This is a genomic window from Achromobacter spanius, assembly GCF_029637605.1.
Lineage (GTDB): Bacteria > Pseudomonadota > Gammaproteobacteria > Burkholderiales > Burkholderiaceae_B > Achromobacter > Achromobacter spanius_E.
The window spans coordinates 2620419-2678089 of record NZ_CP121261.1; the positions used below are offsets into that span (position 1 = coordinate 2620419).

Annotated in this window: 51 protein-coding genes (1 of these 51 only partly in view); 31 read left to right on the forward strand and 20 right to left on the reverse strand. The window is 64.0% G+C overall.

The window, feature by feature from the left end:
* Window positions 1-100: 100 nt before the first annotated feature.
* From P8T11_RS11585 to P8T11_RS11595, 3 genes are all read left to right on the forward strand, one after another.
* Complete coding sequence (locus tag P8T11_RS11585) at window positions 101-508, forward strand: Zn-ribbon domain-containing OB-fold protein (RefSeq protein WP_268081813.1); 408 nt, start codon at window positions 101-103, stop codon at window positions 506-508.
* Between the two features lie 91 nt (window positions 509-599).
* The gene (locus P8T11_RS11590) at window positions 600-1751 is read left to right on the forward strand and encodes an acetyl-CoA acetyltransferase (protein ID WP_268081812.1); all 1152 of its coding nucleotides are present in this window, start codon (window positions 600-602) and stop codon (window positions 1749-1751) included.
* 23 nt (window positions 1752-1774) lie between these two features.
* Window positions 1775-3088: a 3-hydroxyacyl-CoA dehydrogenase gene (locus tag P8T11_RS11595; protein WP_268081811.1), complete on the forward strand. Its 1314-nt coding sequence runs from the start codon at window positions 1775-1777 to the stop codon at window positions 3086-3088.
* Window positions 3089-3127: 39 nt separating this feature from the next.
* Here the strand turns inward: P8T11_RS11595 and P8T11_RS11600 are convergent, their stop codons facing one another.
* Window positions 3128-4210, reverse strand: coding sequence for a LacI family DNA-binding transcriptional regulator (locus tag P8T11_RS11600; protein WP_268081810.1), 1083 nt, complete (start codon window positions 4208-4210; stop codon window positions 3128-3130).
* A 226-nt stretch (window positions 4211-4436) separates the two neighbouring features.
* Between P8T11_RS11600 and P8T11_RS11605 the strand changes: the two genes are divergently transcribed.
* The 7 genes from P8T11_RS11605 (at window position 4437) to P8T11_RS11635 (ending at window position 11688) form a co-directional block, all read left to right on the forward strand.
* Window positions 4437-5528 carry a Gfo/Idh/MocA family protein gene (locus P8T11_RS11605; RefSeq protein WP_268081809.1) on the forward strand — a complete coding sequence of 364 codons (1092 nt, stop codon included), beginning with the start codon at window positions 4437-4439 and terminating at the stop codon, window positions 5526-5528.
* 30 nt (window positions 5529-5558) lie between these two features.
* The gene (locus tag P8T11_RS11610) at window positions 5559-6473 is read left to right on the forward strand and encodes a sugar phosphate isomerase/epimerase family protein (protein WP_268081808.1); all 915 of its coding nucleotides are present in this window, start codon (window positions 5559-5561) and stop codon (window positions 6471-6473) included.
* A 125-nt stretch (window positions 6474-6598) separates the two neighbouring features.
* On the forward strand, window positions 6599-7777 hold the full coding sequence (locus P8T11_RS11615) for an aldose 1-epimerase family protein (protein WP_268081807.1): 1179 nt from the start codon (window positions 6599-6601) through the stop codon (window positions 7775-7777).
* Entirely contained in the window at window positions 7774-8535 is a 762-nt protein-coding gene (locus P8T11_RS11620) for an SDR family NAD(P)-dependent oxidoreductase (protein ID WP_268081806.1), read from the forward strand. The genes P8T11_RS11615 and P8T11_RS11620 overlap by 4 nt, the downstream gene beginning before the upstream one ends.
* Before the next feature lie 30 nt (window positions 8536-8565).
* Window positions 8566-9762, forward strand: a complete 1197-nt coding sequence (locus P8T11_RS11625) for a CaiB/BaiF CoA transferase family protein (RefSeq protein WP_268081805.1) — start codon at window positions 8566-8568, stop codon at window positions 9760-9762.
* On the forward strand, window positions 9759-10907 hold the full coding sequence (locus tag P8T11_RS11630) for a hypothetical protein (protein ID WP_268081804.1): 1149 nt from the start codon (window positions 9759-9761) through the stop codon (window positions 10905-10907). The genes P8T11_RS11625 and P8T11_RS11630 overlap by 4 nt, the downstream gene beginning before the upstream one ends.
* A 10-nt stretch (window positions 10908-10917) precedes the next feature.
* Entirely contained in the window at window positions 10918-11688 is a 771-nt protein-coding gene (locus P8T11_RS11635; RefSeq protein ID WP_111886215.1) for an enoyl-CoA hydratase/isomerase family protein, read from the forward strand.
* A 93-nt stretch (window positions 11689-11781) separates the two neighbouring features.
* On the opposite strand, the gene P8T11_RS11640 is transcribed toward P8T11_RS11635, so the two are convergent.
* The 3 genes from P8T11_RS11640 to P8T11_RS11650 form a co-directional block, all read right to left on the reverse strand.
* On the reverse strand, window positions 11782-13167 hold the full coding sequence (locus P8T11_RS11640; protein ID WP_268081802.1) for a metal-dependent hydrolase family protein: 1386 nt from the start codon (window positions 13165-13167) through the stop codon (window positions 11782-11784).
* A gap of 255 nt (window positions 13168-13422) precedes the next feature.
* Entirely contained in the window at window positions 13423-13803 is a 381-nt protein-coding gene (locus P8T11_RS11645; RefSeq protein WP_268081801.1) for an amidohydrolase family protein, read from the reverse strand.
* Between the two features lie 56 nt (window positions 13804-13859).
* Window positions 13860-15410, reverse strand: coding sequence for an AAA family ATPase (locus P8T11_RS11650; protein WP_268081800.1), 1551 nt, complete (start codon window positions 15408-15410; stop codon window positions 13860-13862).
* A gap of 248 nt (window positions 15411-15658) precedes the next feature.
* Between P8T11_RS11650 and P8T11_RS11655 the strand changes: the two genes are divergently transcribed.
* The 3 genes from P8T11_RS11655 (at window position 15659) to P8T11_RS11665 (ending at window position 17947) form a co-directional block, all read left to right on the forward strand.
* Entirely contained in the window at window positions 15659-16759 is a 1101-nt protein-coding gene (locus P8T11_RS11655) for an NAD(P)-dependent alcohol dehydrogenase (protein ID WP_268081798.1), read from the forward strand.
* Entirely contained in the window at window positions 16759-17394 is a 636-nt protein-coding gene (locus P8T11_RS11660; RefSeq protein WP_268081797.1) for a hypothetical protein, read from the forward strand. The genes P8T11_RS11655 and P8T11_RS11660 overlap by 1 nt, the downstream gene beginning before the upstream one ends.
* A gap of 193 nt (window positions 17395-17587) precedes the next feature.
* The gene (locus P8T11_RS11665; RefSeq protein WP_268081796.1) at window positions 17588-17947 is read left to right on the forward strand and encodes a VOC family protein; all 360 of its coding nucleotides are present in this window, start codon (window positions 17588-17590) and stop codon (window positions 17945-17947) included.
* A gap of 53 nt (window positions 17948-18000) precedes the next feature.
* On the opposite strand, the gene P8T11_RS11670 is transcribed toward P8T11_RS11665, so the two are convergent.
* The gene (locus P8T11_RS11670; RefSeq protein ID WP_268081795.1) at window positions 18001-18624 is read right to left on the reverse strand and encodes a LysE family translocator; all 624 of its coding nucleotides are present in this window, start codon (window positions 18622-18624) and stop codon (window positions 18001-18003) included.
* 336 nt (window positions 18625-18960) lie between these two features.
* Between P8T11_RS11670 and P8T11_RS11675 the strand changes: the two genes are divergently transcribed.
* The 9 genes from P8T11_RS11675 (at window position 18961) to P8T11_RS11715 (ending at window position 34243) form a co-directional block, all read left to right on the forward strand.
* On the forward strand, window positions 18961-19341 hold the full coding sequence (locus P8T11_RS11675) for a hypothetical protein (protein ID WP_268081794.1): 381 nt from the start codon (window positions 18961-18963) through the stop codon (window positions 19339-19341).
* Window positions 19338-22232 carry an HsdM family class I SAM-dependent methyltransferase gene (locus tag P8T11_RS11680; protein ID WP_268081792.1) on the forward strand — a complete coding sequence of 965 codons (2895 nt, stop codon included), beginning with the start codon at window positions 19338-19340 and terminating at the stop codon, window positions 22230-22232. Before P8T11_RS11675 ends, P8T11_RS11680 begins: the two co-directional genes overlap by 4 nt.
* Entirely contained in the window at window positions 22229-23002 is a 774-nt protein-coding gene (locus P8T11_RS11685) for a hypothetical protein (RefSeq protein ID WP_268081791.1), read from the forward strand. Before P8T11_RS11680 ends, P8T11_RS11685 begins: the two co-directional genes overlap by 4 nt.
* A gap of 100 nt (window positions 23003-23102) precedes the next feature.
* Window positions 23103-23603, forward strand: coding sequence for an RNA polymerase sigma factor (locus tag P8T11_RS11690; RefSeq protein ID WP_268081790.1), 501 nt, complete (start codon window positions 23103-23105; stop codon window positions 23601-23603).
* Window positions 23590-24636 carry a FecR family protein gene (locus P8T11_RS11695; protein WP_268081788.1) on the forward strand — a complete coding sequence of 349 codons (1047 nt, stop codon included), beginning with the start codon at window positions 23590-23592 and terminating at the stop codon, window positions 24634-24636. The genes P8T11_RS11690 and P8T11_RS11695 overlap by 14 nt, the downstream gene beginning before the upstream one ends.
* Before the next feature lie 161 nt (window positions 24637-24797).
* On the forward strand, window positions 24798-27215 hold the full coding sequence (locus P8T11_RS11700; RefSeq protein ID WP_268081787.1) for a TonB-dependent receptor: 2418 nt from the start codon (window positions 24798-24800) through the stop codon (window positions 27213-27215).
* A gap of 187 nt (window positions 27216-27402) precedes the next feature.
* Window positions 27403-28086, forward strand: coding sequence for a LuxR C-terminal-related transcriptional regulator (locus P8T11_RS11705; RefSeq protein ID WP_268081786.1), 684 nt, complete (start codon window positions 27403-27405; stop codon window positions 28084-28086).
* Window positions 27996-29957: a sensor histidine kinase gene (locus P8T11_RS11710; protein ID WP_268081785.1), complete on the forward strand. Its 1962-nt coding sequence runs from the start codon at window positions 27996-27998 to the stop codon at window positions 29955-29957. Before P8T11_RS11705 ends, P8T11_RS11710 begins: the two co-directional genes overlap by 91 nt.
* A gap of 158 nt (window positions 29958-30115) precedes the next feature.
* Window positions 30116-34243, forward strand: coding sequence for a CheR family methyltransferase (locus P8T11_RS11715; protein ID WP_268081784.1), 4128 nt, complete (start codon window positions 30116-30118; stop codon window positions 34241-34243).
* A 66-nt stretch (window positions 34244-34309) separates the two neighbouring features.
* Here the strand turns inward: P8T11_RS11715 and P8T11_RS11720 are convergent, their stop codons facing one another.
* Window positions 34310-34501 (reverse strand): hypothetical protein, encoded by a 192-nt coding sequence (locus P8T11_RS11720; protein ID WP_268081783.1) that lies wholly within the window; start codon window positions 34499-34501, stop codon window positions 34310-34312.
* Window positions 34502-34706: 205 nt separating this feature from the next.
* On the opposite strand from P8T11_RS11720, the gene P8T11_RS11725 reads away from it, so the two are divergent.
* Entirely contained in the window at window positions 34707-34940 is a 234-nt protein-coding gene (locus P8T11_RS11725) for a CrpP-related protein (RefSeq protein ID WP_268081782.1), read from the forward strand.
* Window positions 34941-35086: 146 nt separating this feature from the next.
* Window positions 35087-35947, forward strand: coding sequence for an ammonia-dependent NAD(+) synthetase (gene nadE / locus P8T11_RS11730; RefSeq protein WP_268081781.1), 861 nt, complete (start codon window positions 35087-35089; stop codon window positions 35945-35947).
* Window positions 35948-36020: 73 nt separating this feature from the next.
* Here nadE and galU read toward each other — a convergent pair whose 3' ends face one another.
* Complete coding sequence (galU, locus tag P8T11_RS11735) at window positions 36021-36854, reverse strand: UTP--glucose-1-phosphate uridylyltransferase GalU (RefSeq protein WP_268081780.1); 834 nt, start codon at window positions 36852-36854, stop codon at window positions 36021-36023.
* A 210-nt stretch (window positions 36855-37064) separates the two neighbouring features.
* On the opposite strand from galU, the gene P8T11_RS11740 reads away from it, so the two are divergent.
* Window positions 37065-37280 (forward strand): hypothetical protein, encoded by a 216-nt coding sequence (locus P8T11_RS11740; protein ID WP_268081779.1) that lies wholly within the window; start codon window positions 37065-37067, stop codon window positions 37278-37280.
* Between the two features lie 220 nt (window positions 37281-37500).
* Complete coding sequence (locus P8T11_RS11745; protein ID WP_268081778.1) at window positions 37501-37668, forward strand: hypothetical protein; 168 nt, start codon at window positions 37501-37503, stop codon at window positions 37666-37668.
* Window positions 37669-37742: 74 nt separating this feature from the next.
* On the opposite strand, the gene P8T11_RS11750 is transcribed toward P8T11_RS11745, so the two are convergent.
* Together P8T11_RS11750 and P8T11_RS11755 are read right to left on the reverse strand one after the other, a co-directional pair.
* A complete protein-coding gene (locus P8T11_RS11750; protein ID WP_268081777.1) occupies window positions 37743-38129 on the reverse strand; it encodes a hypothetical protein in 387 nt (128 codons plus the stop codon).
* Window positions 38130-38179: 50 nt separating this feature from the next.
* Window positions 38180-38362: a hypothetical protein gene (locus P8T11_RS11755; RefSeq protein ID WP_268081776.1), complete on the reverse strand. Its 183-nt coding sequence runs from the start codon at window positions 38360-38362 to the stop codon at window positions 38180-38182.
* A 237-nt stretch (window positions 38363-38599) separates the two neighbouring features.
* Here P8T11_RS11755 and P8T11_RS11760 point away from each other — a divergent pair, with 237 nt between their 5' ends.
* The 4 genes from P8T11_RS11760 to P8T11_RS11775 all read left to right on the forward strand — a co-directional run bounded on the left by P8T11_RS11760 (window position 38600) and on the right by P8T11_RS11775 (window position 44045).
* Window positions 38600-41755: a CheR family methyltransferase gene (locus tag P8T11_RS11760; protein ID WP_268081775.1), complete on the forward strand. Its 3156-nt coding sequence runs from the start codon at window positions 38600-38602 to the stop codon at window positions 41753-41755.
* Window positions 41748-42125 carry a response regulator gene (locus P8T11_RS11765; RefSeq protein ID WP_268081774.1) on the forward strand — a complete coding sequence of 126 codons (378 nt, stop codon included), beginning with the start codon at window positions 41748-41750 and terminating at the stop codon, window positions 42123-42125. Before P8T11_RS11760 ends, P8T11_RS11765 begins: the two co-directional genes overlap by 8 nt.
* Window positions 42126-42404: 279 nt before the next feature.
* Window positions 42405-43241, forward strand: a complete 837-nt coding sequence (locus P8T11_RS11770; protein ID WP_268081773.1) for an alpha/beta fold hydrolase — start codon at window positions 42405-42407, stop codon at window positions 43239-43241.
* Window positions 43242-43622: 381 nt separating this feature from the next.
* Complete coding sequence (locus P8T11_RS11775) at window positions 43623-44045, forward strand: GreA/GreB family elongation factor (RefSeq protein ID WP_268081772.1); 423 nt, start codon at window positions 43623-43625, stop codon at window positions 44043-44045.
* A gap of 52 nt (window positions 44046-44097) precedes the next feature.
* On the opposite strand, the gene pcaG is transcribed toward P8T11_RS11775, so the two are convergent.
* From pcaG to mdlC, 7 genes are all read right to left on the reverse strand, one after another.
* On the reverse strand, window positions 44098-44706 hold the full coding sequence (gene pcaG / locus P8T11_RS11780; protein WP_268081771.1) for a protocatechuate 3,4-dioxygenase subunit alpha: 609 nt from the start codon (window positions 44704-44706) through the stop codon (window positions 44098-44100).
* Between the two features lie 13 nt (window positions 44707-44719).
* Window positions 44720-45442, reverse strand: a complete 723-nt coding sequence (gene pcaH, locus P8T11_RS11785; RefSeq protein ID WP_268081770.1) for a protocatechuate 3,4-dioxygenase subunit beta — start codon at window positions 45440-45442, stop codon at window positions 44720-44722.
* A 13-nt stretch (window positions 45443-45455) separates the two neighbouring features.
* Window positions 45456-46400 (reverse strand): ketopantoate reductase family protein, encoded by a 945-nt coding sequence (locus P8T11_RS11790; RefSeq protein ID WP_268081769.1) that lies wholly within the window; start codon window positions 46398-46400, stop codon window positions 45456-45458.
* The gene (locus tag P8T11_RS11795; protein ID WP_418910308.1) at window positions 46397-47860 is read right to left on the reverse strand and encodes an MFS transporter; all 1464 of its coding nucleotides are present in this window, start codon (window positions 47858-47860) and stop codon (window positions 46397-46399) included. Before P8T11_RS11795 ends, P8T11_RS11790 begins: the two co-directional genes overlap by 4 nt.
* Window positions 47861-47888: 28 nt before the next feature.
* Window positions 47889-49157, reverse strand: coding sequence for a 4-hydroxybenzoate 3-monooxygenase (locus tag P8T11_RS11800; RefSeq protein ID WP_268081768.1), 1269 nt, complete (start codon window positions 49155-49157; stop codon window positions 47889-47891).
* 69 nt (window positions 49158-49226) lie between these two features.
* Window positions 49227-50663 (reverse strand): aldehyde dehydrogenase family protein, encoded by a 1437-nt coding sequence (locus tag P8T11_RS11805; protein WP_418910307.1) that lies wholly within the window; start codon window positions 50661-50663, stop codon window positions 49227-49229.
* A 36-nt stretch (window positions 50664-50699) separates the two neighbouring features.
* Window positions 50700-52346: a benzoylformate decarboxylase gene (gene mdlC / locus P8T11_RS11810; RefSeq protein WP_268081767.1), complete on the reverse strand. Its 1647-nt coding sequence runs from the start codon at window positions 52344-52346 to the stop codon at window positions 50700-50702.
* A 210-nt stretch (window positions 52347-52556) separates the two neighbouring features.
* Between mdlC and P8T11_RS11815 the strand changes: the two genes are divergently transcribed.
* A complete protein-coding gene (locus P8T11_RS11815; protein ID WP_268081766.1) occupies window positions 52557-53480 on the forward strand; it encodes a LysR family transcriptional regulator in 924 nt (307 codons plus the stop codon).
* Between the two features lie 45 nt (window positions 53481-53525).
* Here P8T11_RS11815 and P8T11_RS11820 read toward each other — a convergent pair whose 3' ends face one another.
* The 4 genes in view from P8T11_RS11820 to P8T11_RS11835 are tightly spaced (at most 35 nt apart) and all read right to left on the reverse strand, a layout consistent with a single transcriptional unit that may run on beyond the window.
* Window positions 53526-55289, reverse strand: coding sequence for an AMP-binding protein (locus tag P8T11_RS11820; protein WP_268081765.1), 1764 nt, complete (start codon window positions 55287-55289; stop codon window positions 53526-53528).
* A gap of 35 nt (window positions 55290-55324) precedes the next feature.
* On the reverse strand, window positions 55325-56476 hold the full coding sequence (locus P8T11_RS11825; protein WP_268081764.1) for an acyl-CoA dehydrogenase family protein: 1152 nt from the start codon (window positions 56474-56476) through the stop codon (window positions 55325-55327).
* A 26-nt stretch (window positions 56477-56502) separates the two neighbouring features.
* Window positions 56503-57327, reverse strand: coding sequence for an SDR family NAD(P)-dependent oxidoreductase (locus P8T11_RS11830; RefSeq protein WP_268081763.1), 825 nt, complete (start codon window positions 57325-57327; stop codon window positions 56503-56505).
* Window positions 57328-57344: 17 nt separating this feature from the next.
* Window positions 57345-57671, reverse strand: the final stretch of a protein-coding gene (locus tag P8T11_RS11835) for a lipid-transfer protein (protein WP_268081762.1). The gene runs 858 nt beyond the window's last position; 327 of the gene's 1185 nt are visible here — the last part of the coding sequence; its start codon lies beyond the right edge, outside the window; its stop codon occupies window positions 57345-57347.

The following is a 57671-nucleotide window of genomic DNA, read 5'->3' on the forward strand; positions in this document are numbered from 1 at the left end:
CATTCAAGCGTCGCGGCATCGCCAGCAGACAAGCCATGCACCAACGGGTGTATGTAACGTCCGCCGGCCTGCCGCGGCCAAAGAATCTTGGGAGGCGAATGTGCAGAATTCATCTAACAGCACACACACAGCGGGCGACGAGGCAGTCGGCCCGGAGCAGTACTTCCAGCGCATGCTCGAACAAGGGCAGTTCATGATTCAGCGCTGCGAAACAACCGGCCGCGCCGTTTTCTATCCTCGAGCCATCTCCCCTTATGGCGGCGGCCCCTTGCGCTGGGAAGCCGCCAGTGGCGACGGCACCATCTATTCAACCACCGTCGTGCGCCAACGCCCCGAACGGGGTGGGGACTATTGCGTCGTCCTGGTGGACCTTGAAGAAGGACCGCGCCTGATGAGCACCGTTGTCGATATGGAACCCCTGGCGGTGACGATCGGCATGCGAGTCCGTGCAGAAGTGCGCCGCCAGTCCTCTGGCGTGCCGCGCGTGGTGTTTGTGCGCGCGGACTGACCGCGTGTGGTGTTTGCGCGCGCGGACTGACCGCCTGCGGTGATTGTGCGCGCGGACAGACCGCGCGACCCATGCTAATTGGAATGAATTGATGGCTACTAGTACAAGAGGGGCCTCGGCGATTGTCGGGATCGGCACCACGCCTGGCTGGAACAGCCCCGGGTTCTCGGCGTTGGATCAACTCGGTATCGCCGTTCAGGCGGCGGCAGTCGATGCGGGCATCGGCGTGGACCAGATCGACGGTTTGTTCACATCCACATTGACGCATTTCATGCCCGCCCTGTCCGTGGCGGAGTATCTCGGCATCCATCCGACCTATATGGATGGCACCAACATCGGCGGGTCCTCATTTCTGGGCCACCTGTTGTCGGCCACGCTTGCCCTGCAAGCCGGGCTGTGCAAAGTGGCCTGCATTTGCTATGGGTCGAATCAACTGTCGGCGGGCGGCAAGCTGACCACCCTGAGCGAACCCGCCCCCTGGGAGGCGATGTATTCGCCGCGCAACCCCATCAGTGGCTACGCCTTGGCTACCGCGCGCCACATGCACCAGTACGGAACCACGCGCGAACAGTTGGCCAGTGTCGCGGTCGCCGCGCGCCAGTGGGCGCAGCGCAATCCTGCCGCGCACGAGCGCGGGCCCTTGAGCATCGCCGATGTTCTGGATTCCCGGCCCATATCCGACCCTCTCACGCTGCGGGACTGCTGCCTGGTGACCGACGGCGGCGGAGCGTTGATTCTCGTCGCCGCGCAGCGCGTGCCGGAATTTGCCAACACGCCGGCCTATGTTCTGGGTGTCGGCGAGGCCACCACGCATCGCCAGATTTCAAGCATGGAAGACCTTACGGTTACCGGTGCCGTGCAATCCGGCCAACGCGCCTTCCAGATGGCGCGCGTTGCGCCAAAAGAGATCGACGTCTTGCAACTCTATGACGCATTCACCATCAACCCGATTCTGTTTCTTGAGGACCTGGGTTACTGCGCCAAGGGCGAAGGTGGCGCGTTCGTGGCCTCAGGCGTGACCGCGCCCGGTGGCGCACTGCCGGTCAACACCAACGGCGGCGGCCTGTCCTGCAATCACCCGGGCATGTATGGCATTTTCGCGGCCATCGAGGCCGTGCACCAGATCCGCCGCTCCGCAGGCGCCAGACAGGTTGACGGCGTCGATCTGGCCCTGGCCCACGGCAATGGCGGTCAGTTGGCCAGCCAGGTCACGGCGATTCTCGGATCGCGCGCCACCCTGTAAACGCTGAAACCTGGGACACAATCATGAGCACCACCACCAGCACGCCAGTCGTCACCAACCATCCCTTCGCGGCCGAGCGTCAATTGCAAGAGCTGCCGTTCGCGGCCAAGGCTAGGTCAGTCAGCCGAGCGGCGGTGATAGGCGCCGGCACGATGGGCGGCGGCATCGCGATGTGCTTCGCCAACGCCGGCATACCCGTGGTGCTGCTGGAGAAAGACGCCGAGCGACTCAATCAGGGCTTGGCGCGCATCGAAGAAAACTACGCCAACTCCGCTCGGCGCGGCCGGCTCAGCGCAGGCGACGTCGCGCAGCGTCAGGCATGCATACAGGGCAGCACGCGCTTCGAGGATCTGGCCGACGTGGATCTGGTCATTGAAGCGGTGTTCGAGGAAATCGGGCTCAAACACGAGATATTCAAGACGCTTGATCGGGTCTGCAAACCCGGCGCCATCCTGGCCTCAAACACCTCTTTCCTGGACATCGACACTATCGCGAGCGCCACCCGGCGGCCCCAGGACGTGGTCGGGATGCACTTTTTCAGTCCCGCCAACGTCATGCAGTTGCTGGAGAACGTGCGCGGCTCCGCCACCTCTGACGACGTGTGCGCCACCGTCATGGATGTGGGCCGCCGCCTGGGCAAGGTCGCCGTGCTGGTGCGGTCCTGCGACGGATTCGTCGGCAACCGCATGTTGGCGAAGCGCACGCGCGAAAGCTATTTCCTGGTCCAGGAAGGCGCCTCGCCCTTTCAAATAGACCGTGTTCTGCGCGACTTCGGCCTTCCGATGGGGCCGTTCGCCATGGCGGACCTGGCAGGTTTGGACGTGGGCTGGCGCAATCGCCAGAGCCGCCTTCAGAACCTGACCCCGCGCGAGCGTGAGTGCGACATGCTGGACCGCATGGTCGCCGCGGGCCGGCTGGGCCAGAAGACCCAGGGCGGCTTTTACGACTATGACAGTGACCGCAAGGCCACCCCATCACCGGCTGCCGAAGCACTGGTCGACGCACACCGCGCCGCCTCCGGCAGACAAGCGCGGCAGATCTCCGACCAGGAAATTCTGGAGCGTTGCCTGTACTCCATGATCAACGAAGCCGCCTATATCCTGGAAGAGAATATCGTCGAACGCGCGTCCGACATCGACGTCGTCTGGCTAAAAGGTTATGGCTTTCCCGCCTATCGGGGCGGCCCGCTGTGCTACGCGGACCAGATCGGCCTGCCTGCCATCCTGGCGGGGCTGCGCAAGTACGAAGCCGAGCACGGTTCCCAATACTGGAAGCCGGCCAATCTCATCGTCAAGCTCGCTCAAGAGGGGCGAGGTTTTCTCGATGGCCCAGCCTGAAGCCGCGCACACGCGGGCTTGCACGCCATCGCGAAGCCATCACGGCTCAGGGATGTTTTCCCGGAAGATGACCTGTAGCCGTGGCAGGTAGCTGGGTTCGGGCGCGCCCTTCACGGCCGCCACCAGCAGCTTGACGATCTCGCGCGCCTCGACGCGCGGGTTCTGGTCGATGACGGCGTCCATGATGCGATCGAGCAACAGGCGGCGCGTGGCTTCGGTGAGGTCGTGGCCCACGAAGACAATGCGCTGGGCGGAGGCTGCCTTGCTTGAGCTAGCCTCGTCTGGCCGCGCCTCAGCCGGCCGCGCCTGAGCCGGCCGCACCTCAGCCGGCCGCGCCTCTTTCAGCGCCCGCGCGATGCCTTGATTGCCGGCGCCGATGTTGTAAATCGCGTGCGGCGGATCTTTGCGCAGCAGATCCTGCGTGACGGCAAAGGCGCGGTCGCGGTCGTCGCCGATCTCAAGAATGTGTGCGATGCGCAGGTGCGGAAACTCTTCGCTCAGCAGCGAGCGAAAGCCCATCTCGCGCTCTTCGTGGCCGCGATACGCCAGGGACCCCACGAACACCGCAACCTTGCGCTCGGCGTGCTGTGGCAGAAACCGGCCCAGCAACAGCGCGGCCAGGCGGCCCGCGGCGCGGTTGTCGATGCCCACGTAACCCAGGCGCGCCGAGATCGGAATGTCCGACACCAGGGTGCTTACATGCACGCCGCTGTCGCGCAGCGCCATGATGGCGTCGCGCACTTGTGGATGGTCCAGCCCAACCAGGCCAACGGCCTGCGTCTGCTCGCGCAGCTCGTAGAGCTTTTGCGCGAGCTTATGGGCGTCGAATCCCTCGATCAGATGCAGGCGGGCCCGCACATCGGGGCGGGTGGCGGCTTCTTCCAGCAGGTGCCGGCCCAACGCGGTCATGAAGCTGTTGGTGCCGGCGGGCAAAACGAAATCGACCCGCACATCCTGGCTAGCGGCATCGGCACCCTGGACGAAGTAACCAAGACGATTGGCGATTGCCAGCACGCGGTCGCGTGTCTTGCCGCGCACGCCGTCGCGGTCGTTCAGCACCCGGTCCACGGTGGCGGTGGACATGCCGGCTTCACGGGCGATGAGGGAAATGGTGGGACGCATGCGGTATCAGGCTCTCAAGACACCATCAGGACGATGGTAGCGAGGCGATCATAACCCATCATTTGCAATCATTCTGGATCAAAAAGGTAAGGTTGCTGCCCTATGAGCGCCATCCACCTTTACGCCTGATTGTTTTGATGTGATTATCGCGGCTCAATCACATCAAACACAGCACGGCAGGATGCCAGGCAGTCGACAGTGCATACCAAGCCGGCAGGAGGAGCACATGTCGCACCCTACCCTGGTGCCCGACCCGCCCGTTCGGGAACGGCGCTTTCGCATCGGCTGCATCGGCGCCGGCATGATCATGGCCGAGTGCCATCTGGCGGCCTACCAGCAGGCCGGCTTCACGGTGACGGCGATCGCGTCGCGTACGCACAGCAAAGCGGCCAAGGTCGCCGAACGCTACGGCATCCCGCTAGTGCATGAGAATCCCCTGGCCCTGATCGCCGATCCACAGATCGAGATCGTGGACATCGCGTATCCGCCCGACCAGCAGCCCGCGTTGATTCGCGCCGCATTGCGCGCTCCGCACGTGCGCGGCGTGCTGGCGCAGAAGCCCCTCGCCCTGTCGCTGGACGAAGCCCGCGCCTTGCGCGACGAGGCGCGGGCCGCCGGCAAGATCCTGTCGGTGAACCAGAACATGCGCTACGACCAATCGATGCGCACGCTCAAACAACTGCTGGACCAGGGCGTTCTGGGCACGCCGGTGTTCGCGCAGATCGACATGCACGCCATCCCGCACTGGCAGGATTTCTTGCGCGGCTATGACCGGCTGACGCTCTCTAACATGAGCGTGCATCACCTTGATGCCCTGCGTTATCTGTTTGGCGAGCCCACCGAAATCACCAGCATCACCCGCCCCGATCCGCGCACCGAATTCGCGCATCAGGATGGGCTGGTGAGCACCACGCTGCGCTTTGGCAACGGCCTGCTTGCGCTGTCGCTCGAAGATGTGTGGTCGGGCCCACGGGCCGAGGGATACCCCGACGACCAGCACATCCGCTGGCGCGTGGAAGGCACCGAGGGCGTCGCGCGCGGCACTATCGGCTGGCCCACCGGCGAGCCGTCGACCCTAAGCTACGCCTCGCGCGCGGCCCAGGGCCATACCGACGGGCGTTGGGTAACCCCCACGTGGGACACGATGTGGTTTCCGCATGCCTTCATCGGCGTGATGGAGCAGTTGCAGTACGCGCTGGCCAGCGGCACCGAGCCTGCGTTGAGCGTGACCGACAACGTACGCACGATGGCGCTGGTCGAGGCCGCGTATACGTCCATCGCCGAAGGCCGCACAGTACGGCTGCCGGCTGTTGAATAACCAGACAAAAAACAGACGGAGACAAACATCATGATCCAGACCGGAATCTTCTCGGGCTACTTTCCCTATGAGCTGGAGCGCACAGCCAAGGTGATCCGCTCGCACGGCTTCAACACTGTGCAGCTGGACCTGCATTTCAAGGACATGGAGCTCGGCCCGGGGCAGCTGACCGCGCAGAAATGCACCCAGATCCGCGACACCTTCCGCAACTACAACCTGCCGGTGTCCTGCATCTCGGCCTATACCAATATCGTTCATCCCGATCCCGCCGAGCGCCAACGCCGCAATGGCTATCTCAAAGAGATCCTTACGCACGCGCGCCAGTTGGGCTCGCCTTACGTGATCTCGGAAACCGGTACGTTCGCCACCGACAGCGACTGGGTGCATCACCCCAGGAACAAGACCGAGGAAGGCTGGGACCAGTGCCGCAAGGTGATCGCCGAGCTGTCGCAACATGCCTATGACCATGGCGCGGTGTTCCTGCTTGAGACCTACGTGAACAACGTGGTGGGATCCGTCGAGGAAACGCTGCGCATGTTCGCCGAAGTGGATCACCCTGGCCTTGGCCTCTTGATGGATCCGACGAACTACTTCGAAGCGCACAACATCGACCAGATGGACCGCACGCTCAATCAGGTGTTCGACGCGCTCTCCGACAAGATCTGCATCGCGCATGCCAAGGACGTGAAGCGCTCGGGCGATGACAAGTCGGAAAAGCACAGCGACATTGGTGACGAGGGCGCGGCCGAGAGCCATACCTTCCGTGGCGTGGGCGAGATCGAGCTGCCTGCGCCGGGCCTGGGCGCGCTGAATTACGACCTGTACTTGCAGCGCCTGGCGAAGAAGCACCCCAACATTCCCATCATCATCGAGCACTTGACCGAAGACGACGTGCCGCGCGCCAAGACCTTCCTGGACGAGCGGCTGCGCGCGAACGGCCTGTAGGCCGCCTGGCGCAACCGAGGCGCACCGCGAGGCAACCTTCCATCAGGCCCGCGGCGCGCCCACGAATACGATTTTGAACACCGACACCGGCAAACGCTTATCCGCGCCTTTGCCAGGGAGAACTCATGCCTGACATTTACGGAACCTGGATGACGCGCCGCGACGTGGAGGCGCGCACCGGGCAGCTTGCGCAGTTTGCCGGCGTACGCCTGATGACGCTGGACGACGGGCTGGAGCGCGGTATCCGCATGCTGGAGTTCCGCAGCGGCACGGGCCTGCGTTTTACGGTGCTGGTGGATCGCGCGATGGACATCGCCGATTGCGAATACCGTGGCTTGGCCATGGGATGGCAGTCGCCGTCGGGCTATCGCCACCCCGGCCTGCATGACTATGAAGGCGAAGGCGGACTGGGCTGGATGCGCTCGTTCTCGGGCCTCATGATCACCTGCGGGCTGGACCACATTCTGTTCATGTACGACGCACCGGCCGACAACTATGTGTACGGCCCGCGCAAGATCGCCAAGCAGTCCATCCATGGCCGCGTGGGCACCATTCCGGCGCGCCTGTCCGGCTACGGCGAACGCTGGGACGGCGATCGCTGCGTGCTGTGGGCGGAGGGAGTCGTAAGCCAGGGCACCGTGTTCGGCGAGCACCTGGAGCTGCACCGCCGCATCGAGATCGAGGTGGGCACCAACGACATCAAACTGTCGGATCGCGTGGTGAATCGCGGCTTCTACCGCACGCCGCACATGCTCTGCTATCACATCAACCTGGGCTATCCGGTGCTGGACGCCGACTCGCGCTATCTGGCGCCGATCCGCGATGTGGTGTGGGCCGCGCACGAGGAAACCTACCGCGAGCAGGGCGTGGGCTACCGCCGCATGCCGGCGCCACAGTTGGGCTTTCATGAGCAGGTGTGGCAGCACGAGATGGCCGCCGCCGACGACGGCAGCGTCCCGGTGGCCCTGGTCAACGACAAGCTGGCCCTGGGCATGCAGGTCAGCACCTTCAAGCATCAATTCCCTTGCCAGTATCAATGGCAGAACCTGCAATCGGGCCAGTATGCGATGGGCATCGAGCCCTCGACCAACCATGTGCTGGGCCAGGGCGCGGCGCGTGAGCGCAACGAGCTCATCTGGCTTGAGCATGGGGAAGAGCGCCGCTACGACACCACGTTCAGCGTGCTGGGATCGCCCGCCGATATCGCGGCATGCGAAGCACGCATCCGCGCGATCGCGGTGCAGCCCGAAGCCGATTATCCACCGTTGTCGGGGCGCTTCGCGCCCATCGCGGGGCGCACATGAGCGCGCGCTTCTCATTGCAAGGCCGTCGCGTGCTTTACACGGGCGCGGCGGGCGGCTTCGGTGTGGACACCACGCTTGCACTGCTGGAAGCGGGCGCCCACGTGATCGCGCTCGACAACCACGCCGGGCATATCGATCGCTTGCGCAGCACCGTGCCGGCGCGGTTCTCCGACCAGCTTCACGTCCTGCAGGCCGATCTTTCCGACGCCAGCGCGCTGCAGTCGCACCTTGAGCAGTTGACCGCCCAGGGCCCGATCGATGTGGTCATCAACAACGCGGCGATCTACCCCTCGCGCCCGTTCGAGGAATACAGCGACGCAGAGCTGGCGCGCGTGCACCGCGTGAACGTGGAGGCGGCGATTCAGATCGTCCGCGCGGCGCTGCCCGGCATGCGCGAACAGCAGTGGGGCCGCGTCATCAATATCTCGTCGATCACGCTGTCCGGCGGCTGGGAAAACCTGCTGCCCTACGTGCAATCCAAGGGCGCGATGGTGGGCGCCACGCGCGCCTTCGCCCGCGAGTTCGGCAAGTGGGGCATCACCGTCAACGCCATCTCGCCGGGCGCATTTCCCACCGACGCCGAGAAGATCCATCCCGATCCCGAGGGCTACAACCGCATGGTGCTTGAACGCCAGTCGGTAAAGCGCCGCGGGCACGCGGGTGACATCGCCGCGGCCATCATTTTCCTTGCCTCGGACGAGGCGGGCTTCATTTCCGGACAGACGCTGGCAGTTGACGGCGGCTGGGTCATGCATTGAGGCGCATCGGCGCACGCAGAGGGTAGAAGCATGAGTATTCTTTCTGGCTACAAGGTTCTGGACTGCTCCATCGCCATGGCGGGGCCGTTCGCGGCGCAGCGCCTGGGCGACCTGGGCGCCGACGTGATCAAGATCGAGCCGCCCACCGGCGAATGGCAGCGGCACGCGCCGGCCGGCGGCATCACGGGCAACAAGATCAACGTGTCCTTTCTCTCGCTGAACCGCAACAAGCGCTCGCTTGCGATCGACCTGAAGAGTGCCGGCGGTAAAGAGATCATCCAGAAGCTCGCGGCGCAGGCCGATGTGTTTATCCAGAACTACCGTCCGGGTGTCGCCGGCCGTCTGGGTGTGGACTACGAGACTCTGTCGGCGCTGAACCCGCGCCTGATCTATGTATCGATGTCGGGCTTCGGCGAAGACGGCCCCTATGCCACGCGCCCCGGTCAGGACCTGCTGTTGCAGGCGATGTCGGGCGCCATGCTGTCGTCGGGCCGCGCGGGCGAAGCGCCCCGCGCGGCGGGCCAGTATGTGGTCGACGCCGTCACCGCGTATTGCGCCTTCGAAGGCGTGCTGGCCGCGCTGCTGCACCGCGAGCGTACCGGCGAAGGCCAGAAGGTCGAGGTCAACATGCTGGATGCGATCACCACGATCCAGATGCAGGAGCTCTCGGTCTACACCGTGGGGCACAAGCCGCAGGTGCGCAGTGCCGAGCCGCATGCCCACGTGTACATCCGCGCCCCCTATGGCACCTTCGCGACCAGCGACGGCTATCTGGCGCTTGCCATGCCCGACATGAAAGTGCTGGCGCGCGTGACCGAAGAGCCGCGCCTGGCGGAGTACACCGACGAGCGCGACGGTTGGGAAAAGCGCGACGAGATCTATGCGCTGGTGCGCGACACCCTCGCAAAGGCCTCGACGGCCGACTGGTTCGCCAAGCTCGATGCCGCCGGCATCTGGTGCAGCCCCGTCTATGGCTACGCCGATCTGGTCGACGATCCGCAGATCGCCCACAACGGCACCTTCGTCGAGTATGAGCATCCGACCGAAGGCAAGATCAAGACGCCAGGTTTTCCGATCCGCTTTTCCAAGACGCCAAGCCAGGTGCTGCGCGGCGCACCGCTTACCGGCCAACACACCGACGAAGTGCTGCGCGATTTTGGCTTCAGCGCCGACGAGATCGCCGCGCATGCGGCCTCGGGCGCGGTGCTGCGTGGAACCTCGGAATGAGCGAGCGCGCCCTGCCCTACCGTGGCCTGACCTGGGACCACCCGCGCGGCTTCAATGCCCTGCACGCCGCCGCCGCACTCACGCCGCTGGTGCACTGGGACAAGCAATCGCTCGAAGGCTTCGAATCGGCGCCCATCGCCGAACTCTGCGCCCGCTATGACCTGGTGGTGCTGGATCACCCGCATCTGGGCGAGGCCCTGGCGCACGATTGCCTGCAAGCGCTCGACACCGTATTCGCGCCCGACGAGCTGGCGCGGATCGCGCGGGATAGCATCGGGCTGTCGTACGACAGCTATCGCATGGCCGATCGCCAATGGGCGCTGCCGCTGGACGCCGCCACGCAGGTGATGGCCACGCGCGCCGATCGGCTTGACGGCCCCGTGCCGCGCACCTGGCGCGAGGTGCTGACGCTGTCGCAACGCAGCGGTGCGGTCGCGCTCAGTTGGGGCGGCCCGCACCCGTTCCTGTCGCTGCTGTCGATCGCGGCCGCCATCGCGCCCGATACCGACCTGCGCCCGCACGGCGCCTGGCACGACGAGGCGACGCTCGCCGACGCGTGCGATGTGCTTTGCGAATTGGCGCGGCTCACGCCCACGCTCGCCCTGGCTTACAACCCGATCGCGCTGCTCGGCCACATGAGCTCACGCGATGACATCGCGCTCTGCCCGCTGGTCTATGGGTATGTGAACTACGCCACCCCTGCGGTCGCGAAACCGCTTACGTTCCGCGACGCGCCCGAGGCCGACGCGGGCAGGCCCGGCTCGATCCTTGGCGGCACCGGCATTGCGATATCCCGGCGCTGCATCGTGGGGCCGGACTTGCGCGCGCATCTACTGTGGTTGCTGGCGGCCGATACCCAAAGCCGCTTCATCCCGCAGCACGAAGGACAGCCCAGCCATCGCGGCAGTTGGGCCGATGCGGACGTGAATGCGGCAAGCGGCAACTTCTATGCCAACACGGCCCGCACGCTCGAAGCCGCCTCGATCCGACCACGACACGATGGCTACATCGCCTTCCAGAGCGAGGCCTCGCAGTTCCTGCGTGACGGCGTCGCCGCCCGCGCTTCCTCTCATTCATTGGCGCGCGGCCTGACTCAGCGCTTCCAGGCCAGCCTGGCCGCCGCCCCCAAGCACACCGCAACCTAAGGATGTCGACGTGAGCGCACTCGTCAATCTCAGTATCGATGGCCATGTCGCCATCATCGAACTCAATCGTCCCGAGAAGCTGAACGCGATGACGCCCGAGATGGCCGACCTGCTGATCGCGGCGGTAGAGCAATGCAACACCGACTCGCAGGTGCGCGCGGTGATCCTGACCGGCGCGGGCCCCAAGGCCTTCTGCGCCGGCTCGGACATTACCGAGCTTGACCGCTACGCCACGCCCTGGGATTTTCGCAATCGGCTTGACTACTGCGACTGCGTGCGCATGTTGAAGAAGCCCACGGTGGCGGCGATCAACGGCTATACCTTCGGCGGTGGCCTCGAGATGGCGTTGGCCTGCGATATCCGCATCGCCTCCGACAACGCGCGCCTGGGCGCGCCCGAGATCAAGCTGGGCTGGATCGGCGGCGGCGGCATGACGGCGCAGCTTGTCCATGCGGTCGGCCCAAGCAACGCCGCACTGATGGTGCTGACCGGCGACCCTATCCGCGCCGAGCAGGCGCTGGCCTGGGGCCTGGTGAGCGAGGTGGTGCCGCAGGAGCAGTTGCGCGAGCGCGCGCAAGCGCTTGCCGCCACCATCGCCTCGCGCGCGCCTATCGCGGCCGAGACGGCACGTGTCAATCTGCGCGCCGCGCTGTCGATGCCGCTTGAGAAGGCCGTGGAATATGAGCGCGACCTACAGGCGATCTGCTTCGCCACCGCCGACGCCAAGGAAGGCCGAAAGGCATTTGAAGAAAAGCGCGCGCCGAAGTTCGAGCGGCGCTGACGGGTGGGGGGGGCCGCCCCACCTGTTTTAGATACGCCAGTTGAAGCCATTGCGCGACGAGTTGGGAGGCAGAACCTCGACTGCCTCCCGACCCTACTTCACCAGCGCGTTCTTGACCAACACGCCATCCTTGACGATCAGCAGAAATTTTCGCTCGGCATCGCCAACAAGCGATAAGTCCTGCAACGGGTTGCCGTCGACCAAAATCAGGTCTGCCAGTGCACCTTCTCGAACTTCGCCCAGGTCGCCGCGATACGGATTGCGTGCGCCAGACAATTTAAGCAGTTGTGCATTGCCGCTAGTGGCCATCTTGAGCACCTGCGCGGGCGTGTACCAGCGCCCAAGGCTCGCCAGTATTTTCCCCTGTTGCTCAGCCAACTGGCTTGAAAACAGAATGTCGGTACCAAACGCAGTCTTCAACTGATGCTTGATCGCCAGCTTGTACGTGCGGTCCGTGCCAGCGAATACCTCCAGTGCTTTTTCCCGCTCGTCGGAACCAGGAGGAAACACCTCCGCAAGCGCATCGGGAAACGGCTGCGTGCTTAGCCACGCGCCCGAGCGGGCGAGCATCGCAGCGGTTTCGTCGTCCATCAAACTGCCATGCTCGATGCTAAGAACGCCCGCTTTGAGCGCGCGCTGTATCGCCGCCGGCGTGTACGCGTGTACCGCTACATAAGTGCCCCAGTCCGTTGCAGCGGCAACTGCCGCGCTCAACTCGGCTTCCGTGAACGTCACCACATCAAGCGGACTGTGTGGTGACGACACGCCTCCCCCTCCAGTCAGCTTGATTTGCGTGGCGCCGCGCATCAACTGTTCGCGGGTGCGCAGGCGCACTTCGTCGGGACTGTCGGCAATGGCGCTGTCGCCGACGATGTCATGACGCGACGCAGGCGCCCCCAACGTACGCGGCAGATCGCTCATGCTGCGAAAGTCGCCATGACCGCTGGTTACGCTGATCATCGCGCCTGAGGGGTAGATACGCGGCCCCGGAATGACGCCTTGATCAATCGCGACTTTCAGACCGAACACTGCGCCGCCTAAATCACGCACGGTCGTGAATCCACGCATTAGCGTCTTTCCAGCTTCAACACCCGCCACCAAGTTCAAGTACCCGGTGTCTTGCGTCAGTGCCACCGCTACCGGCACACCGACGAACATGCTATGCCAGTGCGCATCGATCAACCCAGGCATCAACGTCCTTCCGCCGGCGTCGATGACCTGAGCACCATCCACGTTGATTTTTTCGCGTGATACCTGTGCAATGACGGAGCCGCGCAGCAGCACATTGCTGGGTTCGGACAGATCCGGCGATATGCCATCAAAGATGCGCACGTTTTCGATGAGAACCGGGGGGTCGTTCTGACGGGGCGAGGCCAGTGCCGCGGGGGGCGCCGCAGCATTCTCGTGGGACAGCGCGACGTTATTGAACGCGAAAAACAGCGTCGCGGCGCACAGCAGAACTGCGGGTTTGACGTCCATAAGAGCTCCTTCGAGGAAGCGAACTTGACGGAAACAACGCGGAAATGAGAGTGACGCTGGGCTTTCAAAACGGCAAAATGGCTGCGCCACCGTACTGGAGTGCAGAGACTCAGAGTGTCGACCAGATCGAACGCAGCAACTTACCGGTCAGCATAGATGAGCTTCTTAATGCGCACAATTTTTAATGCGCTGAGCATGGGGTCCGGTTCTGCTTGATGACGCAACGCAGCAGTTTCCCCGTTGGTGGCAAGGTGGTTAGCGTCGCGCAACAAGCGACGTACTCGCCCTATCAACATCCCCCCGAATCACCTTCCCACTCCGCGCCCCGGTGCCTTCACCCGCCCGCCAAGCCACGTTCCCATTGACCAGCACATAGTCAATGCCTTGGGCCTGCCGGGTTGGCGATGCCCACGTGGCCTTATCCGCAATGGTGTCGGCGTCGAAGACGACGAGATCGGCGGCATGGCCTGCCGCGATGTGGCCGCGCCGCGGCAGGCGGAAATACGAGGCGGGCTTGCCGGTCATCTTGTGCACCGCCTGTTCCAACGTGAACAGTCCGATGTCGCAGATGTCGCAGTCTTTCTTGGACACACTGAAGGAAGTCATTCTTAAAGACGGCCAATCCGGCGCCGGCATGCAAGACTTTCCTTTAAAAAAGACGACCGTAATACATGGACCGCAAGCCACGACGTTCAGTCACGCTCGTTTGAACGAAGAGGACCCAGCAATTGAAGCACTGCCACCGCCGCCGCTTCGATCGGCCCGCCTGCATCGATATGCGTCCAATGTTCGACACTGCGCTGCCGGGCAAGTTGGGCATGAACGACCGCTTCATTTGCATCTGACGCATCGTTCTGGCGCGCCTTCACGCGCGCCAGCAGCATGTCTGGCGGCACATCCAGCCAATAGCCATCGAATGACGCCTTCGCCCGTGCAGCACACCCTTCGATTCGCTTTCTGTCGGGCTCGCGATCAAATACCGCGTCCGCAATCACCACGCCCCCTGCCCTTGTAATGCTTGCGGCACGTATCGCCTGCTCCGCATAGACCCGTTCCGACATCTCCGCCTGGTACGCCCTTTCCTCTAGCTGAACCTCCGCCGACACGCCCAGCATGCGCTTGCGAATACGGTCGCTGGAAAGCACGCGCGCCCCAGGGGGCGGGCCGATACGCGGGGCCAGTGTGGCTGCCAAGGTTGACTTGCCAGAACCGCTGAGTCCGCCGATGGCGACGAGCCTTGCGGGACATGGCGATAAGCAGGCAAGTCCCAGGTCCAGATAGCGCAGGGCTGCCGCCTGCTTGGTCGCATTCTGGTCGCCGAAACACTCGACGGCCTCCGTGCCCACGACGTGCGCCCGTATCGTCGCCCTTAACGCCATGAACAGCGGCATCAACGGCAATCCTGCTTCCTCCTCGCAGACATCCAGGTACCGGTTCAACACCAGATTGGCATGTGCCTCCAAACCCCGCGACCACAGGTCCATCAGCAGAAAAGCAAGGTCATAAAGAACGTCAATCGTGGCCAATGAGTCATCAAACTCAACGCAATCGAATAACGTGGGCTCGTCGTCAATCACGCAGATGTTCCGCAGATGCAGGTCTCCGTGGCAATGACGCACCTTGCCCGCGTTCGCCCTTTCCATTAAGAGCTGCAACCTTTTACCCAATTCCTCGTACAACGTTGCGCAAAGCGCTTGTGCCTTTTCCTTGGGTAAGAAAGAGAGCCCGGACAATATCTGTTCGCTGTCCGATATCACCCGCTTCAATGCCGAACGAACATCTAAGCCCCGAATGATTCGGGCATTCTTGTGGAAACCAGCAATCACGCCCGCGAGGCGTGCCGCCAGCGGTGTGGACAGATCTCCACGTTCAACCATCGTCTCCAGCAACGCGTGGTCCGCAAAACGCTGCATTTCAACGACCGCGTCGACCATCTCACCGGAGCCGTCGAACGAGAGATGCCCATCACGATCGCGTGTGATGCGTCGCACCGACAAATACAGGTTTGGAGCGGTACGCCGATTCAGCGTGAGCTCGTTCTGGCACGCTTTCAAGCGTCGTTCTGGCGTGGAAAAGTCGACATACGGAAGGCGCACCGCCCGCTTGAGTTTGTAGGCACGGTCGCCCGCCAGGACAACAACCGAAATATGGGTCTGCACGATGACTATGTCGTCGCGTGACAGGCCATGGCGTTGTGGATCGGACAAATATTCCAGGGTGGCGGATTGGCTGTCGGTGCTCAATGTAGCGATCCTCCGGACGGAACGGCTAGCGGTCACGCCATAGCGGCGCCACCATTTTCTCGAATACCAAGACAGCAAGCTTACTCCCCGTCCCACCTGCACTAATACTCCCTACCCCCGAGCGCCGGATCGTTGACTTTGGTCAATTGGCGAGCGTTCTGAAGGACTAAGCTGCCAGAACTTCCCTATGCCATGCGGTACTGGTTGCAGACGTACACGCCATCGGCGCCGCCTCTGTGGAGACGAGCATGACTGCCAAGATGAAAGCCGCCGTATTTGCGGGTCCGAACCGTGTCGAAATACGTGAAAAGCCCATCCCTGACGTGGGACCCAATGACGCTTTGATGCGGATCACCACCACCACAATCTGCGGGACCGATATTCACATCGTCAAGGGTGAATACCCGGTGAAAAATGGCCTGACGATAGGTCACGAGCCCGTCGGTGTCATAGAAAAGCTCGGAACCGCGGTACGCGGCTACAACGAAGGCCAGCGCGTGATTGCCGGCGCGATCTGCCCAAGCTTCAATTCCTATGCGGCTCAAGATGGCGCGCCCTCGCAGGACGGCACCTACCTGGTCGGTATGGGCATGTGCGGATGCCACGGGTACCGCGCCACCGCGGGATGGCGCTTTGGCAACATGATAGATGGCGCCCAGGCGGAATACCTGTTGGTACCGGATGCCGAGGCCAACCTTGCGCCGGTGCCGGATGCGCTGAGCGACGAGCAGGTGCTCATGTGCCCGGACATCATGTCCACCGGCTTTAAAGGCGCCGAGAACGCCAATATCCGAATCGGCGATACGGTGGCGGTGTTTGCGCAGGGGCCGATCGGACTCTGCGCCACGGCCGGCGCCAGGTTGTTGGGCGCCACCACCATCATTGGGGTGGATGGAAACGCGCAGCGGCTGGCGATGGCGCAGGCTTGGGGAGCCGATGTCGTCCTGAATTTTCACGAGTGCGATGTGGTTGAGGAAATCTTGCGGCTGACTGGCGGCAAGGGCGTCGACTCCGCGATTGAAGCGCTGGGGCAGCAGAGCACATTCGAATCGGCGTTGCGTGTCCTGAAACCCGGGGGCACCTTGTCCAGCCTCGGCGTCTATTCCAGTGACCTGACGATACCGGTTTCGGCTTTTGCGGCGGGCTTGGGCGATCACAAGATAAACACGGCGCTTTGCCCTGGCGGCAAGGAGCGCATGCGACGCCTGATGAATGTTCTGCAGTCCGGACGGCTGGACCTGACGAAGATGGTCACACACCGCTTCAATCTTGACGACATCGCTCAGGCCTACGACCTGTTCGCGAACCAGCGAGACAACGTGTTGAAAGTGGCCATCCGGCCGTTCTGATGCAACGTGGGCGAACGTTTTCCTCTGGCGTTGCCGCTCTTCCCAGACGGCGGCGCAGGCATCGCGCCATCTTCACGACGGCCTGGCTTTTCCTTGCCGCCTTGGCGCACGGCCAGGGGGCACTGCAACCGGCCGACGTCGCCTCCGCGTATGACCGGGAAGTGTCCCCGAGGCTTGCGTTGCCGGATGCCGAACGTGTCCGTTACGGAGAACTGGCCAACCATGCGCTGGTGTCCGCTGGCCTCTCCTTGTTGGCGCCTCAATACGTCGTCATCGCCGACCGAAACATCTACGTGCAGGCGGTATTCGTATATTGGTTGCACCCTGTTGCGCCGCCCCTGTATATCGGCGCATCCCCCGCCTCTACCGGGCAAGTCGGCACGTTCGACCATTTTGAGACGCCGACCGGCGTGTTTCCCCATACTTTGGCTAACCCGGACTACCGCGCCGAGGGCACTAAAAATGCGAACGGAATCCTTGGGCTTGGCGTGAAGGGCATGCGCGTTTACGACTTCGGATGGCAGGAGGCCCGCCAGGGCTGGGGCGCGGGGCGCTATCTGATTGTCGTCGACACGGAGCGTCGCGCCCGCCCAGGCTGGTCGCCTCAACCTTTGATCAATCCGAAGAATCCATGACACCCCCGCTACTTGCCTGCGGGCGGGGAATCCCCAGGCTTGGTCCTGGTCCGCCATCGCGCACGCGAGTCATCTTCGACGCGCAAGATTCGCGAGATTGAAGCTCCCCGAAAACTCCGCACTACACTGATTCGGATTCACCGCCAAACATGCTGCATCGGTGCAGCGAGCGCCATCCCCACGGAGCCCCCCCATGTTCGATCACATCGGTTTCGGCGTCAGCGACATCAACCAAAGTCGCGACTTTTTCCTGCAAGCGCTAGGTCCGCTTGGCGTCGGCCTGGCGATGGAAGGTCCGAATAGCATCGGCTTGGGCAAGAACGGGAAACCGTCTTTATGGCTATACGCGACCGGTTCAGCCACGGCTCTATTGCACATCGCCATTGCGGCGGCCACGCGGGCGGACGTGGACGCCTTCTATCAAGCTGCCCTGGCGGCGGGCGGCCGGGACAACGGCGCACCAGGGATTCGGCCGCATTACCATCCCAACTATTACGCCGCCTTTGTATTCAGCCCTGACGGCCACAACGTGGAAGCGGTCTGCCATCGTTAACAAGGCTGCCCGCCATGACGAGCGTTAACAAGCATTAAGGTGCCTCAACAACCTTAACGACTGCTGGCCAGGCGTATCCCCAAGCCCACCAGCGCCACGCCCATCAAGGCATCAACCGCGCGGCTCACCCGCGCATAGACCGATCGGACGCGGCCCACCGAAAAGAACGCGGCCAGCGCCCCGAGCCAGGCGGCCGTTATCAGGCCGACCAGCGCAACCACGCTGACATACACCCAGGTGGGTGCGCCGACCGGCAGCACGGTCACGAACAGCGTGGCAAAAAACGTGGCCGTTTTCGGATTGGTGATCCCGACCATGAAGCCCTGGCGCCAGGCTTGCAGCGCCCCGACGCGCGCCACACCCTGAATGCTCGGCTCGCCGCCCTTCGCCTTGAAAGCGGCCATCAGCATCCGCGCGCCCAGGTAGATCAAGTACGCCGCGCCGGCCAGGCGGATGGCCTCGTAGAGCCAGAAGAGTTCCTTGATCAGCAGTCCAAACCCCAGGATGGCCAAGGTGGCCCAGACGACCACCGCGCAAGCGATGCCCAGGCCGACGAGCATGCCGGATCGCCGATCATTCAAGGCATTGGAGGTCACGGCAACGAAGTCCGGCCCGGGGCTGGCGCAAGCCAGGAGAATGATGCCGGAAAGGGTGAACAACTGAGGCAGGTAGTCCATGTGTCGAAGTCCAGGGGGGGATTGGTCGGGGTGCGGCGCGGTGCCAGCCGGGGGGGACCGAAACTTTAGCATCGCCAAGGCACCGCTAGCGCGGCGTCGTACCGGTACTCCAAGGCTGGAGTTTCATTCCTATCCGATTTCGCGAACCGTCTCTGGGGCTGTATTGGTGAAACAGTCCGATTTACCGCTGATTGGCAACGAACCGCAGCCACCTTTTGGTACAAGCGAAGATCAGCGTCCTCAAGAGCCGGGTCGAAAGGGTCGGAGAGCTATCTGCCTGCGCTTCCCAACCCTGAGTGTTTCTCATAAAATTCTGAAACAACCTAAGGAGAATCAGTGCTCTACGCGGAGTTTCGCCGCCATCTTGGCAAAGCTGGGATGACCATCAATGACTTCGCGGCATACCTATGCATTCGACCTGCATCGGTATCTAACTATTCGAAGTCAGGCACGGTGCCGCGCGCCTACGCCATCATCGCCATTCTTCTTGGCGAGGCTGCCGACCGTGGCGTCAATGGCGCCCAGCTTTTGGACGATTTCGGTGTTACCCCTCTTTCCTTGCCCCATGACAGTAGTGCCAAGCAACTCGACATGTTTCGTGCGTCGCGAGTGCCTGCCTCTCCGGCAAAAAAACGCAAGATTCGATCTGACGTAGAGACGGACGCGGGTGTTGGCCCTGGCGGTGTTGATGTGCGTCAGACGGGCGGGCGGCTATGAATAGTGGGATCGATCTGCTTGTCGATGTGCTCGGTTACCGCGGCGACGATGGACTGCTGCAGGGCCGGTCGGACTTCGCCCGTGCGATTGGTAGTGCTCATGCGTTGCACGCTGCCGCGGACTCGATCAAGCTGCAGGCTTGTTTTGGCGCATGGGAGCCTGGGTTCGGTGATTGCGCTACTGCCCGATTCGTTCCCATTGTCTATCTCGCTCAAGCCGACAGCGTTGAGGAAGCAAGGCAACATCATCGTTGGGCCTGGAGCCAGAGCCTCGCACCTTGGCTTATCGTCGCGGTGCAAGGACGCTACATCATCTGCCCGGGGTTTGATTTCCCGTCTGAACCTGATTGGACAACGCTCGTCGTTTTTGTGGGCGCTAGCGACCTGCACAAAAGCGGTGCGGATTCTGCCCTCAAGGATTTTGCCGCAGTCCGCCTGCGTTCCTCCTTGCAATGGCGAGATTTCAGGCTGCAGTCGGCAGGAACGGTAGACCGACGCCTGCTGCGAGGGCTGGAGCACCTTCATGAACGCCTGGCCGCCACGCCCACTGACGGCGAGCTTCCCGCGGCGATCATCAATCGGCTGATCGGGCGCGTCCTCTATACCTTCCTGTTGCTGGACCGGGGGATTGTGCCCGGCACGTGGGCGCAAGGACTCGCCCAAGACGGCAGATCGCTGAACCGCATTCGACCGGCAATCGCACTAGCCCAGTTTTGGGAGCTTCAAGATCGAATCGACGACATCTTCAACGGCGCGGTTTTCGTGCTGGATCCTGATCAACGGCTCAAGATCCAACAACGGCACCTCAATCTCGCGATTGATTACATGCGTGGAGGCACAACGCTGCACAAAGGGGGCGAACAGACCGAGCTCTTTGAAATCGATCTGACAGCAATCCAGATCGAGACACTCTCGGCGGTGTACGAAGAGTTTCTACGGAGCGAGAGCCCCGCTAGCGTACGCGATGATGGCATCGTATACACGCCTCCGTTTCTTGTGGACTTCGTCCTCAATCGCCTTGACGATGAACAAGAATTCTCAACGCACTCCCGCATCCTGGATCCCACGGCCGGATCCGGCGTGTTCCTTGTTGCCGCGTTCCGACGAATCGTTGAGCGTGTTCTTGCCGAACGCCGATTGCAATGCCTTCCGATGGAAGAGCTGCGCCAGATTCTCGTGCAATGCATCCATGGCGTCGAGAAAGCGGCATCAGCAGCGGCGGTCGCGGCGTTCAGCCTTTATCTACACCTCCTCGAATACGCGGATCCCGCCGAGTTGCTGAGCATCGTCACCGAGAGGCGTCGACCAAAGGTCTTTCCGCCCCTCATCGGCTCGAACATCCTGGTGACGGACTTTTTCAGCGCACCTCGACATTTCAAAGAGATTGAGTTCACCTGCGTTGCAGGCAACCCGCCCTGGAAGCCGCTAGAGAGGGTCACAAGCTACACGGTGGACGGCGATGACGCAGTCGATGGCCGGGAAGCGTCCGAGCACATCACGTGGCTGAGCTTAAGGCGCTATCTGGGTCCTGACGGCATGCTTGGGCTTGTCATGCCCTCAAAGTCAATCTCGAGCCCATCCGCCAAGACATTCCTGACGGCCTTGGGTCAGACGTTTCATGTTCGGGCCATCGTCAACCTGTCGCAATGGCGTCGCCATCTTTTCGAGAACGCTGAACAGCCTGCTGCTTTGCTGTTCGTCTCCACGCGCAAGGTTACCCACGCAAGCCGCACCGCGTTCTATTCGCCTGCAATGTGGACTCAACCATTCACGCCAAAGGCGATGTGGACGTTGGCGATCGACTGCTCCGACGTGCAATGGATGCCGAGTTTTCTTGTTTTTCGCGATCAGGAGAATCTCTTCGATGCGTACGCGCTTCGTCCCCTGGATCGGGCCGCAAAGAACAGGCTACGCCAAGCCGTGTCGCGAGGGACGGCAACCACGTTCGGCAAGCTGTTGTTGCAACTTGGACTGGTGTCGGCCGGAGGCAGCACGCCCGCAAGAACGCTTCTGCGCGCCGACGAGATCTGCAACATCAACGACTTCGCCGAATACGGTGAAGGTTTCACCACGTTGAAGGACCATCCCAAGCAGTTGTCTGAACAGCGACACAAAGCTTGCAGCGCACAGCATCGAAAGAAGTTCCAGGGCGAGCGCCTGCTGGTCTCGCGTAGCCTTGCCCAGGCCTTGGCCGTGGGATTTCCCCTGGCGGTGAACTCATCAATGAACGTGATCCATTGGAAAGACGACCCGGCTCATTTGACGCTCGCTGATCGCGCTGCCGTGCTGTCCAAACTGGGCCGATTCCTGATGAGTGACTTCGCGCGCTTTCAGTTCGCGTTGTTCGGACAACTGTGGCAGGTGGATCGCACGCGCGTCGAGCGGCGTGACTTGGACGGGATAGTCGTGCCACCACCGGAGTACTTCCTGCAAACCAAGGATGATGCCCCTGATACGAACGACTTTATCGCCGCCATGCAGGTCCAGGACGTTGCAGCCGCCATGCGGGACTACCTTGAAACACGCCTTCAATTCGAAAATGGCCTCACGCCTGCCCATGCGAACGAACGCATCGACAAGGTGCCGGACGACTATTTGAAGGTATTAAGCGCCTCCCTGTGCGGCAGCTTTGGCACTCTCTTTCGAGGTTGTGAGGTAGGCAGCGTCAGCGAGTCTTCGGCTCGAATCGTCGTCGACATGGCCGAGCCGCTGCCCAAGTCACCGGCTGGCTACGTGGCCGCGTTCCAGTTCCACGATTCAGCGCGTATCACCTGGACTGAAGGTGAAAGACAAATACGTGTCGACAAGCCTGCCGGACGCCTCAACTTCTCGCTTGACCGAGCCTACAGCGACGCACTGCGAGTGGCGAACCTTCTGCTGGCCGCTCAATGACAGTTCCCGAGGAATTCTACGAAAGGCTTCGTCGTTCCCTGACCGATTTGGACGTCAACCCCTATCGCGCATCGGTGGTAGCAAGGTTCGTTACCCAGTGCTACGACGTCCTGCTGTGCGCGCATCATGCGCTGGTGCAGCCGGCAAGGTGGAGCCAGTTTTGTGCAACTCGCGGCGCCAAAACAAGGCGAAAGCGAGTATCCGCGGCGCCAGCCAACATCTCCGAAACAGCCATCACTGCCGACTTGTCGCTGGAAGCCCAGCGACTGCTGCAAGAGCGCGGAGGAACAACACCGTTGGTATCGGGAATTGCGATCGCCTGTGTCGTTGCCGACTACACAGCGCCCAGCGATATCGCCACTGGATCGAGCTCCAAGCGTCCAGACTTGGTTTTTTTCCCAGCCGACCCGGCACTACAGCTCCATTTCGCCATGGAGGCCAAGGTCATCCGCTTGGCAACCGGCATTGCAAACGATTTGTTGGGCGAGGCGGGCTTTGGATGTTTCGTTCGTGCGATCGACCCCTATGAAACCAATGGCGTGGTCGGTCTACTGGGCTACGTAGAACCCACGCAGACGCTGGCCATGATGGAAGAAGCGGAACGTTGCATGCGAGCAGACGCGCGGTTTACGAAGGTGTTGGCGAATAACTTGATCATCAACGATGAAGGGCCCAACCACCAACCACGTACCGTCCTCGCGCATATCGTCAATGCCAAGCCGAAGGTGTGTATTGCCAACGTGCTGGCGGTTGAGCTGACGGCAAGGTAGTTGCCTCGTGCGGCGAGGCAACGAGCACGAAAGCCTCGCGCCAAGACGCAAATGCATATTAGAATCAATAACTTTTTGTTATTTGTCCAAGCGCTTCCTCATGTCCCACCCTCCCAAGGCCAGGAAAGACTGGCTCGCCTATTACGCGGAGATGATCGGCAAATGGCGCGGGCGGGGGCACGAGGATGGCGAAGACGCCATGCACGACACCGTGCTTGGCATGCTGGAAGGCGACGTCGCGGCTATCTATGACCCGCGCGCGTACCTGTCCCGTGGCACCTCCAACCGCCTGGTCAGCCGGCATCGGCACGTCAACACGCTGGACATCACGTCGCTGGATGACGTGCCCGGCGGCGACCATCCCGCCACGCCTCCGGCCGACGACGGCGTCCGGTTCCAGCAACTGGCCGACGAACTGACCCGTGCGCTTGAAGACCTGCCGCCCAAGTGCCGGCAGGTTTATCTGTGGTGCCGTCTGGAAGGATGGACGCACACCGAAATCGCCCAGGAAATGGGCATCTCGCGCAGCATGGTGGAAAAATACATGACTCGCTCCGTGCGTCACATCAACGATCGGCTGCAACACCATGCCCCTCTCTGACTCCCGCCCCCCCGCCTTATTCCCTGGCGACGACGCGCTGGAACACCCGCGCGACGCGGCGCATTGGTTCTCGCGCATGCATTCCGGCGAGACCACGGAGACCGATCGGCAGGCCTTTGCCGCGTGGTGCAGCGCCGACCCGGCGCACGAACGCGAATACCAAAAGCTGACCGCCCAATGGGACGCCGTGCTGTCCCTGCCTGAAGCACGGCTGCGCGGCCTGATGCAAGCCACGAACGACACGCAAGCCTCGCATGTTGCGCCCCCGCCGCCCGCGATGTCGCGGCGGCGTTTCGGCCTGAGGATGGTGGCGGCCTGTGCGCTGCCCGTTGCGGCGGGCCTGCTGGCAGCGCCCTACGTTGCGCCCTACCTGTTCGACCGCGGCGAAAAGCGGCTGAACTACGCCACCCGCAAGGGCGAACGGCGGCAGGTCACCTTGCCGGACGGATCCATCCTGCACCTGAACGGCGACACCCGCCTGGCCGCCCGCTTCGGCGCCAACGAACGCCGGGTGGAACTGGCGCAGGGCGAGGCCTTCTTTGAAGTGCAACACGACACGTCCCGGCCTTTCGTGGTGGAGGGTGGCGTGGGTCAGGTCACCGTGACAGGCACGCGCTTCAACGTGCGACGCGACAGTGAAAGCTTGCAGGTCAGTGTTGAATCCGGTTCCGTGCGGCTGGAATCCGGACCCTGGTGGCGCCACAGCGAACACCGCCTGGGCGCGGGCCAGCAGGCCATTGCCTATGCCAGCAGCCCGCTTGGCGAGGTCACGCAGGTCAATGTCGACAACCTGACCGCCTGGCAGCGCGGCAAGATCATCTTCAACAATGTGCCGCTGGCCACGGTCATCAACGAGATGAACCGCTACCTGATGCAGCCCGCCAGCCTGGACGCTCCCGCGCTTGGACCCTACCGCATCTCGGGCGTATTCAGCGTGGACGACCCGCTGGCCATGATTGACGCCCTGCCCGCCATTGCGCCGGTGTCGCTGAACCGCCTGCCGGACGGCCGGGTCCGTGTCCTGGCGCGCTGACGATTTGTAACATCTTAATTACAAAATAATAGCGATTCCCATTCCGGTTTCAAGCCTGCTCATGCGTCTAGAGAAGAAGGGGCGGACATATCCACGCCGCCCGCCTACCTCCTTTAGAACCGGTGCGCCTGGTTGGCGTGCCTCTCACCGAGCTACCGATCTTGAATACCGTCTCTGCCCGACCTGCTCTGCGCGTCCCGCCGCGCGTGGTTCTCAGCGCGCTTGCCTTTTCACTATCGCTTGTCTTCGGCATGGCGCCCGCCGTCCAGGCCCAGGAAGCGCCCGTCAGCGTCAACATTCCCGCGCAGCCCTTGGGCGATGCGCTGTTGCAGCTGGGTTCGCAAACGTCCTTGCAGATTTTCTATTCGCAGGATGTGCTGGCTGGCCAGACCGCGCGCGCCATCTCCGGCAATCTGTCGCCTGAAGACGCCCTGCGCCAACTGCTGCAAGGCACGGGCATTACGTACACCCGCAATGGCAACAACGTGACCCTGTCGCGCGCCGAGCCCGTAGGCGGCACGGTGCAACTGGCCCCCGTGACGGTCACCGCCGGCATTCTGGGCGACCTGGCCCCGCCCTATGCGGGCGGGCAGCTTGCCACGGGCGGCAGCCTGGGTCTGCTGGGGTCCGAAGACGTGATGGACTCGCCGTTCAGCACGGTCAACTACACCTCTGAATTGCTGTATGACCAGCAGGCTCGCACCCTGGCTGATGTAGTCGTCAACGACGCCTCGGTCCGCACGCTGACGTCGACCGGCGGCTTTGGTGAAGACTTTCAGATCCGCGGTTTTGCCGTGGGCAGCGGTGACGTCAGCGTCAACGGCCTGTATGGCCTGGTGTCGTCCAGCCGCGTGCCGGTGCAGATCCTGGAGCGGGTGGAAGTGCTGAAGGGCCCCGGCGCCTTCATGCGCGGCATTCCGCCCAACGGCAGCATCGGCGGCGCCATCAACGTGGTGACCAAGCGCGCCGACGACGAGCCGCTGGCGCGCGCCACGCTGGGCTATGCCAGCAAGGCCAACTTCACCGGTCAGGTCGACCTGGGCCGCCGCTTCGGCGAAGACAACGCCTGGGGCTTGCGCTTCAACGGCGTCAAACGCGGCGGAGAAGCCTCGCTGCGCGATGGCAAGCAGGGGCTGGGCATGGGCGCCCTGGGCATCGACTACCGGGGCGCGCGCCTGCGCTGGTCGGCCGACGCCATCCACCAGGAAGACGTGATCGAGAACTTCCGCTCGCAGATCGGCTGGCAGCCCACCGTGACGGAACTGCCCTCGCCGCCCGATGGCGACATCAACTTCTACCCCGGCACTCGCCTGTCGCAACGCGACAGCACCATCATGTCGCGCCTGGAATATGACTTCACCGACAACCTCACCGGCCACATCGCGGCGGGTTATCGCGACGGCAAGGTGCGGCAGATCTTCCCGGTGACCGTCAGCCCGACCGGCGCGCGCCAGTCGGTGGACCAGGACGGCAACTTCAACGTCATGACGACCTACTACGACTCGTATTCGAAGACGAGCAGCGGCGACGCCGGCTTGACGGCGCGCTTCAACACCGGCGGCGTCAAGCACCGCCTGGCGCTGGGCGCCACCTACCTGAAGCAAGAGGCGGGCAACGCCTATTCGACGGGGTCGGCCATTGTCGCCTCGAATATTTATGATCCGGTCGACATCCCCGATGGCCCCGCCGTGCGCCTCACCCCGCAAAAGGCGTCGGACACCACGCTGACCAGCTTCGCGATTGTCGACACGCTGTCATTTATCGACGATCGCATCCTGCTGACCGCGGGCGTCCGCCACCAGCGGGTTGAAGTCGACAGCTACAACACCACCACGGGCGCGCGCACCAGCGGCTACCGTTCCAGCGCCAACTCGCCCGTTGGCGGCATTGTCATCAAGCCGCTGCACAACGTCTCGGTCTACGCCAACCTGGCCCAGGGTCTGACGCGCGGCACGATCGTGGGCGACACCTACGAGAACCGGGGCGCCGTGCTGGCGCCGTACAAGTCCAAGCAGTACGAAACCGGCGTCAAGGTGGACTGGGACGGCAACATCACCACCACGCTTGCGTTGTTCCAGATTGCGCGCCCGGCTGGCCAGGCTGACGACAACAACGTCTACGGCTACTTTGGTGAACAGCGCAACCGTGGCCTGGAACTGACGGGCTACGGCGAACTCGTGCCCGGCCTGCGCCTGATGGCAAGCGCGGCCTTCATCAACAGCGAACTCACCAAGACGCCGGGCGGCGTCAACCAGGGCAACCGGCCCGCCGGCGTACCGGCCAGCACCTACAACCTGGGCCTGGATTGGGATACGCCGTGGGTGCAAGGGCTGAGCCTGAATGGCCGCGCCATCCGCACGTCATCCGTCTACCTCAACAACACCAATACGCTGCGCCTGCCGGGCTACACCCGCTTTGACCTGGGTGCCCGCTACGCCACCACCATCGCCGGCAAGGACGTCGTGTTCCGCGCCAACGTCGAAAACGTGGCGGACAAGAAGTACTGGCTGGCGTCCGGCTCGTTCGTGACGAACGCGGCAGGACGGACGTATATGTTGTCGGCGTCGATCAATTACTGATCCGAGCGGCGCGCAGCAAGCGAACTACGGGAACCAATCACGGAAGTGAAGCACTGAGGCCCAGGACGGAAGGAAAGGACGGAAGGGGAATACCCAGGCGGGAATACCCAGTTCAAGGGATAGCCGGACACACACCGAGCCATCACAATCTAGAATCGGGCGATTCTGCCTTTTCCCCTTCCCGTCTATGTCCGCCTCTCCGCTTGCCCCCGAACTCACGCTGCCCGCCCCCGTGCTGCTGGTGGAGGACGAACCGCTGGTCTGCCGGCGGATCGAAGGCCTGTTGCTGCAATTGGGCTATCAGCCCGACGCGCTGATCTTCGCGGGCTCCCTGGCCGAGGCGCGCGCCTGCCTGGCCAGCCAGCCCGTTGCGCTGGCGCTGGTGGACCTGGGCTTGCCCGACGGCAGCGGAATTGACCTGATTGCCGAGATGCACGCCGCCGACCCCGGCCTGGCCATCCTGGTCATCTCGGCCTGGTGTACCGAAGACGCCATCCTGGCGGCCTTGCGTGCCGGCGCCACGGGCTATGTGCTGAAAGAACGTGACGACATGGAAGTGGCGCTGTCGCTGCGCAGCGTGCTGCGGGGCGGTGCGCCGATCGACCCGTTCGTGGCGCGCCGCATCATCGAAGAGTTGCGGCCACGGCCCACGGAGCAGACCGGCACCGCAAGCGGTGAGATACTTAGCCCCCGCGAAAGCCAGATCCTGCGTCTGGTGGCTGAAGGCTTGGCCAACCGCGAAATCGCCGAACAACTGTTCCTGTCGCGCTACACCGTTGAATGCCATATCAAGCACATCTACCGCAAGTTGGCCGTTTCTTCGCGCACGCGAGCGGTACACGCCGCGCGCTTGCGTGGCTTGCTGGACTGAGATGGCTGCTTGCCTGCTGGCTGGCGGTCTGCGCGGCGCCCGCCTTGGCCGTGGAGGCAAACGCGGCCACCGATCCCGAGGCATGCACGGTGCAGGTGATGTCCATCACGGCCGCGCCGGCCGCCGCCGACGGCAGCCGGCCTGATACGGGCGACTGGGCGCCGGTCACGCTGCCCGACGACTGGAACAAGCGCTGGCCCGGCTACACCGGATCCGCCTGGTATCGCATCGACTGGCAGCGGCCCTGCCCCGGCCCGGTTGGCTTGACCGTGGAATCCGTGGTCATGGCCGGTGAAGTGTTCGTCAATAGCGACATGATCTGGAGCGACCCGCAACTGACCGAACCGCTGTCGCGCAGTTGGAACATGCCGCGCACCTGGCGCCTGCCCGAGGCCACCGTGCACGACGGCGTGAACACGCTGTGGGTACGTGTGGTGGGCGTTGCGCAGCAGACGCCCGGGTTGGGTATCGTGCACCTGGGCAGCCCGCAAGCGATGCAGGCCAGACAGGAAGACATCTGGTGGCGCAACCGTTCGCTGTACACGGTGAACCTGGTGGTTTCCGCCGTGCTAGGCGGCTTGTTCTTCTGCATCTGGGTAGTGCGGCGTGAACAGACCACCTATGGCTGGTATGCCCTGATGTCGCTGTTCTGGGTGCTGTTCATCAGCAATGTGCTGCTGACCAGCCCCTGGCCGCTGCCCGACACCTTGGCCCTGGCGCGCGCCAACGCCATGGCGCTGGTGTTATATGTGGCCTGCTTCTGCCTGTTCACCTGGCGTTTTGGGAAACAATCACTGCCGCGCACCGAACGCGCGCTGTGGATACTAAGCGCCGCGCTGCTGGCCATGCTGGCCTTCACGCCAGACAGCGCGCTGGCCACCGCGCAATCAATTGGCGTGCTGACCCCCGCCGCCATTTTCATCATCAACTGTCTGCAGTTCCCGGTACACGCCTGGCGCACTCGCCGCCCGGAGCACCTGATGCTGGCCGCCTGCCTGCTGATTTTCCTTGTCGTCATGGTGCACGACCTGCTGTTGATGATGAAGCTGATCTCGGCCGGGCAGTCCTATACGGCGTATACCAGCGTGGTGGTCACGCTGTGCCTGTCCGCCATTCTGGGTTTGCGCCACGCACGCAATGTGCGGCAGATAGAACGCTTCAACCAGGAATTGGCCGACGGCATTTTCCAGGCGCGCAGCGAACTGGCCACCACGCTGGAACGCGAACACACGCTGGCGGTGGCCAACACCCGCCTGCACGAGCGCTTGCAGATTGCGCATGATCTGCACGACGGCCTGGGCGGCTCGCTGGTGCGGATGATGGCCATGGTGGAACAGGCCGACAAGCCGTTGCAGGGCCAGCAGTTCCTGTCCATGTTGAAGCTGCTGCGCGACGACCTGCGCCAGACCATCGACAGCGGATCCAGCAGCGGCGTCACCGTGCCCGCAACCCCGCTGGAATGGGCCGCGCCGCTGCGTCATCGCTTCGTGCAGGTGTTCGACGAATTGGGCCTGGATTCCCACTGGCAGTTTCCGCCGCAATGGCGCACGCCGCCCTCTTCCCTGGAATGCCTGGCGCTGACCCGCCTGCTGGAAGAAGCGTTGACCAATGTGGTCAAGCACAGCCGAGCGCGCCACGTGCAGGTGCAACTGCTGCTGCCCGACAATGACCACCTGGAACTGCGCATTGAAGACGATGGCGCGGGCTTCGATGTGGCGGCGGTGCGGCAAGCCGGCGTCAGCGTCGGCATGCGCAGCATGCATGCCCGCATCGCGCGGGTGCATGGCAGCCTGAACATCGCGTCCGCGCCCGGCCGCACCGTGCTGACTGCCGTGCTGCCGTTGCGCGTGGCCACGGCGCAACCGGCTTAGGCTGTTTGGCGGCGGCGCGAAATGCGCCGAACGCGCGTGCTGGGGGGGTATCGAACGCCTTGCAGCAAGTCACATACCCGCGACGCGCAACCCGCCCGGCACGCTTTTTCCGGTTGTATCATCCTAGGCAACGCAGTCTATCGCCCAGCCCAATCCCCATGTCCAACACCCCCTCCGTGCCCGACAACAAACCGGGCGTCGCCATCAGTGATTTGCACTTTCCCGTTGTGGGGCTGGGTGCCTCGGCGGGAGGCATCGAAGCGTTGCGGGATTTCTTTTCCCATACCTCCAACAACCCGATGATGGCTTTCGTGGTCATCGTGCATTTGTCGCCCGACCACGACAGCGTGCTGGACAGGATCCTGCAAGCCGCGACCGGCATGCCGGTGGTGCAGGTGACGCATCCGCAGCGCATCCAGTGCAACCACGTTTATGTCATTCCGCCCGCCTCGATGCTGGCCATGAATGACGGCTATTTAAGCGTCAAGCCGGCGCAACCGTCGCAGGGCAGTCGTGTTGCCATTGACGAGTTTTTCCGCACGCTGGCCGACGTACACACCACGCGCGCGGTCGGCATCGTGCTGACCGGAGGCGGGTCGGACGGGTCGCTGGGGCTGGCGCGCATCAAGGAGCAAGGCGGGGTCACGTTCGCCCAGCAGCCCGAAGACGCCGAGCACGACGCCATGCCGCGCAGCGCCATCGCCACGGGCATGGTCGACATCATCCTGCCGATAGCGGACATGCCCGAGCGGCTCAAGCAGATTGCCGACAATATGTCCGCGATGCACATACCGCGCCTGGCCAAGGACACAACGGAAGCGGCGGGGCAATCCATCCAGGACGCGGACCCCAACAAGGCAGACCGCGTCGCCCTGCGCGACATCCTGACAGTGCTGCGCGCCCGCACGGCGCATGACTTTCGCCACTACAAGACCGCGACGGTCTTGCGGCGCATCGAACGCCGCATGCAGGTGACGGGCGTGTCTACCCTGAGGGCGTATTGGCAGTTGCTGCAAGACCGGGCAGAGGAAACGCCCCTGCTGCTGTCCGACATGCTGATCGGCGTGACCCAGTTCTTTCGCGACAAGGAAGCGTTTTCGTCGCTGGAGAATTTTGCCCTGGCCAAGCTGTTCGACAGGCATCTGAAGAACCCGGGCAGCCCCCTGCGCGCCTGGGTGGCCGGGTGCTCCACGGGCGAAGAGGCGTATTCGTTGGCCGTGCTGCTGAGCGCGCGCGCGGACGCGCTGAAGGTGAACCAGAAGATCCAGGTGTTCGCTACGGATATCGACGAAGCGGCGCTGGCCGTGGGCCGCGCTGGCAGCTACTCCACGGCGATTGAAACCGATGTGCCGCCGCTCCTGCTGGAAGGTTATTTCTCGCGGCAAGACGACGACTACCGCATCAAGAAGGAAGTGCGCGAGCGCGTGCTGTTCGCCGTCCACAACATCTTGCGCGACCCGCCTTTTTCGAAGCTGGACCTGGTCAGTTGCCGCAACCTGTTGATCTACCTGGATCGAGACGTCCAGCAAGACGTGCTGAAGATGTTCCACTTTGCCCTCAAGCCGGGCGGCTACCTGTTCCTGGGCAGCTCGGAATCGGCCGACGCCTGCCCGCGCCTGTTCCAGGTGGTGGACAAGCGCAATCGCATCTATGTGGCCAAGGAAACGCCCACCCAGCTTCGCAATGTGCCCGCGTTGCCGGCCGCCCATGCTTTTGAACGCCCCAGCGCCGCCCCGGCCACTATGGCGCGCAACCGCCACAACAAGATTTCGTACGCCGAGGTCCATCAGCGCGCGCTGGAAATGTACGCGCCGCCCAGCGTCATCGTGGACGCGGAAAGCGACATCGTGCACATGTCCGAACGCGCGGGCCGGTTCCTGCGCCACGCGGGCGGCGAACCCTCGCGCAACCTGCCGTCGCTGGTCTACCCCGAGCTGCGCATGGAATTGCGCACCGCGATGTTCCAGGCGCTGCATACCCGCAAGAGCGTCGAGGCGCGCCGCGTGAAGATGAAGATCGGCGAGCGCCACACCTACGTCAACATGGTGGTGCGGCCGTTCCGCCACGAGGAAACGTCCAACGACTACATGCTGGTGCTGTTCGACGAAGTGGAAGACGTGATGAGCCCCGAAGGCGTGGCGCCCACCGTTGGCGCCACGGCCGTGCTGACGCAATTGGAAGCCGAGCTGCAAGGCACGAAGGACCAGTTGCAAACGACCATCGAGCAGTCGGAAACGTCCACCGAAGAACTGAAGGCGTCCAACGAAGAGCTGCAGGCTATCAACGAAGAGCTGCGCTCGGCCACGGAAGAGCTGGAAACGGGCAAGGAAGAATTGCAATCGGTGAATGAAGAGTTGATCACCGTGAATGCCGAGCTCAAGGCCAAGGTGGACGAAACCGCCAAGATCAATGACGACCTGCAAAACCTGATTGCGTCCACAGACATCGCCACGCTGTTTGTCGACCGCAAGATGCACATCCAATGGTTCACGCCGCGCGCGGCCGACGTGTTCAACGTCATCACCAGCGACGCGGGCCGGTCCTTGCTGGACATCACGCATCGGCTTGATTACCCCGACATGGCGCGCGACGCCGCCGGCGTGTTTGAATCGCTGCGTGCCGTGGAGCGCGAAGTGCGCAGCGATGCCGATCGTTGGTACCTGGCGCGGCTGCTGCCCTATCGCAGCGCCGAGCACCGTATCGAAGGCGCGGTGCTGACCTTCATCGACATCACCGACCGGCGCAAGGCGGAAGACCGGGTCCGCCTGGGCGAAGCGCACCTGAAGCTGATGACCGAAAGCGCGCGCGACTTCGGCATCCTGACGCTGGACCACGACGGCGTGATCACCAACTGGAACATCGGCGCCGAGACCATGTTCGGCTATACCCGCGCCGAAGCGGTCGGCAAGTCGTTTTCCATCATCTTTACCGACGCCGACATCCAGGCTGGCCGGCCGCAGTTGGAACTGGAACGCGCCAGGCAGATCGGCTATGCGCCCGACGAGCGCTGGCATCGGCGCAAGGACGGCGGCCTGATTTTCTGCACGGGCGGCGTCAACCGCATGGACGACCCGACCATACGCGGCTTTGCAAAAATCGTGCGCGACGTCACCGACCTGAAGCTGCGCGACGCAGAACAAGAGTCACGCCTGGACCGCGCCCGCGCCGACAATGTGCTGAAAGACGAGTTCTTCGCCATGGTGTCGCACGAACTGAAGCACCCGCTCAACCTGATCCAACTGAATGCCGAACTGCTGGCGCGCACCCCGGCCGTGCGCAATTCACCCGCCGCCGCGCGCTCGGCTGACCTGATCCAACGATCCGTCAAAGGCCAGGCGCGCATCATCGACGACCTGTTGGATCTGTCGCGCGTGCGTACCGGCAAGCTGGCGTTGAACCAGTCGATTTTTGACGTCACCGCAATCACCACCAATATTCTTGACGTGCTGCGCCCCGTGGCCAGCGCGGCTGGCCTGACGCTGCACAGCGAGTTCGACGCCAACCAGGCCATCCACCTGAACGCCGACCCGCTGCGGGTTGAGCAAATCATCTGGAACCTGCTGAACAACGGCATCAAGTTCACGCCGCCCGGCGGCACGGTCACGCTGAGGCTGGCCGTGGAAGACTCCCGCATGCGGCTGGACGTGATCGACACCGGCCATGGCATCGACCCCAAGTTCCTGGGCAAGGTGTTCGACATGTTCAGCCAGGCGGACGTGCGCCAGCGCAATCTGGCCAGCCCTGGCCTGGGCATCGGCCTGGCCGTCGCAAGCGAACTGGTCAAAGCCCACGGCGGCACGATACAAGCCCATTCCGATGGCCAGGGCCACGGCGCCCGCTTCACCGTGCGCATGGCCTTGGCGCACGCGCAGCAGGAGGAACAACAGTTGGCGCTGCCGGGCGACAGCCCGTTGAAGGGCATGAAAGTGCTGATCGTCGATGACTCGGAAGACATTCTTCACATCATGCGCGAGCTGCTGGACATGGAAGAAGCCTGCGTCACCGCGGTCGGCAGCGGCCAGGAAGCGCTGGCTGCGCTTGAGGGTTCCACGTTCGATCTGCTGCTGTCCGATATCGGCATGCCCGGCATGGACGGTTATGCGCTGATACGCGCCGTGCGCGAAAAGTATCCCGACCTTGCCATGCCCGCCATCGCGCTGACCGGCTTCGGGTCGAAGGACGACATGAACCAGGCGCTGCAGGCAGGCTACACCGCGCACATCAGCAAGCCGGTGTCGCTGGACAACCTGCTGGACATCGTGCGGCGGCTGCGCGGCCAGGCTTGAGGGCCATAGCGGGAAAGACGCACCTGTTGCCTGCTACGCCCCGCTGCTTTCATTCCGCCACAGTCCTCAGTCCGCCTGCCGGTGACCCGCCAGCACCTGAAAGGCGCGTGCAACATCGTCCGGTATGTCGCGCGACAAGACCTCTTTTTGCCAGTCGGACTTGGGCGGCCAGGACACGCCCAGCAACGCCAACTGCTTCTGGTTATACCCGCCGCCCGCGGTCTGCCATCGCAACAGCCATTCGCTGGTGACTTGCATACGGCTCACCTTCAAAAGGAATGGGCCGCTAGCGCAGCCAGATGGCGCTCCCCAAGGGGGCCTGATGCCGGGCCTACAGCACGTGCCGTGCCCAAGCCGAACGCCAGGGGGTTCCGCCACGCTATCCCCTCTAGTATTGACACACTATTGCAGCCAGCCCCCGCTGCGCTCATACTTTTTACTCACATCAACCGGGGAATCCTCAATGAAAAACGACATCCATGATCAGGGTGCTCAGGCCGCCCGGAACGGATGGAGCCTGTTCGATTGCCCTTATTTGCGGGCCCATGAAATGCCTGGTCATACGGGCGAGCCCATCGCGCAATGGAGCGCAAAAGTGGCGGCTTGGGAGGCGGGCTGGAAGGCCGAAGTGGAAAGCTGGCTGGGCCGCTCCAGCCCTCCCACCATCACGCGCGACGACGCACAGGCCCTGCATTGAAGGCATAGCGTCAAGCCGCTGCCCTTGCGGTAGTGGCTTGCCAAAGGTCGATCTGCCCCTTCAGGTCCGGAAATTGCTACGCACTCCCTCAAGTGCGGGGCGAACGCTGGTTCGCCTCCTTCGGAACAGTGGAGGGAGATCTGATCATGGCTCAGAAGACCAACACGCAGGATCAGCAAGCGGCCATAGCGTGTGACCTTGGCGTTCAAGAGGCCTTCAATTCGGGGCTTGAGCTTGAAAGCCGGATCGCATTCCTGGAAAACTATTTATCGGCAACAGGTAAATCCGGCTATGTGCTGGGCATCAGCGGCGGCGTGGATTCCACGGTGGCGGGAAGAATGGCGCAACTGGCCACCGAGCGCCTGCGCCTGAAAGGACGCCGCGCATTTTTCGTGGCGGTGCGCCTGCCCTATGGGCAACAACACGACGAAGAAGACGCCAGCCGCGCGCTGGACTTCATCCGCGCGGACCATGTGATGCAGGTCGACATCAAACCCGCAGTGGACGCCCAGCGCGATTCGCTGGCGGCCGCGGGCCTGGTGTTTCGCGACAAGGCGGCAGAGGACTTCGTGGCCGGCAACATCAAGGCGCGCCAGCGCATGGTGACGCAGTACGCGATTGCGGGAGCAATGGACTGCCTGGTCATCGGCACGGACCAGGCGGCTGAAGCCCTGATGGGATTTTTTACCAAGCATGGTGACGGCGCGGCCGATCTGCTGCCACTGCGCGGCTTGACCAAGCGGCGGGTGCGTGCGCTTGGCGTGGTGCTGGGCGTGCCCGCCAAGCTGATCACCAAGGCGCCCACCGCCGACCTGGAATCCATGCGCCCCGGCCTGCCCGACGAGGTGGCGCTAGGCGTCAGCTACGACGAGATTGACGACTTTCTTGAGGGGCGCCCGGTTCGCGAAGACGCCATGCAAACCGTGCTGGACCAATATCACGCCACCGCGCATAAGCGCCAGCCACCCGCGGCCCCGGACGGGCCGGACGGTTGCGGCGGCGAGTAGCGCCCCAAGCAATCGGACCCGCCGCCGGACGGGTCCCGTCGGATCCCGGTGAACGGGCGCCGGCGAACCCAGACTATTTCATGCCGTGATACTTGCGCCCGATTTCCATCGTGGCGCGGTAAAAACCTTCTTTGCTGCCGCAGTCATAGCGCACTCCCTGGTATTCGTAGCCGAACACCTTTCTGCCTTCCAGCAAGGCGGCGATGCCGTCGGTCAGCTGTATTTCGCCGCCCACGCCAGGCTGGGTGGATTCCAAGGCGTCAAAAATCTGGGGCTCAAGAATGTAGCGTCCCACGACGGCCAGGTCGCTCGGTGCCACGTCCGGGTCCGGCTTTTCAACCATGCCGGATACACGAATCACCCCTTGCGAAGCCTGCTTGCCGGACACGATGCCGTACTGATTGGTCTGGCTGCGCGGCACTTGCTGCACGGCCAGGACGCTGCCATCGAATTCACGCGCCACCTTCATCATCTCGCCGATCACTGGCGTATCCGCATCGATCATGTCGTCGGCCAGCAGCACGGCAAACGGCTCGTTGCCAACAATGGCGGCCGCGCACAAGACCGCATGCCCCAACCCCAATGCGGCGGGCTGGCGGGTATACACGCACTTCACCGAGTCGGGGATGACGTTGCGCACGCTGTCCAGCAGCGCCCCCTTGTTCTTCGATTCCAGATCACGCTCCAGCTCCGGCATGCGATCGAAATGGTCTTCGATGGCGCGCTTGTTGCGGCCGGTGATAAAGATCAGTTCCGTAATGCCCGCCGCCACGGCTTCTTCGACGGCGTATTGAATCAAGGGCCGGTCGACGATAGGCAGCATCTCTTTCGGCATGGCCTTCGTGGCGGGAAGAAAGCGTGTGCCCAGGCCGGCGACGGGGAATACCGCTTTGCGTATGGGAAGCATGGTTAGGCTCTTGTAGTGAAAGACAGCTCAGGTCGGATGTCGTGCTGTCGCAGTAGCAAGCGACGTGCCCGCCGCAAGGCGCCCCCTTGGGGAATGACCGAGCGGGAACACGAATTGCTTGCTTGCGATTTTCTTGCCGGGCCCGCGCGGCGAACCTATGCAACCCCTCGCGCATGCGGCGACCCGCGCCATCGACCAAGGAACCCAAAAATGATCATCGAAGCCTTTCAGCGCGCCGACGGCATGTGGAGCTTTCGCGGGATTGCGATGCTGGGCGTGCAACAGGACGCCCGCGCGTATCCCTCCTGCGAAGCGGCAGTGCAAGCCGCCAAGGCGCAGTATCCGAACGAGACGGTCTCGATCGTCGATCCCGACGCGCAGGCGCCGACGGTGGTGCCCAAGCCCTCGCATCCGAAGTCGACATGAACACCGCGCCCGCGAGTACCGCCGCCATCCTGCCGCTGCATCAGATTTTGCAATGGCATCACCTTCTTTCCGGTCTGGGTCGGAGTGCAGGCGCGACCGCATGGGTAGTCAGGCACGGCACTTGCTGTAAGGCACGGCGGCTTGCGCCGCTTGGTGTCGCTATCACCCGCATGGCGTGGGCGGGTTCCGTCAACACACGTCTTCGGATACAGGATCAGCCATGGATTCCCCCATCACTCCCCCCGCTTCCCAAGCCGCGCACCTGCCGATAACGGGCGCTTCACCCTCAACCCGACTGTCGCTCGGGCTACTGTTGGCGGTCGTGTTCTGGACAGTGGCCAGCGCCCTGCTGCTGACCCTGTGGCTGGCGTCGCAATTATTGGCGTAGCGCCAACAAAGCGGTGGCCGGCAGCGTCGGGACGAACCCGGGCCCAAGGCGCTGGCCCCTGCCCCTACGCGCCGCTACCGACCAAATTCATTGGTCTTGTGCCCGCCCGAGCCAGCCTTGCCGCCCGGAATGCGGCCGTCCGGCGCCGGGTTGGCGGAAGAGCCCTTGACGGTGCCCTGGCCCTGCACCGGCTGCGAGGGCTTTTCGCCTGGCGCGGCTTGCGGAAAGGTGGGCGGAGGCCCGGACGGGTCGCCCCGTGACGGGGCGGGCGCCCCGCTATCGGGCGTCGACCCCTGGGGCGCGGGTGTGCCGGAAGGCGGCGGGCCGCCCTGCCCGGCCGGGCCGGCGGGGCCGCCGGCCGATTGCGCGAACCCCGCGCCGCTCCAGGCCAGGCCGGCCGCCAAGGTCAGGGCCAGCAACGGCGCCACGGCGCCAGGCAATACCTGCCGACGATGTCTCATGTTGTTCTCCCAAGCCCTACGTTGCTTGTTGCGCGGCGCTGCGCGCGGCATCAGGATTTGCCGCGAGCCCCCGGGCCACGATTGCGTTGGCTTTGCTGGTCCTGGCCGGAGCCGATCTGCGTGACGTGGCCTTCTTTCTTGGTGCGGTTCTGCGTGTCGCGGTGACTGGCCTGCGCCTCGCGCGGCGTGTCGTCGGACGAGGGGTTGGGTTTAGTCGTGTCTTTGGGCTTCATTGAAATGCTCCCTGGAACGTTGTGAACCTCAGTGTGAACCCCGGTATGAACCCCGGTGTGTACGTCCATCACCCAGCAAGCAGCATTCCCAAAACAGGACGTTGCAGAGCGGTAGAGGCCAGTGCCTTTCACCGCTTCGCACCGCACAAACGTGTAAATTTTCCCGATGCGGACACCCCGCAATTCGCCATGCTAAGGTCGTCGAATATCATTTCGGTTTCTCACATTCCAACTACCATGACTCTTCCCAGCACTGCGTTTTTCGTAGGTATCGGCGCCTCGGCCGGAGGCGTTGAAGCGCTGGAGGATTTTTTCGCAGGTATTCCGCAATCTCCCGGCATGGCCTTTATCGTGGTGACCCACCTGGGGCCGGGGCGTAAAAGCCATATGCCGGAGGTCATCGCGCGGCACACGTCCCTGCCGGTGCTCACCATGCAAGACGACATGCCCATCGAGATCAACCAGGTCTATGTGCAGGGCGAAGACACGGATATTTCGCTTAGTGAAGGGCGGATCAAAGTGACTCCCTCTTCCGGCCACCGCAAGGGCCGTCGGCCGATAGACCAGTTCTTTACCTCGCTGGCGAAAGACCATGGCCAGCGGGCGGTGGGCATCGTCCTGTCCGGCAGTGACTCCGACGGCACGTTGGGACTGAAAGCCATCAAGGAATACGGCGGCATCACCATGGCCCAAGCGTCCAACGGCAAGGGGCCTGCCTATACCGAAATGCCTGGCAGCGCCATCAGCGCGGGCATTATCGACTTTGCCCTGCCCGCCGCCGACATGGGCGCCCGCCTTGCCCAGTTGGACACCGATTTCGACATCCCTTTCGGCACCATAATCGCGGAAGAAGATGGCAGCGCATTGCCCCCTGAAATGGAAGCCGTCAAGGCAGAGATCTACGAACTGCTGCTGACCCGGACCGGCCACGATTTCAGCGGCTACAAAAGCAAGACCTTCATGCGCCGCGTGCATCGCCGCATGAAGGTGAACCAGACCAATACGCTGGATGACTATCTTGAATTCCTGCGCCGGACGCCGCAGGAAGCGGGCGCCCTGTTCCGCGATCTGCTGATCAGCGTGACCGACTTCTTTCGCGATCCCGATGCCTTCGAGGCGCTTTCGCAGCAGGTCATCCCGCAGTTGCTTGAAGGCCGCGGCGTGGCGGATACCGTCAGAGTGTGGGTGCCCGGCTGCGCCACCGGCGAAGAGGTCTATTCGCTGGCGATTCTGCTGCGCGAGCAGATGGACAAGATGGACCTGCCGCCGCGCGTGCAGTTGTTCGCCACCGATATCGACGAACGCGCGCTGAGCGTCGCGCGGGCCGCGCGCTATCCGGCGGCATTGCTCGATAGCGTGACACCCGAACGGCGCGACCGCTTCTTCATTGCCGACGGCGAAAGCTATATCGTCAGCAAGCAGGTGCGGGAACTCTGCATCTTTTCGCCGCACAACGTGCTGCGCGATCCGCCCTTTTCCCGCATAGACCTGGTGTCCTGCCGCAACCTGCTGATCTATTTCGGTGGCAACATTCAAAAGCAGGTCATCCCGACGTTCCACTATGCGCTGCGCAGCGGCGGCTATCTGTTCCTGGGCATGTCCGAAAACACGACGCAGTTTTCCGACATGTTCGGCTCCGTCGATAAAAAGCACCGCATCTTCCAGCGCCGCAGCGACATCGGCGTTCGCCCTCGCCCCCATTTCAGTTTGCCCTCCACCGGCATCCCCAACGCCCAGGATCTGCTGCAACGCCGTGTGCCGCCAAGTTCAGTCGGGCTGCGCCAATCCATCGATTCGCAAGTGCTGGGGCAGCATGCGCCGCCGCACGTGCTCGTCAACAAGGACGGCGACGTGGTGTATTACTCCGGGCGCACCGGCAAATATCTGGAAGCGGCGGCGGGCGTGCCCACGCGGCAGATTCTGGCGCTGGCCCGCAAAGACCTGCGCCTGGACTTGCGTGCGTTGCTCAGCGACGCCATGGCCAGCGGTGTGTCCGCCACGCGCCGCAACGTAGCGATAGAGGGCGACGACGGGCGCGTCCAACTGCTGCGCCTGACGGTCGACCCGCTGCTCGACAACCGCGAGGGCGAGCCCCTGTTCCTGGTGCTGTTCGCCGATGATGGCCCGCCGGTCAGCCGTGAAGAAGCGAATACCTATCTGCATGCCAAGCACACGGGCATGGCCGAGCAGATCGAAAGCGAACTGCGCGAAACGCGGGACCGGCTGCAATCGACCATCGAAGAGTACGAAACCGCGCTCGAGGAATTGAAGTCGTCCAATGAAGAGTTGGTGTCGGTCAACGAAGAGTTGCAGTCGTCCAACGAAGAACTGGAAGCATCCAAGGAAGAGCTGGTGTCGCTCAACGAAGAGCTGCACACCGTGAATGCGGAACTGCAAGGCAAGGTGGATGAGCTTGACCGCAGCAACAGCGACCTGCACAACCTGTTTGAAAGCACCGCGTTCGCGACGCTGTTCCTGGACGACAACCTGGTCATCCGCAGCTTCACGCCACCCGTCTGCGAAGTCTTCCGGATTTTGCCCAGCGATCGCGGCCGCCCTATCACCGACCTGGCTAGCCGGGTGCCGCTACCCTCGTTCGCGCAAGACATCCAAGAGGTATTCCGCGCGCAGACCATTATTGAGCGCCGTATCGACGGCAGCGACGACGCCAAGCAGTATCTGCTGCGCCTGGCGCCCTACCGCGATTCCAACAACCGCGTGGATGGCGTCGTGGTCACCTTCATCGACATCACGCAGATCACGCAGGCTGAAAAGCGGCACCGCATCCTGATCGCCGAACTGCAGCATCGCACCCGCAATTTGCTGGCGCTGGTGCAGAGCATTGCGTTTCGCACGCTGGGCCGTGGCGAACCGTTTGATCGCCTGAACAGCCGGCTGTCGGCGCTTAGCCGCGTACAAGGCTTGCTAAGCGACGGTTCGCCCGAGGCCATCGATTTCGCGGAAATCGTGCGCCGCGAACTAGACGCGGTGGGACACGGGCAGCATGTCTCGGTGCAGGGCGAGCCCACCTTCATCAGCGCGGAATGCAGCCAGTCGCTTGCCTTGGCGTTGCACGAACTGGGCACCAACGCCGTCAAGCACGGCGCCTTGAAACACGCGGGTGGCGAACTTGCGGTGCACTGGCGCACGCAGACGCAGGACGGCGAGAAAACGCTGGTGATCGACTGGCTGGAATCCGGCCTGCCCACGCCCCCTGACGCGCAACGCAAGGGCTACGGACGCGAATTGATCGAACAGGCCTTGGGTTTCACGCTGCAAGCACGCACCACCATGGACTTCCAGCCGGACGGCCTTCGTTGCCGCATCGAAGTGCCGCTGCGCCCATCCCCTCGGGCCAATTCGGCATCGGATGCAGCCGATCATCATGGTTGATGCCCTTCCCCTTTCCGCGTGCCGCTTGCTGATCGTCGAAGACGAATACGTCATTGCCGAAACACTGGCCGAAGCGATGCGCGAGGCCGGCGCCACGATCGTCGGGGTAATCGGCTGGCTGAATGAAGCGACGCACTTCGCCAGCGCGCACGCGGGGGAATTCAATTGCGCGGTGGTGGACATAAACCTGCATGGCGCGCTGTCTTACCCCTTGATCGACCAGCTGTCCGCGCAAGGGATACACATGGTGTTGGTGACAGGCTTCGGCGTGGAGGCCTTGGAACCGGGCTACCGCAAGCTGCCCCGTTGCGAAAAGCCGTTCAACCAGGACAGGTTGATTGCCATGCTCCAGTCCGAATTCGACGCATAACACCACGCCGCCGACGCTCGGCCCTAACCTGATCAGTGAGGCAATACGGGGGATACGCGTTGCGCCAAGGGACGGATACGTCTGAATGACACTGCCCCCATTCGGCCTCATCCGCTCCCATCCGGCCCCAAGATGATTTCGTTCAAAGTTGCTTGATAACGTACAAGCGCGGGTGCCCCGGCGGCGCTACGCTCAAGGTTTGGCGGCACCGGGGCTTGCCCGTGTCCGCGCCCGTTCCGGCGCCGCCCCACCTGTGGCACCTACCCGGAGTCGACACTCATGAGCACCATCACCACCCCTGACGGCGTGCAGATTTTCTTCAAGGACTGGGGTCCTAAATCGGCCCAGCCCCTGATGTTCCACCACGGCTGGCCCCTGTCCAGCGACGACTGGGACGCCCAGATGCTGTACTTCGTCAACAAGGGCTTTCGCGTCATTGCGCACGACCGCCGTGGTCATGGCCGCTCGAGCCAGGTCAGCGAAGGCCACGACATGGACCACTACGCCGCCGACGCATCGGCCGTGGCCGAGCATCTGGACCTGCGCAACGCCGTCCACATCGGCCACTCCACCGGTGGCGGCGAAGTGGCGCGCTACGTGGCCAAATTCGGCCAACCGCAGGGCCGTGTCGCCAAGGCCGTGCTGGTCAGCGCCGTGCCGCCGCTGATGGTCAAGACCGAAAGCAACCCGGGCGGCCTGCCCATCGAAGTGTTCGACGGTTTCCGCGAAGCGCTGGCCGCCAACCGCGCGCAGTTCTACGTGGACGTGGCCGCCGGCCCCTTCTATGGCTTCAACCGCTCGGGCGCGAAGGTGTCGCAAGGCGTGATCGACAACTGGTGGCGCCAAGGCATGGCGGGCGGCGCCCTGGCGCACTACCAGGGCATCAAGGCTTTTTCGGAAACCGATCAAACCGAAGACCTGAAGGCCATCACCGTGCCCACGCTGCTGATGCACGGCGACGACGACCAGATCGTGCCCATTGACGATGCCTCGCGCCTGGCAATCAAACTACTGAAGAACGGCACGCTGAAGGTGTACGAGGGCTTTCCGCACGGCATGCTGACGACACACGGCGATGTCATCAATCCGGACCTGCTGGCGTTTATCAAAAGCTGATAGTTGAGCGAAGAACAAGCGACGGAAAACAAGGGGCGAAGCAAGTTCGCCCCTTTTTCGGAATATTCCGACACTACGACCCGGCTTTGGCCTATATACTCGCCTATTGCCGACAGCAGATTGGGCGCCAAACGCGCAAAACCTGCACGCTTCGACGCTTGAATCAGCCCCATAGGGCACGCTTCGGGTTCCGGAACCGTCTTCACAGACGGTCATCCGCCACCAAGGTGGCACATCCCCGACACGATTCGCACCGTACGCTTCGTCGCGGCACCGCTTGAATATTCTCTTCCCAAAGCGCTGTCATCTCCTCCATTGCCTCGTCCCGCGCAGCCCGAAAGGCCTACGCCTAGCGAGGCCTTTCGTCCAAGAAGAACCGACATGAACGCCGTGCCGCAAGACAAACTGCTTACCGCCCTGGACCACGCCCGCCTGCTGGGCATGATCACCCGCCCCGCCACCGCCGCCACCTTGCCACGCGATGCAGTCGACGCGGCGCAAGAACTGCTGGATTCGGCGCCCATCATCACCATCGAGGAAGTCACGCCGGACATCATCACGATGCGTTCGCGCGTGCGCTTGCTGACCGACAAGGGCGATGAAATGCTTGTCACGCTGTGCTACCCGGCCGATGCCAACCTGGCCCAGGGCCAGGTGTCGGTCATGTCGCCGCTGGGCTTGAGCCTGATCGGTTCCCGCACGGGCCAGCGCATCACCTGGACCGCGCCGAACCAGACCGAACACTCCGCCAGCATTGAAGAAATTCTTTACCAGCCCGAAGCGGCGGGCGACACCACGGCCTGAAATTCCGGGCGCCCCGTGCCAGCACGCGGCGCCCGGCGCACGTATACCGCCACTACAAATCAAAAAACACGGTTTCGTACGGCCCCTGCATGTGGACGTCAAAGCGGTAGATCACGTTGCCACCGCGCACATCCCGGCGCGCCACCAGCGAGTGACGCCTTGCCGCAGGCACGGAATTCAACACCGCATCGCGCGCATTCGCGTCGCTCTCATCGTCGAAGTAGACACGCGTGAATGCGTGCAGCAATAGCCCGCGCATGCTGAGGATCATGTCGATGTGCGGCGCTTCGCCTTCGGCTTGCGGCCCCGGCTTGACCGTATCGAACGTATAGCGGCTGCCGGGTTCCGTACCGGTGCCGCAGCGTCCAAACCCTAGAAAGCCCAAGGCGGATGCCTCGTATACATTGCGCGGACAGCGGCCCTGGCCGTCCACCTGCGATATTTCGACCAGCGCATCCGGGATCGGTACGCCCTCGCCATCCAGCACACGGCCCTGCAAGCGGATGCGCTCACCGCGCGCGTCGTCGCCCGCCAGCACCGTGTCAAACAACTGGTTGAAGTCGTAGCCGTATTGCGCCGCCGTCAGGCCATACGCGAAGTACGGCCCCACCGTTTGCGAGGGCGTCTGCCCAAAGTTGTCTTGCTGCCCCTGCATCATCATGTCGCCGGTCCTTTTAGCGGTGTTCCCGGGGCGTCTGGGCCGCCCCGCGCAGCACGATGTCGAACCGGTACCCCAGTGCAATGCCCGCTTGCGTCAGGTCCAGGCTGAAGTCCGACACCAGCCGGCTGCGCGCCTCGGCGGGAGTGCCCAGGTAGATGGGGTCATAGGCCAGCAGCGGATCGCCCGGAAAGTACATCTGGGTAACCAGGCGGCTGGCGAAGTGGCGGCCGAACAGCGACAGATGAATATGCGCGGGCCGCCATGCGTTTGGATGATTGCCCCAGGGATAGGCGCCGGGCTTGATGGTCACGAATCGGTAACGCCCTTCGGCGTCCGTCAGGCATCGGCCAGCCCCCAGAAAGTTGGGGTCCAGCGGCGCATTGTGCCGATCCGCCTTGTGCACATAGCGGCCCGCTGCGTTGGCCTGCCAGATCTCAACCAGCGTGTGCGGCACGGGCCGGCCTTGGTCATCCAGCACGCGACCGGCCAGCACCATGCGCTCGCCGATGGGTTCCCCGTTGCGGCGCGCGTTGCGCGTCAGGTCGTGGTCCCGCTTGCCGACACAATCGTGGCCGTACACGGGTTGACGCATTTCGCCCAGCGCTGCCGCCAGCGGCACCAAAGGCAGCAGGGGGCTACGCCCGGCAGTCGATTGGTAGCCGTCGCAGCGGTACGGCGGATGGCTTTGCCAATCACGGGGGGACAACGCCGTGACGGCGTCCGGGGAATTTTCCATGCTTGTGTCCTTTTCAGCGGGAATCCAACTGACGCGCCTGAATCAGGCGCACCAGGCCCAGCAACATGGCGGTGTTCGGCACCGGCACACCGGCCTGCCGCGCGCGCATGACCACTTCGCCATTGATCGCTTCGATCTCGGTGGGACGTTTGGCCAGGACGTCCTGCAACATCGACGGCTGGTGCGCGCGATGATGGGCGATGGCGTACGCCACGCTGGACTGGCAGGCCGACTCGTCCGCATCGACGCCCACTGCGTGCGCCACGGCAATCACTTCCGCCACCACCGCCCGCGCCAGCGCCGGGCCGTCGCTGACGTGGTCCAACTGCCCCACCGCGCAACCGGTAACCGCGCACAAGCTGTTCAACGCCGCGTTGAACGCCACCTTTTCCCAGATTGCCGCCCAGACATTGGGGTCGACCTCGCATTGCAAGCCCGCCGCGTCCAGGGCGCCGGCAATGCGCCGCGCCTGGGCATCCGCTTCACCGCTTGCCGGCAGCAGGCGGACCTTGCCCGCGCCGTGCGACCTGACATGCCCCAGGCCAGCCAAATCGGCCGGCCACGTCGTCATGCCGACCAGCAAGCGCGCCGGATCCACGTGGCGCGAGGCGGCCTCCAGGTTGCCCAACCCATTCTGCAAGGTCAGCACCCGCAGCGGAGCGTCAGCCGGCGCCGCGCCCAACAGCGCCGCCACGCTGCGCAGCGCGACTTCCGTGTGCAGGCTTTTGGTGAAGAGGATGAGCAGATCAGGCACGTCGCGGTAGTGTTCCGGCCGCAGCACCGTCAGGCCATGAACCCGCCGATCTCCGCCATCGGTTTCCAGCCGCAGGCCCTGGGCGCGTATGGCGTCCAGGTGCGCGTCGTTGACGTCCAGCAAGGTGACGTCCTGGCCGCTTTCGCTCAGCAGGCCCCCGAACAGGCACCCCATGGCGCCCGCGCCCAGCATGGCGATCTTCATCGTGAGGCTCCCGCCGCGGCAACGCCGCCCACCGGTGCGGCCATGCGCTGGCCGGGAAAGTGACGGCGTACCGACAGCAAGGCAATCAAGGCAAACACCATGACCGTGCCCAACATCGTCAGGTAGCCTTGCGCGCCCCATAGCGTGATGACCGTGGCGCCCACGAACGCGCTGAGGATGGCGCCCAGGCGGCCGAAGGCCAACGCGCCCGCGGTGCCGGTGGCGCGCACGCCCGTGGAATACACATAGGCGCACAGCGCATACATGGTGGACTGCACGGCGTTGACGAACAGCCCATGCACGCCAAACCCGAACACCAGCAGGGATGAACTCTGCCGCACATCCACCAACAGCATCAGGAAGGCACTGCCCAGCGCGCCCACGCAGCAGATGGCAAGCGGCACGCGCGAGCCCCAGCGCGTCATGGCCACCGCGCACACCAAGGCGCCGATCACGCCACCCAGGTTGTAGGCGGTCAGACCCGACCCCGCCACCGACAGCGGCAAGCCTTCCGAGCTGAGCATGGTGGGTAGCCAACTGAATGCGCTGTACACCGCCGTCAGGCACATGAAGAACGCTACCCAGATGGCTATGGTGTCGAAGCGATAGGTGCTGGCGAACAAGGCCCGCACACCGCCCTGCTGTTTTGACGTCTGCTTTTCAATGGCTTGCTCCACCGCGTCCGTATAGCGCACGCCTTCCGGCATGGGGCGCCCCATGCGGCCCAGCAGCTTGCTCAGTTCGTTCCAGCGCTCGGGCCGGCGCGCCAGGAAACGCGGTGATTCGGGCAGCGCGGCCATCAGCGCAAACCCCAGCAGGATGGCCAAGGCGCCGCCGATGAAGAACGACGCGCGCCAGCCATACAGCGGCAATACGTGGCCCGAGAAGAACCCCGCCAACATGCCCCCGAGTGGCACGCATACGATGGTGGCGGTCACCGCCAGCGTGCGTCGACGCGCCGGGGTGAATTCAGCGGTCATGGTGGTGGAGCTGGGCAGCGCGCCGCCGATGCCCAGGCCGGCGATGAAACGCAGCGCGGCCACCGTCAGCGCGTCCGGGGCCAGCCCGATCGCGCACGTGGCGGTGCCGAACACGAAGACGCTGACAATCACCGCCATGCGGCGCCCGTAGCGGTCGGCGAAGAGGCCGGCAGAAGCGCTGCCGATGCCCATTCCGATCAGGCCGGACGCCACCGCGGGCGCGAACGCTTCGCGCGTGATGCCCCATTCCTGGATCATCATCGGAATGGCAAAGCCGATCAGTTGGCCATCAAAGCCATCCATGACGATCGACAAGGCGGCCAGCATCACCACCCATTTCTGCATGCTCGTGAAAGGGCCATCATCCAGCAAGGCGCCCACGTCGGCGCTGCCACGCAAGGGCGTCGCCGTGGGCGCCGATGTGGGTGGCGATCCGGGTGGCGATGCAGGTGCCGTCTTCTTCGGGGAAATCCAGGTCATGTCATTTATCTCCGTTATCTTGTGCGCTTCAATCCCAGAGCGGCCCGGCGGGCAGCCCCACATAGTTCTCCGCCAGCGCGGTACTTGCCGCGCGCGAACGGGTCAGGTAATCAAGTTCGGCGTCCTGCAGCTTGCGTTCAAAGGCATCAGCGCCCGGTGCGCGGTGCAGCAACGACGTCATCCACCATGAAAACCGCTGCGCCCGCCAGACTCGGCCCAAGGCCGTGGCGCTATAGGCATCGAGTAGATCTTCGCGGTGTTGCCGATAGAACCGACCCAAGGCGCGCGACAGCAGCCGCACATCGGACATCGCCAGGTTCAAGCCCTTGGCGCCGGTGGGCGGCACCACGTGCGCCGCGTCGCCCGCCAGGAACAGCCGGCCGTGCCGCATCGGTTCGGTAACGCTGCTGCGCATGCCGACCACGGTCTTCTCGAAGATGGCGCCCTCATTTGGCTGCCATCCATCGCGGGTCGCCAGCCGGGCGCGCAAGGTGGACCAGATGCGGTCATCGGACCAGTCTTCGGGTTGATCGCGGGGGTCGCATTGCAGATACATGCGCTGCACCTGGAGCGAGCGTGTGCTGACCAATGCAAAACCATCGTCGCCCAAAGCGTAGATCAGTTCGCTGGAGGACGGCGGAGCCTTGCACAGCATGCCCAGCCACCCGTAGGGATAACGGTGTTCAAACGTTTGCAGCGCCTGCGGGGCGATGGCGGCGCGGCTGACACCGTGCGAGCCGTCGCAGCCAACTATGAAGTCCGCTTGCACGGTTTGGCGTTCGCTGCCGTGGTCGCCGTTTCCGCTGCGGCTGTCGCTGCTGCTGCCGCCGCTTCCGCTCCTGCTGTCGGTGCCACTGTGGGCGCCACAGCTGCGATAGCGCACGGCGGGCCGCGACGATGCCAGGTCGTGCAGGGTTACGTCGGCCACCTCAAAACGCAGGTCGCCGCCTGTGGCCAGCCGCGCGTCAACCAGGTCCTTGATGACTTCGTGCTGCGCATAGACCATCACGGCGCGGCCGCCCGTCAGTTCAACAAAGTCGATGCGCCGGTCCACGCCGCCCACACGCAGCACCGTCCCTTCGTGCCGGAAGCCTTCGCGACGCATACGATCGCCCAGGCCGGCGTCCGACATCAGGTCCACCGTGCCCTGCTCTAGTACCCCCGCGCGGATGGTGGCGCAGATGGCGTCGCGGCTGCGGCGTTCCAGCACCACGGATTCAATGCCCTGCAAATACAGCAAGTGCGACAACATCAGCCCAGCCGGACCTGCCCCGATGATTGCTACCTGAGTGCGCATGCGCAGCCTCTTCTTGGATTGAAAGCCCCCGGCGCCGTCCCATCAGAACGGGTAATCGCGCGCGCTGGCTTACACCGTGATCCAGCGCAGGTCGGTAAAGGCGTCGATACCCGCCTGGCCCTCGAAGCGGCCAATGCCGCTGTCCTTGACGCCGCCAAACGGCATCTGCGCGTTGTCGTCAACAGTAGGGCCGTTGACATGGCAGATGCCGGATTCGATGCGGCCCGCCACCGCCATGGCCCGCCCGACGTCGCGGCCAAACACCGCCGCGGCCAATCCGTATTCGTTGTCGTTGGCGCAGGCCACGGCCTCTTCCACGCCGCTCACGCGCACAATGCCCTTGACCGGCCCGAAGGCCTCTTCGCGATAAAGCCGCATGCTGGGCGTGACGTGGTCGATCAACGTCGCGGGCATCCACACGCCGTCGGCCTTGCCACCGGTGAGCAGACGGCCGCCTTGCGCCAGCGCGTCGTCAATCAAGGCGTTGCAACGTTCCACGATGCGCATGTCGGCAACCGGCCCCAGCAGGGCTGGCCCTTGATCGGCATCGCCCACCGGCAGCGCCGCCGTGCGCTCGGCCAGCAAGGCCACGAAGGCGTCCGCCACGGATTGGTCCACGATGATGCGTTCTGTGGCCGTGCAGCGTTGACCGGCATTGGCGTAGGCGCCAAACACCGCCGCGCGCGTGGCGGCGTCCAGGTCAGCGTCATCCAGCACCACGAACGGCGCCTTGCCGCTCAGCCCGAGCACGATCGGCTTCAAGTGATTGGCGCAGGCGGCGGCCACACGCCTGCCCACTTGCGTGGACCCCGTGAAGCTGACCCGCCGCACGGCCCGATGCGCCACCATGGCTTCGACGACGGCGGCCGCGTCGGCGGGCGCATTCGTGATGAAGTTGACAACACCCCGAGGGAAGCCGGCCTCTTGCAGGATGCGGACGACGAGTCCATGCGTGGCCGGGCACATTCCGCTGCCCTTGAGCACCACCGTGTTGCCGCAAGCCAGCGGCGTGGCGATGGCGCGCACGGCCAGCACCACCGCGGCGTTCCAGGGCGCAATGCCCAGCACCACGCCAGCGGGCTGCCGCAGGGCGTTCGCCCCGTTGCCCGGCATCTCGGAAGGCGTGAACTCGCCGTTGATCTGCGTGGCCAGGGCGGCAGCCTCAAACAGCATGTCGGCGGCCTGCCGCACGTTGGATTGCGCCCAAGCGGCCGACGCGCCCGTTTCAGCCGCCATGGTGTCGACGAACGCCGGGGCCTTGGCCTGCAGCGCGCGCGACGCCTGGATGAGCAAAGCTCGGCGTGCTTGCGGGCCGGTAGCCGCCCATGCACTGAAGGCCGCCGCCGCCGCATCCACCGCCGCCACGGCATCCTGCACGCTGGCGGCAGGCGCCACCGACGCAACGCGTCCATCCAGCGGGTTGCGCCGTTCGAACGTGGCCCCGTTGCGCGCGCCCAGCGGCTCTCCGTTGATCAATAGGGCTACCTGCATGGGAGATGACTGCATGATGTTGTCTCCTTTGGAATGCGTCACGCCGCGCGCTCAGGCCACCCGCACTTCGACCAGATTGGGCCCGCCGCTGGTCAAGGCCTCGACCAGCACCGCGCCCAGGCGTGCAGGGTCGGATATACGCACGCCGGGGCAACCCAGCCCCGTGGCCAGCGCCACGAAGTCGATGCCGGGCAGATCGGTGCCCATGACCTTGTCGTGTGGACCGAAGCCGAACGCCGGCGCGAAGTCCTGCAGCGCGGCGTAGCGACGGTTGTTCAAGATGACGAAGGTGATGGGCAGTTTGTGCTGGCTGGCGCTCCATAGCGCCTGGATCGAATACAGGCTGGAGCCGTCGCCGATCAGGCCGATGACGCGCCGACCGGGCTTGCCCAGCGCCACGCCCACGGCCGCCGGCATGCCATAGCCCAGCCCACCGCTGTCCATGGTGTAGAAGGTTTCGCTGCGCACATGCGGCAGATAATCCTGCATGACCGGCCGCGCGCTGGGCGCTTCTTCGACAACGATGTCGGCGGGGTCGCGCAAGCTGGCCAGGGTCTGCAGCACGAATGCCACCGACATTGGCGACGATGCCTCGACCGGGGCGCGGATCTCGCGCCGCGCCGGCAAGGGCCGCATGCACGGCGCCGGCCGCGTCAACAGGTCTTGCAGGCAAAGCCTGATGCTGCCTACCGCCGCCAGGCCGGCGGGCGCCCAGGCGGCGGTGTCCGGATCATCGGTCAACAGGCAGAGCTCGGCGCCGTCCGGCACGTGCGGCCCGGACCCGTCAACGTGATACGTGAACGCCGGGGCCCCCACGACCAGGATCAGGTCATGCCCCGCCAGCCGGCTGACGATGCCTTCGCGCGCGGCGGGCAGGAAACCGGCGAACAGGCGATGGCGTTCCGGAAAGCTGCAGCGCCCTGACATAGGCGCGGCCCAGACCCGCGCGCTGTGCGATTCTGCAAGCGCAACAATTTCATTCCAGGCGCCATCGCGGTCCACCGCGGCACCCACCACCAATACGGGCCGCCGGCTGGCATCAAGCAACGCGCCGATGCGTCCGATGGCTTCGGGTTGCGGGCGTAGCGCGGTGCTGACACAGCGCCGTGCAAGCGGCGGCGAAGGCGCATCCCAGTCATCAACCGGCACCGAGACCAGCACCGGACCGCGTGGCGGCATCATCGCCACGTAATAGGCGCGCGCGATGGCCAGGGGCACGTCTTGGGCGCGTGCCGGCTCGGTGCTCCATTTGACGTAAGGCCGGGGCAGATCGGCCGCGTTGCTTGATGACAGGAAGGGATCGAAGGGCAAAATGCCACGCGCCTGCTGACCGGCCACCACCACCATGGGCGTGCGGTTCTTGTAGGCCGTGAAGAGGTTACCCATGGCGTTGCCCACGCCCGCAGCGGAATGCAGGTTGACCAACGAGGCGTTGCGTGTGGCCTGCGCATAGCCGTCCGCCATGCCCACCACGCTGGCTTCCTGCAGGCCGAGCACGTAGCGGAAATCATCCGGAAAGCCGCGAAACATGGGCAGTTCGGTAGAGCCGGGGTTGGCGAAAACCGACGTCATGCCGACGCGGCGCATCAGGTCGTAAACGGCGTCGCGGACGGTCAGCGCTGTTGCCGGCAGCGACGCGGCGGCCAAGCCATCAGCGGCGTCCAGCGGGTCCAGTAAACCAAAGGTGGATCCGGTCATTGCTAAGGTCCTTGCGGTGAAGCGCAGTGAAAATGCAGCGGAGTTGCTGGGAAGTTTCGGTGACGTCGCGACCAGCCGGCGTGCGCTATGGCGTGCGCTATGGCATGCGTGATGGCGGGCCCTCCGCGCGGTCAACGAGGACGGCAGAGTGTCGCCCCCCCTGGCAGACTTGAGAATTGAAATATCGAGACAAAGTCATTACGCTTTGGCATGCCATTCGATCTTCACCAATTGGCGGCATTCAACGCGGTCGTTGCGGCTGGCAGCCTTGGCCGCGCGGCCGACGCCATGCACGTCACGCAGTCCGCGCTAAGCCGCATCGTCCGCCGGCTTGAAGTTCACGTTGGCGCGCCCTTGTTCGAACGGCATTCCAAAGGCATGCAACTGACCGACGTTGGCCTGGCGCTGCTGCCGCACGCCACCTCGTTGCTGCGCGATGCCGAAGGCGCCAAAGAGGAAATCCGCGCGCTACTCGGCTTGGCCAAGGGCACGATCCGCGTGGGCGCCGTGGGCAGCATCGCCTGTCAGATCCTGCCGACCGCCCTGACCCGCACCTGTCAGCGGTGGCCGATGCTTCAGGTGGAAGTGGTGGAAGGGGTTTGGGATCGGCTGGCCAGCGCCTTGCTGTCGCGCGAGATCGACCTGGCGCTGGGTGCCCATACCCACGACACCGACGAAATCATCTCGGTGCCGGACTGCTGTTGGGAAGACACCAGCTACGTGGTGGCAGCTACCACGCACCCGCTGCGCGCGCGCCGTGCGCTCAACCTGGCCGACACGTTGACGCACAAGTGGGCCATCATGCCGCGCGGCACCGGGCCGTTTGAACACATGAAAGCGTTGTTCACCCGGCATCGGCTGCCCACGCCGGAAGTCACGGTGGAAACGCGGTCCATCACTGTGTTGAAAAACCTGATCGCGCACTCGGATTTTTTGGGATGGATGCCCGAACCCATGTATTACGCCGAGCAGCGCGCCGGCTTGCTCGACCGCCTGCCCATTCCCGGCGCCTGCGATACGCGCACGCTGACGGCGTTCCGACGCAGCCATGGCTTGTTGCCCCTGCCGGCCGCGAAACTGCTGAACGAATTGCGGCGCCTGGCCACACACCCGCCCCGCCAACCCACCCCCTGACCTGCCTGGCAAGCCCGCCCGCTGACCCGACGCGCGGTCGCCCCGTCAAGCGACCGCGCGTTGCGCCTCCTGCAACTGGCGCCACAGTATTTTCCCGGTGCTGGACTTGGGCAGCGCATCCACGAACTCAACGATGCGCGGCGCCTTGTAGGCCGCCATGCGCGCGCGGGCCCAGGCAATCACCTCGTCTTCGCGGGCACTGTCGCGCGCTTCGGGCCGCAGCACCAGCAAGGCCTTCACCGTTTCGCCCCGGCAGTCGTCGGGCACGCCCACCACGCAGGCCTCGTGCACGGCGGGATGTTCGTACAAGGCGTTTTCCACTTCCGCCGGCCAGACCTTGTAGCCCGATGCGTTGATCATGCGCTTGAGCCGATCAGTGATGAAGAAATAGCCGTCTTCATCCATGCGCCCCAGGTCGCCAGTGCGAAAGTACCGTTCGCCGTCGAGCATGAAGAATGCGTCGTCATCGGCGGCCGGATTGTTCCAATAGCCCTGCATGACTTGCGCGCCGCGCGTCACCAGTTCACCCACTTCGCCGGGTGGCAACGCTTGCAACGTGGCGGGGTCGACCACCCGCGTATCGACGCCAAAGGTTGGCACGCCGATGCACTGGCGCTTGTTGCGGTGCATGGGGTTGCAATGCAGGAACGAGGCGGTCTCGGTCAAGCCGTAGGCTTCGTTGAAGATGATGCCGTAGCGGTCGGCCAGCATCGCCGCCACCGCCTCGGGCATGGGCGCGCCGCCGCCGCACAACAGGGCAAGGCGCGACAGGTCGAACGATTCAATCTCCGGCTGCGCGAAGAAATCGACAACCATCGCGGGCGGCGCGGCCCAGACGCTGACGCGGTGCCGCGCCATCAGTTGCGCGGCCACCTTGCGGTCCCAGCGCGGCAACAGCACAACCGTGGCGCCCAACAGGATCGGCAGGTTCATGCAGTTCTGCATGCCCAGCAGATGGAACAGCGGCGCCACGCCCATGATGACGGCTTCCGACGTCAGGCCGCGCCAAAGCTGCGACCCCGTCACCGCCGCGCCCAGCGTGCCGTGGGTGTGGCGGCAGCCCTTGGGGCGGCCGGTGGTGCCGGACGTGTACGGCAAGAGGCACAGGTCCTGGGCGCGGCTTTTGTGCGGCGCGGGCGAGGCGTTGACGGCCAGCGCGCCATACCAAGGAACAGACCCGGGCACAGACCCATGAACAGACCCGGGCACAGACGCGGACGCGAACGCAGACCCCGGAACCGGCCCTGTCAAAGCACCACGGACGCCGCCTAATGCATCGGCATTGTGGCGCGGCGCCGCGACCCAGTCGGGCGGCACCACCCCGTCTTCGCCATCCCCCACGCCCAGATAGTCGGAATAGGTGTGGACGATGATGCGGTCCAGACGCCCGTCCTCGACAAAGCTTGCCAGCCGTGGCGCCAGTTCCTGTGCGGCAAAGGCCACCTGTGCGCCGCTGTCTTGCAGGTAATGCGCCAGCTCGTCTTCCGTGCTCATCGCGTTCACCGGCACCACCACCGCGTCGGCGCGCAGCACCGCGTAGTAGGCAATGATGAATTGCGGACAGTTCTGGCTCAGCAACAGCACCCGGTCGCCCGGCTTGACGCCCGCGCCGTGCTGCAAATAGCCGGCCATGGCGTCGACCTCGCGCTTCAAACGCGCGTAGTCCAGCACCGTGTCATAGAACACGATGGCGGGTTTGTCGGGATAGCGCGTGGCCGCGGCCTCCAGGTTGAAATACAGGCTGGACCGAGGCTGGCTGATGTGCGTCGGCAGCCCCTTGGGCCAAAACCGAAAATGCGCTTGCTGCATCCGTGTCTCCGGTTCCCGCGCAGGTGCCGACCGCGCTAGGCGGTCATGCCCCGCGCGATGATTTCTTTCATGATTTCGTTTGAACCGCCGTAGATCTTTCCCACGCGCGCATCCGCATACATGCGTGCGATGGGCGTTTCCAGCATGTAGCCGTAGCCGCCGTGCAATTGCAGGCATTCATCGATGACCTGGCAATTCATCTGCGTGGTCCACCACTTGGCCATGGCGGCGGTGGACAGGTCCAGCGTGCCTTGCAATTGCCGCACGATGCAGTCGTCGACAAAGCGCGCCGCGATGGTGGCCACCGTTTCGCATTCGGCCAGCTTGAAACGCGTGTTCTGCATGTTGATGAGCGGCTGCCCGAACACCTGGCGCGTGCGGGTGTAGGCCAGCGTGTCGTCGATGGCGCGCCGCATCGTGGCCACCGCCCCCACCGCGATCAGCAGGCGTTCGCGCGGCAGTTGCTGCATCAACTGCACAAAGCCGCGCCCCTCCACTTCGCCTAACAGGTTGCCGACCGGCACGCGCACCTCGTCGAAAAACAGCTCGGTGGTGTCCAGGCTTTTCTGGCCCAATTTTTCAAGCAGCTTGCCGCGCCGAAACCCTGGCAGGTCGCGCGTTTCCACCATGATCAACGAAACCCCGCGCGACCCGGCCGAGGGGTCCGTCTTGGCCACCACGCAGATCAGGTCCGCATGCAAGCCGTTGGTGATGAAGGTCTTGGACCCGTTGATGACATAGGCGTCGCCGTCGCGCCTGGCCGTGGTGCGCACGCTTTTCAGGTCGGACCCCGCGCCGGGCTCGCTCATGGCGATGGCGCCTACGAGTTCACCCGTGGCCATTTGCGGAAGCCAACGCTGCTTTTGCGGCTCGGTGCCGTAGTTCAGGATGTAGTGCGCCAGGATGGCGCTGTGCACATTGTTGCTGAAGCCGTAGACCATGGCGCGCGCCTGCTCGGCCGCCACGATGGCCTCGTGCGCAAAGCTGCCGCCCGCGCCGCCATAGGCCTCCGGCATGCTGACGCAAAGCAGCCCCATGCGGCCGGCCTTGTGCCAGATATCGCGATCGGCATGCTGCTGCTTGCGCCACTTTTCCTCGTCGGGCACGAATTCTTTTTCGAACAGGCGGCGCGTGGAATCCTGGAACAGCGTCAGGTCGGCGTCCATCCAGCCAGGGCGGGGTTCCATTGGGGTATCCATCGACATATCCCCGATCAAGGCCGGCCGCCGCCCACGACCAACACCTGTCCGCTGACGTAGTTGGATTCGGGCAGGCAGAACAGATACACGGCGCCCGCCGCTTCGGCAGGCGTGCCCGCACGGCCAAGTGGGATCAGGCTTTCCGCGTTTTTCAGCACCTGCGGGTTCACGCCCACCTTGATCTGCCGGCCTTCGATGTCCAAGGTGGCGTCGCCGTCGGCGGCTGCTTCGGTCAAGCGCGTCTTGATCAGGCCGAACGCCACGCTGTTCACGTTGACTTTGTAGCGCCCCCACTCTTTAGCCATGGCGCGCGTCAGGCCATTGATGCCGGCCTTGGCGGCCGCGTAGTTGGCCTGCCCCGCGTTGCCCATCACGCCCGAGGTGGACGATATGTTCACCACCTTGCGGAACACTTCGCGTCCGTCGGCGGCCTCGGCCTTGGCGGCTTCGCGGATGAAGCCGGACGCTGCGCGCAGAATGCGGAACGGGGCCGACAGGTGGACGGCCAGGATCTCGTCCCACTGCTCGTCGGTCATTTTCTGGATGACGTTGTCCCAGGTGTAGCCGGCGTTGTTCACGATGATGTCCAGCCCGCCGAAGGTGTCGACGGCCGCACCCACGAAGCGCTCGGCAAAGCCTGGCGCGGTAACGCTGCCCGGGCACGCCTGCGCCTGTCCGCCTGCCTGGCGGATCATGGCGACTGTATCGTTGGCGGGCGCCGGGTCCAGATCGTTGACCACCACCTTCGCGCCTTCACGCGCCAGCTTCAGCGCAATTTCTTGTCCAATGCCGCGTCCGGATCCGGACACCAGCGCCACCTTGCCGTCTAGCGTACCCATCGTCTTTGTCTCCTGTTTCATGCCGCCTGGTACAGCGTGACAACGCAGGCGCCGCCCAGCCCCAGGTTGTGCTGCAAGGCCAGCCGCGCGCCTTCCACTTGCCGCAAGTCGGCCTGTCCGCGCAGTTGCCAGACCAGTTCGGCGCATTGCGCCAGGCCGGTTGCGCCCAGCGGATGGCCCTTGGACAGCAGGCCGCCCGACGGATTCGTCACGACGCGCCCGCCGTAGGTGTTGTCGCCATCCAGGATGAATTTTTCGGCGCTGCCCTCGGGCGTCAGGCGCAGCCCTTCGTAGGTGATCAGTTCATTGGCCGTGAAGCAGTCGTGCAGTTCCACCACGTCGAG

What these genes read in the sequence shown, in the direction of transcription:
- P8T11_RS11590 (WP_268081812.1), top strand. Translation starts at nt 600, where the DNA reads ATGGCTACTAGTACAAGAGGGGCCTCGGCGATTGTCGGGATCGGCACC.
- P8T11_RS11595 (WP_268081811.1), top strand. Translation starts at nt 1,775, where the DNA reads ATGAGCACCACCACCAGCACGCCAGTCGTCACCAACCATCCCTTCGCG.
- P8T11_RS11600 (WP_268081810.1), bottom strand. Translation starts at nt 4,210, where the DNA reads ATGCGTCCCACCATTTCCCTCATCGCCCGTGAAGCCGGCATGTCCACC.
- P8T11_RS11605 (WP_268081809.1), top strand. Translation starts at nt 4,437, where the DNA reads ATGTCGCACCCTACCCTGGTGCCCGACCCGCCCGTTCGGGAACGGCGC.
- P8T11_RS11610 (WP_268081808.1), top strand. Translation starts at nt 5,559, where the DNA reads ATGATCCAGACCGGAATCTTCTCGGGCTACTTTCCCTATGAGCTGGAG.
- P8T11_RS11615 (WP_268081807.1), top strand. Translation starts at nt 6,599, where the DNA reads ATGCCTGACATTTACGGAACCTGGATGACGCGCCGCGACGTGGAGGCG.
- P8T11_RS11620 (WP_268081806.1), top strand. Translation starts at nt 7,774, where the DNA reads ATGAGCGCGCGCTTCTCATTGCAAGGCCGTCGCGTGCTTTACACGGGC.
- P8T11_RS11625 (WP_268081805.1), top strand. Translation starts at nt 8,566, where the DNA reads ATGAGTATTCTTTCTGGCTACAAGGTTCTGGACTGCTCCATCGCCATG.
- P8T11_RS11630 (WP_268081804.1), top strand. Translation starts at nt 9,759, where the DNA reads ATGAGCGAGCGCGCCCTGCCCTACCGTGGCCTGACCTGGGACCACCCG.
- P8T11_RS11640 (WP_268081802.1), bottom strand. Translation starts at nt 13,167, where the DNA reads ATGGACGTCAAACCCGCAGTTCTGCTGTGCGCCGCGACGCTGTTTTTC.
- P8T11_RS11645 (WP_268081801.1), bottom strand. Translation starts at nt 13,803, where the DNA reads ATGCCGGCGCCGGATTGGCCGTCTTTAAGAATGACTTCCTTCAGTGTG.
- P8T11_RS11655 (WP_268081798.1), top strand. Translation starts at nt 15,659, where the DNA reads ATGACTGCCAAGATGAAAGCCGCCGTATTTGCGGGTCCGAACCGTGTC.
- P8T11_RS11660 (WP_268081797.1), top strand. Translation starts at nt 16,759, where the DNA reads ATGCAACGTGGGCGAACGTTTTCCTCTGGCGTTGCCGCTCTTCCCAGA.
- P8T11_RS11665 (WP_268081796.1), top strand. Translation starts at nt 17,588, where the DNA reads ATGTTCGATCACATCGGTTTCGGCGTCAGCGACATCAACCAAAGTCGC.
- P8T11_RS11670 (WP_268081795.1), bottom strand. Translation starts at nt 18,624, where the DNA reads ATGGACTACCTGCCTCAGTTGTTCACCCTTTCCGGCATCATTCTCCTG.
- P8T11_RS11680 (WP_268081792.1), top strand. Translation starts at nt 19,338, where the DNA reads ATGAATAGTGGGATCGATCTGCTTGTCGATGTGCTCGGTTACCGCGGC.
- P8T11_RS11685 (WP_268081791.1), top strand. Translation starts at nt 22,229, where the DNA reads ATGACAGTTCCCGAGGAATTCTACGAAAGGCTTCGTCGTTCCCTGACC.
- P8T11_RS11690 (WP_268081790.1), top strand. Translation starts at nt 23,103, where the DNA reads ATGTCCCACCCTCCCAAGGCCAGGAAAGACTGGCTCGCCTATTACGCG.
- P8T11_RS11695 (WP_268081788.1), top strand. Translation starts at nt 23,590, where the DNA reads ATGCCCCTCTCTGACTCCCGCCCCCCCGCCTTATTCCCTGGCGACGAC.
- P8T11_RS11705 (WP_268081786.1), top strand. Translation starts at nt 27,403, where the DNA reads ATGTCCGCCTCTCCGCTTGCCCCCGAACTCACGCTGCCCGCCCCCGTG.
- P8T11_RS11710 (WP_268081785.1), top strand. Translation starts at nt 27,996, where the DNA reads ATGCCATATCAAGCACATCTACCGCAAGTTGGCCGTTTCTTCGCGCAC.
- P8T11_RS11715 (WP_268081784.1), top strand. Translation starts at nt 30,116, where the DNA reads ATGTCCAACACCCCCTCCGTGCCCGACAACAAACCGGGCGTCGCCATC.
- P8T11_RS11720 (WP_268081783.1), bottom strand. Translation starts at nt 34,501, where the DNA reads ATGCAAGTCACCAGCGAATGGCTGTTGCGATGGCAGACCGCGGGCGGC.
- P8T11_RS11725 (WP_268081782.1), top strand. Translation starts at nt 34,707, where the DNA reads ATGAAAAACGACATCCATGATCAGGGTGCTCAGGCCGCCCGGAACGGA.
- nadE (WP_268081781.1), top strand. Translation starts at nt 35,087, where the DNA reads ATGGCTCAGAAGACCAACACGCAGGATCAGCAAGCGGCCATAGCGTGT.
- galU (WP_268081780.1), bottom strand. Translation starts at nt 36,854, where the DNA reads ATGCTTCCCATACGCAAAGCGGTATTCCCCGTCGCCGGCCTGGGCACA.
- P8T11_RS11740 (WP_268081779.1), top strand. Translation starts at nt 37,065, where the DNA reads ATGATCATCGAAGCCTTTCAGCGCGCCGACGGCATGTGGAGCTTTCGC.
- P8T11_RS11745 (WP_268081778.1), top strand. Translation starts at nt 37,501, where the DNA reads ATGGATTCCCCCATCACTCCCCCCGCTTCCCAAGCCGCGCACCTGCCG.
- P8T11_RS11750 (WP_268081777.1), bottom strand. Translation starts at nt 38,129, where the DNA reads ATGAGACATCGTCGGCAGGTATTGCCTGGCGCCGTGGCGCCGTTGCTG.
- P8T11_RS11755 (WP_268081776.1), bottom strand. Translation starts at nt 38,362, where the DNA reads ATGAAGCCCAAAGACACGACTAAACCCAACCCCTCGTCCGACGACACG.
- P8T11_RS11760 (WP_268081775.1), top strand. Translation starts at nt 38,600, where the DNA reads ATGACTCTTCCCAGCACTGCGTTTTTCGTAGGTATCGGCGCCTCGGCC.
- P8T11_RS11765 (WP_268081774.1), top strand. Translation starts at nt 41,748, where the DNA reads ATGGTTGATGCCCTTCCCCTTTCCGCGTGCCGCTTGCTGATCGTCGAA.
- P8T11_RS11770 (WP_268081773.1), top strand. Translation starts at nt 42,405, where the DNA reads ATGAGCACCATCACCACCCCTGACGGCGTGCAGATTTTCTTCAAGGAC.
- P8T11_RS11775 (WP_268081772.1), top strand. Translation starts at nt 43,623, where the DNA reads ATGAACGCCGTGCCGCAAGACAAACTGCTTACCGCCCTGGACCACGCC.
- pcaG (WP_268081771.1), bottom strand. Translation starts at nt 44,706, where the DNA reads ATGATGATGCAGGGGCAGCAAGACAACTTTGGGCAGACGCCCTCGCAA.
- pcaH (WP_268081770.1), bottom strand. Translation starts at nt 45,442, where the DNA reads ATGGAAAATTCCCCGGACGCCGTCACGGCGTTGTCCCCCCGTGATTGG.
- P8T11_RS11790 (WP_268081769.1), bottom strand. Translation starts at nt 46,400, where the DNA reads ATGAAGATCGCCATGCTGGGCGCGGGCGCCATGGGGTGCCTGTTCGGG.
- P8T11_RS11795 (WP_418910308.1), bottom strand. Translation starts at nt 47,860, where the DNA reads ATGACCTGGATTTCCCCGAAGAAGACGGCACCTGCATCGCCACCCGGA.
- P8T11_RS11800 (WP_268081768.1), bottom strand. Translation starts at nt 49,157, where the DNA reads ATGCGCACTCAGGTAGCAATCATCGGGGCAGGTCCGGCTGGGCTGATG.
- P8T11_RS11805 (WP_418910307.1), bottom strand. Translation starts at nt 50,663, where the DNA reads ATGCAGTCATCTCCCATGCAGGTAGCCCTATTGATCAACGGAGAGCCG.
- mdlC (WP_268081767.1), bottom strand. Translation starts at nt 52,346, where the DNA reads ATGACCGGATCCACCTTTGGTTTACTGGACCCGCTGGACGCCGCTGAT.
- P8T11_RS11815 (WP_268081766.1), top strand. Translation starts at nt 52,557, where the DNA reads ATGCCATTCGATCTTCACCAATTGGCGGCATTCAACGCGGTCGTTGCG.
- P8T11_RS11820 (WP_268081765.1), bottom strand. Translation starts at nt 55,289, where the DNA reads ATGCAGCAAGCGCATTTTCGGTTTTGGCCCAAGGGGCTGCCGACGCAC.
- P8T11_RS11825 (WP_268081764.1), bottom strand. Translation starts at nt 56,476, where the DNA reads ATGGAACCCCGCCCTGGCTGGATGGACGCCGACCTGACGCTGTTCCAG.
- P8T11_RS11830 (WP_268081763.1), bottom strand. Translation starts at nt 57,327, where the DNA reads ATGGGTACGCTAGACGGCAAGGTGGCGCTGGTGTCCGGATCCGGACGC.